This is a genomic window from Streptomyces sp. NPDC006997 (genome assembly GCF_040635175.1).
Taxonomy (GTDB): Bacteria; Actinomycetota; Actinomycetes; order Streptomycetales; family Streptomycetaceae; genus Streptomyces.
In genome coordinates, this window is the sequence record NZ_JBEYHH010000004.1 from 54268 (window position 1) to 111096 (window position 56829).

Genomic DNA, 56829 nt, shown 5'->3' on the forward strand with positions numbered 1-56829 from the left:
CACGCCGGAGGAGTTCGGGCGCGCGGCGGCGTTCGCCCTCTCCCCCGCGGCGTCCTATCTGACGGGCGTCATGCTGCCGCTGGACGGCGGCGCCCGGCACGGTTTCTGAGCAACCGTCAGGAGACCCGTTCCGGCCGGTGCCGCACGCCGCGCAGCCGGACCTCCGTGGGCAGCGACGCGAGGCCCGCCGAGTCTCGGGCGTGCCCGATGGCGCCCTCGGTGAGGTCGCGCAGCGCGGCGGCGGGGGCGACGTCGGGCTCCACCCGCAGCCGTACCCGCGCGACGGGCGCGGTACGGCGGCCGGTGAGGTGGACGTGGGCGCGGGCGACGCCGTCGAGGTCGGCGGCCTCGGCGGCGAACGCGCCCTCCATGGCCCGGCCGCGCAGCCGCGCGCTCTCCCCGTCCCCGGTGTCGATCAGCACCTCACCCAGGCGTCGGCGGCGCAGTACGGCCGTCAGCCACCACAGGGCGAGCAGGAACAGGACCGCGAGCCCGGCGATGACGACCGGCCACCACCAGCCCTCGTCCCGCCACCGGGTCCGCTCGGCGTCGCTGAGCAGCACGTCGTCGGGGCCCTGGTGCAGCCACCACGACGGCGGCTCCACGCCGAGCCCGACGGCGAGCACGGCGCCGCCGAGCACCACCAGCACCAGGCCCACGAGCCCGAGCAGCACCCGGTTGACGGCCTTGAGCACCGCGGTCACCCCTTCCGGCCGGGCCGCCGCACCCGCACCGACAGCGCGGGCGGCCGGGCCAGGCCCAGCGTCCCGACCGCGTCGGCGAGCACGGTGTCCAGTTCAGCGCGTACGTCGTCCAGTTCACGGAAGTGCGAGACCGCCCGCACCCGGGCCTTGCGGCGGCGCACCCGCACCCGCGCCGACTGCACCCCGGACACCTCGACCGCCCGGTCCCGCAGCACGCTCGCGGCGGCGTCGCGGTGCAACCCGGCGCGCACCTCGGGACGCGTGCGCCGCATCGGCAGCACGGCACGCAGTCCCGGCGTCACCGCCAGCAGGACCAGCCACAGCCCGAGGGCGGCGGCGACCCCGGCGCCGACCCGCACCCAGGTGTCGTCGAGCGGGCGGTGGGCGAGCTGGTCGGCGAGTTCACGGCGCCAGCGCATCCCCGGCTGGTCGGCGCGGACCGCGGCGATGTCGTAGAGGAACAGCCCCAGGACGCCCAGCAGCAGTACGGCGACGACGGCCGCGGGGACGCGCCGCCCCGACCAGAAGCGGCGTCGCTCGCGGCCGTCGAGCGCCGGTTCCGCCGGGGTGTCGTCCCCGGAGCGGCCGGGGGCGCCGTCGTCCGGTTTCTCGATGACCGGCAGCCGCTGGGTGGCTCCCTCGCTCATCGCGTCCTCCCCTGTGCCGCGCCGTGCGCCGGGATCAGGTGCAGCCGCTCCACGTGGACGGCGACCTCCGGCACGTCCATGCCCACCAGCGCGTTCACCCGTTCGGCGACCCGGCGGCGCACCGCCCGGCAGTGGGCGCCGACCGCGCCGGGGTAGCCCAGCTCCAGGTGGACCCGCACCCGGGCGGTGTCCCGGTGGACCACGACGGTGGCGTGCGGACGGGAGGCGTCCGGCGGCAGGGTGCCGAGCGCCTCGCGCGCCGCCTGCCCGGCGATCTTGGCGACCACCCGGTCGGCGATCCGGATGGCGCCGCGCTCCCTCGGCGGGACCACGGCCAGGGGTTCACGCGCCGCACCGCGCGCCTCCTCCGCCGTACCGTTCACGCGCCTCACCGCCGCCGGTCGTCGCGCGGACGGAAGAAGTCGCCGAGGTCCAGGTCGCTCTCCAGGAACCGGCCGACGACGAACCCGACGGCGCCCAGCGCGGCCACCAGCAGGAAGGCACCGAATCCACCGAAGTAGCCGGCGAAGCCCAGCGCCATCCCGGCGATCATGCCGACCACGGCCATGCTCATGGTGCGCTCCTCAGGAATTCAGTTGTCCGTGTCACTGGATCCGGGGCTCCGGCTCCTCTTCCTCTTCGTCCGGGAGCTTCACGTCACCCACCGCGATGTTGACTTCCACGACCTCGAGGCCGGTCATCCGCTCGACGGCCGCGATGACGTTCTCCCGCACGTCCCGCGCGACCTCCTCGATCGAGACGCCGTACTCGATGACGATCTCCAGGTCCAGCGCGGTCTGCACCTCGCCGACCTCTGCCTTGACCCCTCGGGTCACCGATTTCGATCCGCCGGGCACCCGGTCCCGTACCGCCCCGAAGGTGCGGCTGATCCCGCTGCCCATGGCATGCACGCCCGGAACGTCCCGGGCGGCGAGTCCGGCGATCTTCTCCACGACGCCGTCGGCGATCGTGGTGCGGCCCCGGGTGCCCGGGTCCCCGCCCCCACGCCGGGTGGTCGTCTTGCGGGTACTGGTCTGCGACTCGCCCTGGCCCTCGGGGGTCCGCGTGCGGTTCTGGTCCACGTCGGTCATCGCCGTACGTCCCTTCCGGTGGTCGTCCTTCGACCACCGTAAGCCGGGTTGCCCCGTCGCGCTTCCAGAATGGGGCAGGCTGGAGGAATGACGGCGGACTGGACACAGGCGGTACGGCAGCGACTCGCCCTCGGCAGACTCCTCCCCCTGGGTGACCCGCGCGACGGCGCCTGGTTGACGGAGGACGCGGCCCGGACGGTACTGGACCGCGCGGCGCTCGCGGTGCCGGGGGTGCGGCTGGGCCGGACGAGGATCGGCCCAGCCGACCCGGAGCACACCCACGAGCCCGCGGTACCGCCCCCGCCGAGCGCGCTGCCGCCCGGCCCGCTGCGGCTGACGGCGGACTTCCAGGCGTCGTCGGCCGAGCCGCTCCCGGCGTCGGCGGCCCGGCTCCGCGCGGCCCTGGCGGCCTCGGCACGGCGGCTGGGGCTGACGGTGGCGGAGATCGACCTGCGGGTGACGGGCCTGCTGGAGGAGGTCGGCGGCCCGGAGCCCACCCCGGCACCGGAACCGCCGCGGGCCCACGAGGCGACCGGCGCCGTCGAGGCGCGGGCCGCGGCGGCGGCCCTCGCCGTACCCGGCGTGGACCGCCTGACGGGCACCCTGGGCCGGCCGGTGCACCTCACCGACAGCGGCGGGCACGGGAGCCTGCCGCGCCCGCACGTCCGGCTGGAGCTGGCGGTGCGGGCGGACCACCGGGCGGCGGACGTGGCGAGAGAGGTCCGGCTCCAGGTGGGCGAGGCGCTGCCCGACCACCCTTCGGTGGCGGTACTGGTCACCGCCGTGCTCTGAGGGCGCCCCTTCGGCACCCGACGGCGAACCGGCTACTCCCCCATCCCCGCCAGGTCCCGCAGCCGACGCGCCTGCGCCGCGCGCTCGGCGACCCGCTGCTCGTCGTAGGACCGCTCCCGCGCACCCCGCAGCAGCGCCTTGGTCTCGATCACGGCGTCCCGGGGCGCGGCGAGCAGCGCCGCCGCCAGGTCGCGCACCGCGTCGTCGAGCTGGTCCGCGGGCACGGCGAGGTTGGCCAGCCCGGTGCGCTCGGCCTCCTCGGCCTGGACGAAGCGGCCCGTCGCGCAGATCTCCAGCGCACGGGCGTAACCGACCAGGGACAGCAGGGGGTGCGTCCCGGTCAGGTCGGGCACCAGGCCCAGGCTCGTCTCACGCATGGCGAACTGCACGTCGTCGGCGACGACGCGCAGGTCGCACGCGAGGGCGAGCTGGAACCCGGCGCCGATGGCGTGCCCCTGGACGGCGGCGATGGAGACGATGTCGCTGCGCCGCCACCAGGTGAACGCCTCCTGGTACTCGGCGATGGTCGCGTCCAGCTCGGCGTCACCGCCGCGTGCCAGGTCGATGAAGGACGGCTCGCCGTCGAAGCCCTCGGGCGTGAACGCCTGCCGGTCGAGCCCGGCCGAGAAGGACTTCCCCTCGGCGCGCAGCACGACCACGCGGACGGTGCCCGGGAGCAGGCGGCCCGCCTCGGCCAGCGCCCGCCACAGAGCGGGGCTCTGCGCGTTGCGCTTGGCCGGATTGGTCAGCGTCACCGTGGCGACCGCGTCGTCGACGGTGAGCCGTACGCCGTCCTTGTCGAGTACCGGTTCGGTTACCGAGTCGAGCGAAGCCATGGGACGCCTCCGATGGGTGCGGTCATCGTCGGATGCCGGGAGGCATCCGTGAGTGCCGTACGGCAGCACTCGTAAGTGACTGCACAGTAACCACCCGGCCGATCGGATGCCCGACCGGGTGGTCACCACCGGAGACGGTGGAACGCCCGGGGTCAGGCCGAGGCGGCCTTCTTGCCCCGCGTCGCTCCGCCACGCCCTCGCAGCGTGACGCCCGACTCACTGAGCATCCGGTGCACGAAGCCATACGAGCGGCCGGTCTCCTCGGCCAACGCCCGGATGCTCGCACCGGCGTCGTACTTCTTCTTCAGGTCTGCCGCGAGCTTGTCGCGCGCGGCGCCGGTCACCCGGCTGCCCTTCTTCAGAGTCTCGGCCACCCGTGCCTCCTCATGGGAAGTGCGCTCTGGTCTCCTCATGATCACCCCTCCGGGCCGTCATGGCCACCCATTCGGCAAGGTCCATGCGAGAGGGTTTTGACGACAGGAGCACATCCCCACAAGTGGAATGACTGATTCCAAAGGATCGCGCACGTACCGCCGAACGGGTTCCCCCGCGAAGGCGCAGGTCAGAAACGCGTCGCGGCCGAGCCCCCCGGGACGGGGGACTCGGCCGCGCGATCGATGGAGGACACACCCGGGTACGAGGAGATCTCACACAGATGGTGGATCACCGATGGGCCGAATGATCCATACCCTGTGGATCACTCATTCGATCAAGCGAGGGCGACCAGATCGGCGTAGTCCGCGCCCCACAGGTCCTCCACGCCGTCCGGCAGCAGGATGATCCGCTCCGGCTGGAGCGCCTGGACCGCGCCCTCGTCGTGGGTGACCAGGACGACCGCGCCCTTGTAGGTGCGCAGCGCGCCGAGGATCTCCTCGCGGCTGGCCGGGTCGAGGTTGTTGGTCGGCTCGTCGAGGAGGAGGACGTTCGCCGACGACACCACCAGGGTGGCGAGGGCGAGGCGGGTCTTCTCACCGCCGGAGAGGACCGCGGCGGGCTTGTCGACGTCGTCGCCGGAGAACAGGAACGAGCCGAGCACCTTGCGGACCTCCACGAGGTCCATGTCGGGGGCGGCGGAGCGCATGTTCTCCAGCACCGTGCGCTCCGGGTCGAGGGTCTCGTGCTCCTGGGCGTAGTAGCCGAGCTTGAGGCCGTGGCCGGGGACGACCATGCCGGTGTCCGGCTGCTCCACCCCGGCGAGCAGCCGCAGCAGGGTGGTCTTGCCCGCGCCGTTGAGGCCGAGGATGACCACGCGCGAGCCCTTGTCGATGGCCAGGTCGACGTCGGTGAAGATCTCCAGGGAGCCGTACGACTTCGACAGGCCCTCGGCCATCAGCGGGGTCTTGCCGCAGGGCGCGGGCTCGGGGAAGCGCAGCTTGGCGACCTTGTCGGACTGCCGGACGGCCTCCAGACCGGCGAGCAGCTTGTCCGCGCGGCGGGCCATGTTCTGCGCGGCGACCGTCTTGGTGGCCTTGGCGCGCATCTTGTCGGCCTGCGAGTGCAGGGCGGCGGCCTTCTTCTCGGCGTTGGCGCGCTCCCGCTTGCGGCGCTTCTCGTCGGCCTCGCGCTGCTGCTGGTAGAGCTTCCAGCCCATGTTGTAGACGTCGATCTGGGCGCGGTTGGCGTCCAGGTAGAACACCTTGTTGACGACCGTGTCGACCAGCTCGACGTCGTGGGAGATCACGATGAAGCCGCCGCGGTAGGTCTTGAGGTAGTCGCGCAGCCAGACGATCGAGTCGGCGTCGAGGTGGTTCGTGGGCTCGTCGAGGAGCAGGGTGTCCGCGTCGGAGAACAGGATGCGGGCCAGCTCGATCCGGCGGCGCTGACCGCCGGAGAGGGTGTGCAGGGGCTGCCCGAGCACCCGGTCGGGCAGGTTCAGCGCGGCAGCGATGGTGGCGGCCTCGGCCTCGGCGGCGTACCCGCCCTTGGTGAGGAACTCCGTCTCCTGGCGCTCGTACTGCTTCATGGCCTTGTCGCGGGTGGCGCCCTTGCCGCTGGCGATGCGCTGTTCGTTGTCGCGCATCTTGCGGATCAGGACGTCGAGGCCGCGGGCGGAGAGGACGCGGTCGCGGGCGAGCATGTCGAGGTCGCCGGTGCGGGGGTCCTGGGGGAGGTAGCCGACCTCGCCGGAGCGGGTGATGGTGCCCGCGGCGGGGATGCCCTCGCCCGCGAGGCACTTGGTGAGGGTGGTCTTCCCCGCGCCGTTGCGGCCGACCAGGCCGATGCGGTCGCCCTTGGCGACCCGGAAGGTGGCGGACTCGATGAGGACACGGGCACCGGCGCGCAGCTCGATGCCGGAGGCGGAGATCACGGACAGACTCCAGGGCGGATTGGGGGGCGGGGTGGGCGGCTGAGGACGTTCCCGCCGTCTAGTGCGCGAGGAGAATGGCCATGGGGCCAGTCTAACGGGGCGGCGCAAGCCGTTTTTCCCGGCGTCGACGCACACCGCCGGCGGGCGGTGGGCCAGGGCGCGGGGGTCCTGACCCCGCCCACGGGCCGCGCCTGCGGCTCCCGCGACCACCTGGCCCGCGACGTCGAGGGCCATGACCGGAGCCTCGGGACGTACGCCCCCGAGGCAACGGCCCGAGTCAGCTGCCCCCGGTGTGCACCTGGAAGGCCGCGCGGCGCACCGCCTTGGCCAGGGCCGGGTCGGGGTGCGCGGCGGCCAGCGCGACCAGCACCTGCACGGTGCGGGGGTGGCCGACGGCGCGCACCTCGTCGAGCAGCGCGGGCACGGTCGGCTGCACCGCGGACTCCAGGTGCCGCACCAGCAGCGGGGCCTCACCGTGGTCGGCGACGGCGGCGGCGGTGTCGACCCAGAGCCAGGTGGCCTCCTCCCGGGTGAGCACCTCGTGGGCGTCCTCGGGGTCGGCGCCGTCGTGCTCGGCGAGCCACAGCAGGGCGTAGGGCCGCAGCGTCGGCACGTCCAGGACGGCCCGCACGTCGGGCTCGGCGGGGGCGCCGACGACGCGCAGCGCCTCGAAGGCGAGGCCGCGCAGCAGGGCGTCCTCACCGCGGGCGGCGTCGAGGAGTTCGGTGACGGCGCCGCCGACGGGGCGGGCGGCGAGCCAGGCGCGGTACTCGGCGCGGGCGGCGTTGGGGCGGAGCTGGGCGCAGCCGCGCAGCATCTCCTCCGCGGAGGCCTCGATGTTGCCCGCGGGGCTCTGGGCGGCGACGCAGATCTGTTCCAGCTTGACCCAGACCGCCCAGCTGCCGAGCGGGGTGAGGGTGGCCTGCGCGTCGCCGTAGGTGAGGGCGCCGACGGCGGCCAGGGCGTGCAGGGCCCAGTCCAGGAGCGGGGCGAGCGGGGTGTCGTCCGGCTGCCGCGGCTGGGGTTCGGGCTGGGGGCCGTAGGGGATCTCGCAGCGTTCGGTGCGCAGTTCGCGGACGCGCTGTTCGAGCAGGTCGAGGAGTTGGGCGACGGGGACGGGCCCGGCGGAGAGCTGGAGGAAGGAGAGCAGTTGGGGCATGGCCGAGACGACCTCGGCGACGGCCGCGGGCGCCTGCGCGGGCTCGGGGTGGGCGAGCGACCAGGCGTCGAAGAGGGCGACCCAGCCGCGCAGGACGGCGCTGTCGTCGCGGTCCCAGGCGCGCAGCCGCCAGCCGGGGCGGGCGGTGCCGCCGTGCACCTCGACCAGTCCGGCGAGGCGGGCGGTGTCCCAGTCGGCACGGACCTGGGTGGGTGTCAGACGCAGGTCGTCGGCCGCCCGTTCGGCGGTCGCGTCGGAGAGGGTGGCCTTGTCGTCGGCGGGGACGCCCATGCGGCCGGGGTGCAGCGCGGCATCGGCCCAGCGGGCGACGCGGGCGGCGCCAGCCAGTTGGGTGCGTGCCATTCCGGCCAGTTCCGCGGGGGCGGGTGTGCCCTCCGGCGGGCGCGGTGCGGGGCGGCGTGGGCGCCGCTGTTCCATCGCTCGGGGGGCGGCGGCCAGGGGTCGCGGGCGGACGAGTCGGAGCCTGGAGTCGCGCGGGATACGGGACGTCACGGGGGCAGTCTTCCGGTTGACGGTCCGAAAACCCAAACGGAATGCCGGTGGCACCGCCGGGGGCGGCCGGAGCGCGGGGTTCCGGAAGAGGTCGGGAGGGGCGGCGGGGGTGATCAGGCCAGTGGTCCGGCGTTGAACGGACGCCAAGCGGAATGGTGGTGCGCGGGCGCGTGCGAGGGGGGTCCGGGGGTCACATCAGGGGGGTGAGGAAGCGGCGGAGGGCCTCCTCGTAGGACTCGGGGTCGGCGTTCCACATGGCGCCGTGCGGGGCGCCGCGGACGGTGCGCAGGGTGACCCGGTCGGGGCGGCGGGCGGCGAGGCGCTGGGAGTGCGCCCAGGGCGCCACCGTGTCGTCGGGGCCGTGGAAGACCAGCGTCGGGGCGGTCAGCCGCGCGGCGGTGGACGCGTCCTCGACGTGGTCGCCGTGCGGTCCGGCGCGGCCCTGGGCGGCGCGGACGGCCAGCGGCAGCAGCACGCCCGGGGTGCGGTGGGCGGCGGCCAGGGCGCGCAGCGTCGCCTCCCAGTCGAGGACGGGCGAGTCGAGGACCAGGCCGGAGACCCGGTCGGCGACCGGGGAGTGGACGGCGGTGCGCAGCGCCATGGCGGCGCCGGTGGACCAGCCGTGCAGCACGACCCGGCGGGCGCCGTAGCGCACGGCGTAGCGGATGGCGGCGTCGACGTCGCGCCACTCGGTCGCGCCGAGGTGGTGCAGGCCGTCCGGGGAGCGGGGGGCACCGAGGTCGCCGCGGTAGGCGAGGGAGAGGACCGGGAAGCGGAGGCGGTGCAGCAGGCCCATGACGTTCATGGGGTGCTCCCGGGTGGTGCCGAGGCCGTGCACCGTGATCACCCAGGTGTCCCGGGCGCCGGGCACGAACCAGGCGGGCAGGGCGCCGAGTTCGCCGGGGACGTCGACGTCGGCGTGGTCCAGGCCGAGGGCGGTGCGGGGGTTGCCGACGTACACGTTCGGGGTGAGCCACACCTGGTCGCCCGGTTCGAGGGTGCCGTGGGTGACGCGTTCCAGGCGGCGTACGACGGTGTCGGCGGGGTGGGAGTCGGCGCGCAGCACGGGGCCGACCACGGCGTGGGAGCCGTCGCCGGAGAGTCCGTAGACGCCGGGGCGCAGCGCGGCGAGGTCCCGGGTGAGGGCGACCTGCCCGGCGGCCGTGCCGTGCACGGTGAGTCGGGGCTCGGTGGGCAGCGGCCGTCCCGGTGGCGCCTTGAGCGCCGCGGCGCTGGCGAACCGGCCGACGGCCACCGCGGCGGCGCCGGCCCCGAGTACGGCGGTGACGGCAGCGGCCGTCGCTCTGGCAGTGCGCACGGCTACCAGTGTCCCGGCGGAGGTGGTGACCGGCCAGCGGGGCGGCGGGGCGGGGTGACGGCGGGGTGTTCCGGGCCTCGCCGGGTGCGGTGCCGTCAGCCGCGCTGCCCGTACCCCTTGAGCCGCTCCCCGACTTCCCGGAGCTGCCGCTCGGACAGCAGGGTCGGGGAGCGGCCCGGGACCGAGGAGGCGGTGAGCCAGAGGCGGCACATCCACTCCAGTTGGGCGGTGCGGTCGTACGCCTGGTCGAGGGTGTCGCCGTAGGTGAGGGTGCCGTGGTTCTGGAGGAGGCAGCCGGAGCGGTCGGTGAGGGCGCGGAGCGTGTTCCCGGCCAGTTCCTCGGTGCCGTAGGTCGCGTAGGGGGCGACGCGTACGGGTCCGCCGAGCGCCTCGGTCATGTAGTGCACGGGCGGCAGCTCGGGGACGAGGGTCGAGACGGCGGTGGCGTGCACGGCGTGGGTGTGCACGACGGCGCGGGCGTCGGTGGCGCGGTACACGGCGAGGTGCAGGGGCAGCTCGCTGGTCGGCGTCAGGGTGCCGCGCACCTGGTGTCCGTCGAGGTCGACGCCGGTGAGGTCGGCCGGGGTGAGCCGGTCGTAGGGCACCCCCGAGGGGGTGACCAGGACGGTGTCGCCGACGCGGACGGAGACGTTGCCCGAGGTGCCGACGACCAGTCCGTCCGCGACGGTGCGGCGGGCGGTCTCCACCAGGGCCCGCCAGGCGTGCGCCTCGCGCTCGCCGGTGCCGTTCCCGGGGCCCCGCGCGGCCCGCTGTTCGCGTCCCTGTTCGGCCATGTCGTGATCCTTTCAGCCGGGTCCGGGACCCCGCGCGGCGGGGTGGCCGCGGGCTGGTCTGGACCACGAGTGCCACATCACAGATTCAGACACCCTCAAGCCCTCCCCAGTTCACCTTTCGTTCACCTGGGTTACCTACGTTCATCCAGCCAATGACCTCGAACGATTGCCTGGGTAAATGGAAGGCATCTCGCTGATCCTCGCGATTGTGGTAGTCACCGCACTCGCGTTCGATTTCACGAACGGTTTCCACGACACCGCGAACGCGATGGCCACCACCATCTCGACCGGTGCCCTCAAGCCCAAGGTCGCGGTGGCCATGTCCGCCGTCCTCAACCTTGTCGGTGCGTTTCTCTCGGTGGAGGTCGCCAACACGATCTCCAAGGGACTTGTCGACGAAAGCGGTATCCGTCCCGAGGTCATCTTCGCCGCGCTGGTCGGTGCGATCCTCTGGAACCTGGTGACCTGGCTCGTCGGACTGCCGTCCTCGTCCTCGCACGCCCTGATGGGCGGTCTGATCGGCGCGACCATCGCCTCCGCCGGTGTCGGCGCCGTCCACGGCGACGTGCTCGTCACCAAGGTGCTCATCCCGGCCCTGGCCGCCCCGCTGGTGGCGGGCGTCGCCGCGCTGCTCGGCACCCGGCTGACCTACCGGCTCGGCCGCAAGGCCGACGGCGAGTCCGCCCGGAAGGGCTACCGCTCGGGCCAGATCGCCTCCGCGGGCCTGGTCTCGCTCGCCCACGGCACCAACGACGCGCAGAAGACGATGGGCATCATCACGCTCGCCCTCGTCGCCGGCGGCTCCCTCGCCCCCGACTCCGACCCGCCCGCGTGGGTCATCCTCTCCGCGGGCCTCGCCATCGCGCTCGGCACCTACCTCGGCGGCTGGCGCATCATCCGCACCATGGGCACGGGCCTGACCGACCTCCAGCCGCAGCAGGGCTTCGCCGCCCAGACCAGCGCCGCGACGGTCATCCTGGCCTCCTCCCACCTCGGCTTCTCGCTCTCCACCACGCACTCCGTCTCCGGTTCGGTGATGGGCGCGGGCCTGGGCCGCAAGGGCGGTGTGGTCCGCTGGTCCACGGCCACCCGGATGTTCGTCGCCTGGGGTCTGACGCTGCCCGCCGCCGCGCTGGTCGCCGCGCTCGCCGAGTACGTGACCGGCCTGGGCGACTGGGGCACCGCGCTGGTCGCCGTCTTCCTGGTCGCCTCCAGCGCCGCCATCTGGAAGCTGTCCCGGCGCGAGGTCGTGGACCACACCAACGTCACCGCCACGGAGCCGGTCGCCGAGGAGCCCGCCGGGGTCATCACCACGGCCATGGCGGCCGTGACGCCGCCCCCGACGGTCGCGGCGGCCGAGGAACTGGCCGCCTCCGTCCCCGCCCCGGCGAGCCCCGCCGCACCCGACACCAAGACGGCCGTCTGAGCCCCGCGGACGCGGGCAGGTAAGGAATCAGCAGCATGAAGATCGACTGGGCGGCCCTCGGTTCCGTCTTCGGCGTCAGCCTCGTGGCCACCGTGGCCCTCGTGGCCCTCTTCACCCTCGGCATCGCGGGCCTCTCCCGCCACGAGCGCGCCACCCAGCGCGGCGGCTCGGACGCGGCCGCGGTGACCGGCGCGTACGCCTGCTTCGCGGCCTGCGCGGCGGCGGTGGCGTACGGGATCTATCTGATCGTGGCCTGAGCGCCGCGACTCCCCCCGCCCTGCCGGACACCTACGGGTGCTCCCGGCAGGGCGGAGCCATGTCCGCCTCGGCCGGGAGGGTGAGGGCGGCGACCGTCGGGGACTCGCGGACGTCGGGCGGGTGGGGGCCGAGCAGCGCGCAGAGCCGCCTCGGGTCCCCGTCGGTGAGGCGGCCGAGGTCGTAGGTGAGCGGGCCGAAGTCCGTGTGACCGCGCAGGTGGCGGCCGTCGAGGTCCCAGACGTGGGCGGCGGCGTGCAGCGTCGCCAGGCGTTCCCCGCTCGCGTCGTCGCGCAGCTCGACCTCGCCGCCCCGGGCGCCCACCAGGATGCCGCCCCGCCCGTAGAGGTCGCCGAGCGCGAAGCCGTCCGCCAGGAACCTCTCGGGCGCGCCCCGCTCCGGACGCCACAGGTCGATGCCCGTCCCCGTGGCCAGGGCGACCACCTCACCGTCCGAGCGGAAGATCGCGCCGCGGGTCGTGTCCCGCGGCACGGTCAGCACGGCCGTCGGCCCGCGGCTCACGGCGCGACCGCGCAGCCGCCACAGCTCCGCGCCCCCGTCGTCGCGCAGCACCAGGAACTGTCCCTCGTGTCCGGGGCGGCCGACCACCTGGACGCAGCCGCGCTGCTCCGGCCGGGTCCGCCGGACACAGCCCACCTCGGGGAGGGGACGGCGCGCGCCGGTCCGGCCGTCCAGCAGGACGAGCCCCTCACCGGTGAGCAGCAGGAAGTCGGTGGCGCCGTAGGGCTGCACGTCGTCCACCTCCACCGGGTGGCCCGCCCGGTCCGCGTCCGCCGCCACCCGGGCGAGCCGGTCGCCGCCGTGCAGGGCCCAGCCGTCCGTCCGCCAGCCGACGACGGCGGTCCCGGCCCGGTTGGCGACGACGCTCTCCTCCGGGCCGTTGACGTACGGCGCCAGGGCAAGCGGGCCGTGCTGTCGGCCCCTCGGACCGGACACCGCCAGGCTGACGGAGTAGTCCTCGGACTCGGGCCCCGTACTGCGCTGGGACAGCGTGGCAAGAGCACCGGAGTCGGCCGCGAGGTCCATGTCCAGCACCCCGCCCGGCTCCGTTCCCCCTGGCGGGTACCCGGTGGGAACGGCCTGGAAGGCCAGCAGGTCCTCCCCGGCCGTCGCGTAGAGCAGCGGCGTGCCCCCGGGGGTGCGGACCACGCCGAACCAGGCGGTCCGCAGCGGCAGCACGGCGGAGTAGCGCTCCCCGGTGACGAGGTCCTGGATCAGCTGGCGCCCCACGGTGTCCTGGTACCGGTTCAGCTCGTCCCGGCTGTCCCTCAGCAGGTACCGGCCCGTGATGTCGGTCCGGAGCGTGTGGTTGACGGGCCAGCGCCCCTTCTGGCCGGTCCACTGCTCCACGTCGAGCCGGATCCGCCAGAACTCGTCGTCCGACGCGCTCGCCCCCAGGGTCCGTCCGGCCGGGTCCAGCGTCACCTCGCTCTGGCCCTCCCAGGCGGCCTCACCCGCGCTGGACCGCGTGGCGTAGACGTCGGCGTCGTCAGCGCTCCGGTGGGCGACCACGGTCAGCCCACCGGTCTTCAGTGCCACCCCCTCCAGGCACTCCCCCGGAGCGAGCAGCCCGTCGGGGAGGGCGGCCTCGCGCTCCCGTACGGCGTCGGCCCCCACCTCGGCCACCCGCAGCCAGTCGGCCAGCTCGTCCCCGTCGCACGGCGCCCTGTCGGCATCCTCGCCGCCGGGCGCCACGGCGTGTACGAGCCCTCGCCCGTCCGGCGAGAAGTCCAGGGTCAGGGTCTCCGAGGCGGCGGGGTCGCGGGGCTTCCAAGCCCACGGCAGCGGATCCCGGACCCGCTCACCGACGTGCCACACCCGCACCGTCCCGTCTCCCGCGCCCGCCGCGACCTGCCGTCCGTCGTCGCTGACCGCCACCTTGTCCACCAGGTCCGGCACCCCGCGCAGCGACACCGTGCGCGGTGTCTCCGTCTCCAGCCCCGACAGCAGGAACACCCGCCGGTTCCGCCGCGGCCCTTCGTGCAGGACGGCCATGTGGTGGCCGTCCGCGGAGGCCGCGATCTCCTGGACCGTGCCCGGCGGCAGGATGCGGTGCGCCGAACTGAGCGAGGCGAGGGACAGCTCGTGGTTCATGAGCGCGGCCCGCGTCTCCGGGGTGTCACTGGTGCGGCGGGCCGCCAGGGCGAGCAGGGCCGCGTCGACGGGGCTGTCCTCGGCCCGGTGTTCCGCGAACTCGACCAGCTGTCCCGCGGCATCGTCCAGCGCCTCCTGTCCCCGGCCCCGGAACTGGTCCCACGCGGCCACCCCCAACAACCCCGCCAGCACCGCCAGGCACGCCACCAACGCCACCCCGGTCCGTCCCCGCCGCACCGAGCGCCGCCGGTGGAGGCGGCTGACGCGGATGAACTCGGTCTCCTCCGGGGAGAGTTCGCCGGGGCGGGTCGACGACCACTCGCGGGCGGCGGTGAGTTCCTGGCCGCGTAACGTCAGATCGACATGTCGACCGCTGTCCTCCCACTCCCGCAACCGGCCGCGCAGCTTCTCGTGCCAGGTGAGGAAGGCGTGGGAGTCGCGGAGCCAGTCGCGCAGGGTGGGCCACTGGCGGACCAGGGACTCGTGGGCGAGGGCGACCGTCTCGCGGCCGGAGCTGTCGCGGGCCAGGACGAGGAGGCGGGTGCGGGCCAGGGACTGGGCGGCGGCGCGCAGTTCGGGCGGGAGGTGGTCGAAGGCGCGGGCGACCCGGGCGTACTCCTTGCCCTTGACCGGGCGCGCGAGGCGTTCGAAGAGGCGGCGGGCCACCGCCGGGTCGGGGCCGCCCGGTGTCTCGCAGACCTTGCGCAGTTGCAGGTCGGCGTAGCGGGACAGCGCCCCCTCCACCCCGCCGATCTCCTGGTACGCGGCATGGGTGAGACGGCCCCGGTCCTGGCGTTCCCAGAGTTCCGCGAGGGCGAACTCCACCAGCGGCAGCGCGCCCGGTTCCGCCCCCGCGTCCGTGACGACCCGCTCGGCGAGACCGGGCTCGAACTCCACGCCGGGCACGGTGTCCAGGGGCCGCCGGACCACCTGGTCCAGCTGGCCCGGGGTCATCGGGGCGACCATCTGGAGGGTGCCGCTCAGGGCCTCCGCCCGGCCGCCGGCGACCAGGTCCTCCAGGGAGGCGGAGCGCAGCGTCGCCAGCACGCGCAGGTGACGTCCCCCGGGGTGGACCGCGCGGGTCATCGGCAGCAGGACGTCCAGCAGGGCGCGGGCGTCGGCCGGGCGGGCGCCGACCGTCTCCTCGAACTGGTCGAGGAGGATGACATGGCCCGACGCGCCCCCGTGCGCCAGGACCCGCGCCCCGAGCAGGACCGCCGTGCCGGTGCGGTCCGGCGCCGCGCACAGGTCGCGGGCCAGCGTCGCCGCGGGCGGGAACTGGACGGCGAGCGCCTCCGCGAGGGTGCGCACCGGGTCGGTGTCCGGCTGCCCCACGAAGTCCGTGACCGTGTGGCCCGAGGACCGCAGGAGCGGGAGCACCCCCGCCCGGACCAGGGACGACTTGCCCACCCCCGAGGCGCCCGCCACCGGCACGAAGGGGTGTGCCGCGAGCGCCGCCGCGAGGCGTTCGCTGTCCGCGCGGCGGGCGAAGAAGACGGCGGCGTCCTGTTCGCGGAAGGGTTCCAGGCCACGGAAGGGCGAGGGGCGCGGGCCCTCACCGAGGCCCAGCAGCAGGGGCGCCGGGATCAGGTACGCCGTCGTCGCGCCGGTGCCGGTGTCCGCGGCGACCGTCATGCCGACGACACCGTCCTGCTCGGCGTCCCACACGGGCGCCCCGCTGAAGCCCTGCCCGATGACGGGGCCGGTGCCGGGCGCGGGCCGGGTGGCCTCCATGGACGTCCACCCCTTGCCGACCGGGGCGCGCAGCCGTCCGCGCACCCACACCCCGTGGTCCTCGGTGCGGGGCGGGAAGCCCAGGACGCGGAACCGGTGGTCCCACACCGCCGTACCGCCCGCGAACCGCACCGGCGCGGTCCCCGGCACCGGCTCCGCCAGGCGCAGCAGGGCGATGTCCCCGCCGCCGTCGCCGCTGACGGGCCGCCAGTGGGTGACGGTGGCCGTGAGACGGGGGGACGGCTCGGGGAGGAGGGGGAAGTCGACGGTGACCGGGGCGGGCGGGGACTCCGGGTCCGTGGCGTCGGTGCCCAGCGCGCTCGCCACCACGTGCGCGCAGGTGCACAGCGTCCGCGGCTCGACCAGGAACCCGCAGCCGGTGACCGCGTCGCCCCCGTCGGCAGGGCGCCAGAACCGGGCGATGGCGTGCGGGAGTTCGCCGTCAGGCGTCGGCATCGCGCTGGCCGGGGACTTCGGGGCCGTCCGGGTTGGTCCACTCCATGGTGACGCTGAAGTGCGCCTCGCTGGAGGCCCGCGCCACCACCACGCCCGCCTCCGCGCTCAGCGTGATGCCGAACTCGACGGTCACCGCGCCGGGCGGCCTGGGCAGCCCACGGGCCCCGTCCAGGACGGCGCCGAGCGCGGGACGGACCCGCGCGAGCGCCTGCTGGAGCGTCTGGGCGGCGCTCCCGACCGTCCCGCCCCGCGACACCCGCCGCACCCCGGCCGGACCGTCGCCCGCCACCTCCAGCAGGACGATCTGACCGTCGTCCAGCAGCATTTCGCCCACGTACGCCACGCCGCGCCGCCTCCCCTCACGTACGGGACATTGCAGGCGCCCGCCGCCGCGCGGACAAGCGAACCGGCCAATCGTGCCCGCTGAAGGTGAATCAGCCGCGAGTCGGTCCGCCCGAACGCGGCGCCGTGGTAGCGGCATCCGCCCGGGTGTGGGCCTCCACACACTCCAGCCTCGCAGGTCAACGGCAAGTTGACTGCCGTTCGGGGGCATGGTGGACTGCCCGAGCCATGTACGGCGGCAGGAGAGGAAGCCCGGTGCGAATCCGGCGCGGTCCCGCCACTGTGACCGGGGAAGACCTTCCCCGGGAGCCAGGAACTCTCACCGCCGGTCTCGTCGAACCAGGGCGTGGACACCCTGAGTGAGGACATATCGCGATGCTCGGCTGCCGCCTGCGGTCCCGCACCGGAGCTACTCCCCCCTTCCCTGACCCCACGGCCGGCTGACCCCCGTGCGTGCCGATCGCGTCTTCGCGTACGGCGCCACCGCCGGTCTCCTCGGTGACCTCCTCCTCGGCGACCCCCGCCGCGGCCACCCCGTGGCCGCCTTCGGGCGTGCCGCGAGCGCCGTGGAGCGGGTGCTGTGGCGCGACCACCGGGGCCGGGGCGCCCTGCACACCGCGGTGTGCGCCGGTGGCGCCGTCACCCTCGGCGCCGTGGCGTCCCGTGCCGTACGGTCCTCCCCCGCCGCCTCCGTCGCGCTGACCGCCGCCGCCACCTGGGCGGTCGTCGGCTCCACCTCGCTCGGCCGGGAGGCCCGCGCCGTCGGGCGCGCGCTGGAGGCCGGGGACCTCGCGGCGGCCCGGGAGCGGCTGCCGCACCTGTGCGGGCGGGACCCGCAGGCGCTGGACGCGGACGGGATCGCGCGGGCGGTCGTGGAGTCGGTCGCCGAGAACACCTCCGACGCGGTCGTGGGCGCCCTGGTGTGGGGCGCCGTCGCCGGGGTGCCGGGACTGCTCGGCTTCCGGGCGGTGAACACCCTGGACGCCATGGTCGGCCACAGGTCGCCCCGCTACCGCCGCTACGGCTGGGCCTCCGCCCGCCTCGACGACCTCGTCGGCTGGCCGGGGGCGCGGCTGACCGCGGTACTCGCCGCCGTGGCGGGGCCGGATCCGCGCGGTGCGGTGCGGGCCTGGCGGGCGGACGCGGACCGGCACCCGAGCCCCAACGCCGGGCCCGTGGAGGCGTCGTTCGCCGGCGCGCTCGGGGTGCGGCTCGGCGGCACCCTGTCGTACGGCGGACGGGTCGAGCACCGGCCCGTCCTCAACGGCGCCGGACGCGCGGTGGCCGTACCGGACATCGGACGGGCGGTACGGCTGTCCCGGCGCGTGGGCGTGCTCGCGCTCGGCGTCTGCGCCGCCGCCCGGCTGCTCACCCGACCAGGGAGGCGTACGTCATGACCGGTGGGGGACTCCTCGTCGCGGGCACCACCTCCGACGCGGGCAAGAGCGTCGTCACGGCCGGGATCTGCCGGTGGCTGGTGCGGCAGGGCGTGAAGGTGGCGCCGTTCAAGGCGCAGAACATGTCGCTGAACTCGTTCGTGACCCGCGAGGGCGCCGAGATCGGGCGGGCGCAGGCCATGCAGGCCCAGGCGTGCCGCGTCGAGCCGACCGCGCGGATGAACCCCGTCCTGCTCAAGCCCGGCGGGGAGCAGTCCAGCCAGGTGGTGCTGCTGGGCAAGCCGGTCGGCGAGCTGAGCGCGCGCGGCTACCACGGCGGGCGGCAGCGGCGGCTGCTCGGGACGGTGCTGGACTGCCTGGCCGAGCTGCGGGGCACGTATGACGCGGTGATCTGCGAGGGTGCGGGCAGTCCCGCCGAGATCAACCTGCGCCGCACCGACATCGTGAACATGGGCGTCGCCCGGGGCGCCCGGCTGCCCGTGCTGGTCGTCGGGGACATCGACCGGGGCGGTGTGTTCGCCTCGTTCTTCGGGACCGTGGCACTGCTGTCCCCCGCGGACCAGGAGCTGGTCGCCGGGTTCCTCGTCAACAAGTTCCGGGGCGACGTCTCCCTCCTCGAACCCGGCCTCGACATGCTGCGCGGCCTCACCGGGCGGCGGACGTACGGCGTGCTGCCGTACCGGCACGGGCTCGGTATCGACGAGGAGGACGGGCTCCGGGTGTCCTTGCGCGGGACGGTGCGGGAGTCGAACGTCGCGCCGCCCGTCGGGGAGGACGTGCTGCGCGTCGCCGTCTGCGCCGTCCCGCTGATGTCCAACTTCACCGACGTCGACGCGCTGGCCGCCGAACCCGGCGTCGTCGTGCGGTTCGTGGACCGGCCGGAGGAACTGGCCGACGCGGACCTGGTGGTCGTACCCGGGACCCGGGGGACGGTCCGCGCCCTGGAGTGGCTGCGGGAGCGCGGGCTCGCGGAGGCGCTCGTGCGCAGGGCGGCCGAGGGGCGGCCGGTGCTCGGCGTCTGCGGGGGCTTCCAGGTCCTCGGGGAGCGCGTCGAGGACGAGGTGGAGAGCCGCAGGGGCTTGGTGGACGGGCTCGGAGTGCTGCCCGTACGGGTGCGGTTCGCGCGGGAGAAGACGCTCACCCGGCCGGTCGGCGAGGCCCTCGGAGAGCGGGTCGAGGGGTACGAGATCCACCACGGGGTCGCCACCGTGGAGGGCGGCGCCCCCTTCCTGGACGGCTGCCGGGTCGGCCAGACCTGGGGCACCCACTGGCACGGCTCCCTGGAGTCGGACGGCTTCCGGCGGGCCTTCCTGCGCGAGGTGGCGGACGCCGCGGGCCGCCGCTTCGTCCCCGCCCCCGACACCTCGTTCGCCGCGCTGCGCGAGGAGCAGCTCGACCGGCTCGGCGACCTGATCGAACAGCACGCGGACACGGACGCGCTGTGGCGGCTCATCGAGTCCGGCGCGCCACCAGGACTGCCCTTCATCCCACCGGGAGCGCCCGCATGAGCACAGTGTTGTTGTTGTCGACCGCCGACACCGATCTGCTGGCGGCGAGGGCCGCCACCGGCGCCTCGTACCGGATCGGCAACCCGACCCGCGTGGACGTGGCGACCGAGCTGCCCGCGCTGCTCGACGGCGCCGACCTGGCCGTCGTACGGCTGCTGGGGGGCAAGCGCGCCTGGGAGGACGGGCTGGCCGCGCTGAAGGCGTCCGGGAAGCCGACCGTGCTGCTCGGTGGGGAGACCGTGCCCGACGCCGAGCTGATGGCGGAGTCCTCGGTGCCCGCCGGGGTGGTAGCGGAGGCGCTGCGCTACCTCGTGGAGGGCGGGCCCGCCAACCTCACCGAACTCGCCCGGTTCCTCTCCGACACCGTGCTGCTGACCGGCGAGGGGTTCGAGGAGCCGCGGAAGATGCCGGAGTACGGCGTCCACGGCGGACGGGCGGTCCTGGACGGCCGGCCGACCGTCGGCGTGCTCTTCTACCGCGCCCACGAACTCAGCGGCAACACCGCCTTCGTGGACACCCTCTGCGACGCGATCGAGGCGAAGGGCGCCAACGCCCTCCCCGTGTACTGCGGTTCGCTGCGCGGCGCGGACGCCGGGCTGTACGAGCTGCTGGGCCGGGCGGACGCCCTCGTCGCCACCGTCCTCGCGGCGGGCGGCACGCATGCCTCGCAGGCGTCGGCGGGCGGCGACGAGGCGTGGGACGTCGGCGCGCTGGCCGACCTGGACGTGCCGGTGCTGCAAGGGCTCTGCCTGACGTCGTCCCGGGCTGCCTGGGAGGCGTCCGACGCCGCCCTCTCCCCCATGGACGCGGCGATGCAGGTGGCCATCCCGGAGTTCGACGGGCGGCTGGTCACCGTGCCGTTCTCCTTCAAGGAGCAGGGCCCGGACGACGTCCCGGTGTACGTCGCCGACCCCGAGCGGGCCGCGCGGGTCGCCGGGATCGCCGTACGCCACGCCCGGCTGCGGCACAAGCCGAACGCCGAGAAGCGGATCGCGCTGGTCTTCACCGCCTACCCCACCAAGCACTCCCGCGTCGGCAACGCGGTCGGCCTGGACACCCCCGCCTCGGCGGTCCGGGTCCTGGACGCGCTGCGGGACGCCGGGTACGGCGTCGAGGGCCACCCCGACGACGGTGACGAGCTGATCCACCGGCTGATCGAGGCCGGTGGCCACGACGTGGAGTGGCTGACGGAGGATCAGCTGGCGGCGGCTCCGGCACGGGTGCCGCTGGCCGACTACCGGGCGTGGTTCGACCAGCTCGACCCCGAGCTGCGGGAGGCGATGCTGGAGGCGTGGGGCGAGCCGCCGGGGTCGCTGTACGTCGACGGCGACGACATCGTGCTGGCGTCGCTGCGGTTCGGGAACGTCGTCGTCATGATCCAGCCGCCGCGCGGCTTCGGGGAGAACCCGATCGCGATCTACCACGACCCCGACATGCCGCCCTCCCACCACTACCTGGCGGCCTACCGCTGGCTGGAGAACGGCTTCGGCGCGGACGCGGTCGTGCACATGGGCAAGCACGGCACGATGGAGTGGCTGCCGGGCAAGGGCCTCGGCCTCGGCGCGGGCTGCGCCCCGGACGCCGTCCTCGGCGACCTGCCGCTGGTCTACCCGTTCATCGTCAACGACCCCGGCGAGGGCACCCAGGCCAAGCGGCGCGGGCACGCCACGGTCGTCGACCACCTGGTGCCGCCGATGGCCCGCGCGGACACGTACGGGGACCTGGCGAAGCTGGAGCAGCTGCTCGACGAGTACGCCCTGGTGAGCGACCTCGACCCGGCGAAGGCCCCGGCCGTGCGGGCGCAGATCTGGACCCTGGTCAAGGCGGCGGAACTCCACCACGACCTGCACGTGGACGAACAGCCGGACGACGGCGCCTTCGACGAGTTCGTCATGCACGTCGACGGCTACCTGTGCGAGATCAAGGACGTCCAGATCCGGGACGGCCTGCACGTCCTCGGCGGCGGTCCGGTGGGCGAGCCCCGGGTGAACCTGGTGCTGGCCGTGCTGCGGGCCTCCCAGGTGTGGGGCGGTCGGGCGAACGCGCTGCCGGGGCTCAGGGCCTGCCTCGCCGCGCACTTCGGGCTGGTGGAGAAGGACCTGCTGGCCGAGCCGGGCGCGCCGGTGAAGGTGCCGGTGGAGCTGACGGAGCTGGTGGACGGCCCGGCGCGGTCCGGCGCCGACGCGATCGACCTGCTGGAGCAGGTGTGCAGGCGGTTCGCGGAGGGCATGGAGGCGCGGGGCTGGGACGCGGCGGCGGTGCCCGCGCTGGTGCGCGAGGTCCTCGGCACTCAGCTGCCGGACGCGGTCGCGGTGCTGGGGTTCGCGTGCGCGGAGGTCGTGCCGAGGCTGGCGCGCACGAGCGACGAGATCGGGCACGTCCTGCACGCCCTGGACGGCGGCTACGTCCCCGCGGGACCGTCGGGCTCACCGACGCGCGGGCTGGTCAACGTCCTGCCGACCGGCCGGAACTTCTACTCCGTCGACCCCAAGGCGATCCCGTCCCGGCTGAGCTGGGAGGTCGGGCGGTCGCTGGCCGACTCGCTGGTGCGGCGGTACCTGGAGGACACCGGTGCGTACCCGCGATCGGTCGGCCTGACCGTGTGGGGGACGTCCGCGATGCGCACCCAGGGCGACGACATCGCGGAGATCCTGGCGCTGCTCGGATGCCGTCCGGTGTGGGACGACGCGTCGCGCCGGGTGACCGGCTTCGAGGTGGTGCCGCTGACGGAGCTGGGACGGCCGCGCGTCGACGTCACGGTCCGCATCTCCGGCTTCTTCCGGGACGCGTTCCCGCACGTCGTCGGGTTGATCGACGACGCGGTACGGGCGGTGGCGGAGCTGGACGAGCCCGCCGACGCCAATTTCGTCCGCGCCCACGTGGACGAGGACGCCGCCGAGCACGGTGACCGGCGGCGGGCCACGGCCCGCATCTTCGGCTCCAAGCCGGGGGCCTACGGGGCGGGGCTGCTGCCGTTGATCGATGCACGGAACTGGCGGAGCGACGCCGACCTCGCCGAGGTGTACGCGGTGTGGGGCGGCTACGTGTACGGGCGGGGGCTGGACGGGCGTGCGGCCCGGGGCGACATGGAGACGGCGTTCAAGCGGATCGCGGTGGCGGCGAAGAACGTCGACACGCGTGAGCACGACATCGCGGACGCCGACGACTACTTCCAGTACCACGGCGGCATGGTCGCCATGGTGCGGCACCTGACGGGGGTCAACCCCGAGGCGTACGTGGGTGATTCGGCCGTACCTGACCAGGTCAAGACCAGAAGTCTTGGTGAGGAGACTCACCGCGTCTTCCGGGCGAGGGTGGTCAATCCACGCTGGATGAAGGCGATGCGCAGGCACGGATACAAGGGCGCCTTCGAGATGGCGGCGACCGTGGACTATCTCTTCGGATACGACGCTACAGCGGGCGTGGTCGATGACTGGATGTACGAGAAGCTGGCCGCTGAGTACGTGTTCTCACAGGAGAACCAGGACTTCATGAGGAAGTCCAACCCGTGGGCCATGCGCGGCATCACCGAGCGTCTGCTGGAAGCGGCGGACCGGGGCCTATGGGCGGAGCCGGACCAGGAGACCCTGGACCGGCTCCGGGCGACCTACCTCGAACTTGAGGGAGATCTGGAGGGAGATACGTGATCTCTCTCACGATCCCCGCGTCGGCGGGGAACACAGCAGCTGCGGCCGCAGCTCACCCTCGTCCGGAGGGCCACCCCCGCGTTGGCGGGGACCAGATGTCAACGGTGACATATCTGCGGCAGTCCGTTGACACGCCTTGTGACGCGTCACCAGAAGGAGTGATCACCGCGTGAGCACGCCCTATCCCTTCACTGCCATCGTCGGCCAGGACGACCTGCGGCTCGCGCTCTTGCTTAATGCAGTGTCACCGGCGGTAGGCGGCGTCCTGGTGCGCGGTGAAAAGGGCACCGCCAAGTCGACGGCTGTAAGGGCCCTGTCGGCGCTGTTGCCCGAGGTAGCCGTCATCGCCGGGTGCCCGTTCTCCTGTGACCCCGCCGCGCCCGACCCGGGGTGCCCGGACGGGCCGCACGACGCGGGTGCGGGGGTCAGTCGGCCCGCCCGCATGGTCGAGCTGCCCGTCGGGGCCTCCGAGGACCGGCTCGTCGGCGCGCTGGACATCGAGCGGGCGCTGGCCGAGGGCGTGAAGGCGTTCGAGCCCGGCCTGCTGGCCGACGCGCACCGGGGGATCCTGTACGTCGACGAGGTCAACCTCCTGCACGACCACCTCGTCGACCTGCTGCTGGACGCCGCCGCGATGGGGGCCTCGTACGTCGAGCGCGAGGGTGTGTCCGTGCGGCACGCCGCGCGGTTCCTGCTCGTCGGGACCATGAATCCCGAAGAAGGAGAACTGAGACCACAGTTGTTGGACCGGTTCGGGCTCACCGTCGAGGTCGCCGCGTCCCGGGTGCCCGAGCAGCGCGTGGAGGTCGTACGGCGGCGGCTCGCCTACGACGACGATCCGGACGGGTTCGCCGCGCGCTGGGCGGACGAGGAGGCCGCCGTACGGCAACGGATCGTGACGGCACGGGAGTTGTTGCCGTCGGTGCGGCTGGGCGACGGGGCGTTGCGGCAGATCGCGGCGACCTGTGCCGCCTTCGAGGTGGACGGGATGCGGGCCGACATCGTGATGGCGCGGACCGCTACCGCGTTGGCGGCCTGGGCCGGGCGGACGGAGGTGCTGGCGGAGGACGTGCGGCAGGCCGCGCTGCTGGCGTTGCCGCACCGCAGGCGGCGGAATCCGTTCGACGCGCCGGGGCTGGACGAGGACAAGCTCGACGAGACGCTGGAGGAGTTCTCCGGGGACTCCCCCGACGACGACCCCGACCCTGATCCCGATCCCGGTCCCGACGGGCCCGGCGGTGGTGGCGGCGAGGGGCCGTCGCCGGACGCCGGGCCGCAGGGCGGTGGTGAGGCCGGTGAGCCGCGGGCGGCGGAGAGCGGTGCGGGCGGCGAGCAGTCCCCCGTACGGGCCTCCCAGCCGTTCCGGACCAGGGTGCTCAGCGTGCCCGGGATCGGGGAGGGCACCGCCGGGCGGCGTTCGCGGGCGAGGACCGAGCACGGCAGGACGACCGGGGCGCGGCGCCCGCGAGGGGCGCTGACCAAGCTGCACCTGGCGGCGACCGTGCGGGCCGCTGCCCCGCACCAGCGGGCGCGTGGGCGGTCGGGGCCGGGGCTCGTGGTGCGCCGGGACGACCTGCGGCAGGCGGTCAGGGAGGGGCGCGAGGGGAATCTCGTGCTGTTCGTGGTCGACGCGTCGGGCTCGATGGCCGCCCGGCAGCGGATGAGCGCCGTCAAGGGTGCCGTGCTGTCGCTGCTGCTCGATGCCTACCAGCGGCGGGACAAGGTGGGGCTCGTGACCTTCCGGGGGTCGGCCGCCGAAGTCGCGCTGCCGCCCACGTCGTCCGTGGACGCCGCCGCCGTACGGCTGGAGTCGCTGCCCACCGGTGGGCGGACGCCGCTCGCGGCCGGGCTGCTGCGGGCGCATGACGTGCTGCGGGTGGAGCGGCTGCGGGACCCGGCGCGGCGGGCGCTCGTCGTGGTCGTCACCGACGGGCGGGCCACCGGTGGGCCCGAGCCGGTCGCGCTGGCCGGGCGTGCCGCGCGGCTGTTCGCGGCCGACTCGGTCGCCTCCGTCGTCGTGGACTGCGAGGCGGGGCCGGTGCGGCTGGGGCTGGCCGGGCGGCTCGCCGGGGAGCTGGGCGGGTCCGCCGTGACGCTCGACGAGCTGCGGGCGGACGCGATCGCCGGGTTGGTGAAGGACGTGACGTCGAGGAGGGCCGCGTAGTGCCGCAGGGACAGCCGAGTGTCGTACCGGACGACGGACTGACGACCCGTCAGCGCCGTAACCGTCCGCTGGTCGTCGTGCACACGGGGGTGGGGAAGGGCAAGTCCACCGCCGCCTTCGGGCTGGCGCTGCGGGCCTGGAACCAGGGGTGGCCGATCGGGGTGTTCCAGTTCGTCAAGTCGGCGAAGTGGAAGGTCGGCGAGGAGAACGCGCTGCGGGTGCTGGGAGCCTCCGGGGAGGGCGGCTCCGTCGACTGGCACAAGATGGGCGAGGGCTGGTCGTGGGTCCAGCGGGACGCGCAGCTCGACAACGAGGAGAAGGCCCGGGAGGGCTGGGAGCAGGTCAAGCGTGACCTGGCCGCGGAGACGTACCGGCTGTACGTGCTGGACGAGTTCGCCTACCCCCTGCACTGGGGGTGGGTCGACACCGACGAGGTCGTGGAGGTGCTGCGGGCGCGGCCCGGGAACCAGCACGTCGTCATCACCGGGCGGAACGCGCCGGACGGGCTCGTGGACTTCGCCGACCTGGTGACCGACATGTCCAAGGTCAAGCACCCCATGGACGTCGGACAGAAGGGGCAGAGGGGCATCGAGTGGTGACGTCCGTGTCCGTGCCCCGGCTGGTCGTCGCCGCGCCGTCCTCCGGCAGCGGCAAGACCACCGTCGCCACGGGGCTGATGGCCGCGTTCGCCGCGCGGGGGCTCGCCGTGTCCCCGCACAAGGTCGGGCCGGACTACATCGACCCCGGGTACCACGCGCTCGCCACCGGGCGGGTGGGGCGGAACCTCGACGCCTACCTGTGTGGGCCGGAGCTGGTCGCCCCGCTGTTCGCGCACGGTGCGCGCGGGTGTGACATCGCCGTGGTCGAGGGCGTGATGGGGCTGTACGACGGGGCCGCGGGCGAGGGTGAGCTGGCGTCCACCGCGCAGGTCGCGAAGCTGTTGCGGGCGCCGGTGGTGCTGGTCGTGGACGCGTCGGCGCAGGCGCGGTCGGTGGCGGCGCTGGTGCACGGGTTCGTGTCGTGGGACCCGGGGGTCCGGGTGGGGGGCGTGATCCTCAACAAGGTCGGGTCCGACCGGCACGAGGCGCTGCTGCGGGAGGCGTTGGAGTCGGTGGGGGTGGCGGTGCTGGGGGTGTTGCGGCGGGCGGCGCCCGTGGCGACGCCGTCCCGGCATCTGGGGCTGGTGCCGGTGGGTGAGCGGCGGGGTGCGGCGGGGGACGCCGTCGCGGCGATGGCGGCGCTGGTTTCCGGTGGGTGTGATCTGGAGGGATTGGCTTCCCTGGCGCGGAGTGCGGGGGTCTTGCCGGGTGCCGCCTGGGACGCGGCTCAGGCCCTGGCTCCTTCGCCCCCGCCGCCCCTTCCCGTCCCCTCCCCGGGGGGTGGGCCCCCAGAGCCCCCTTCCGGCCCTGGAAGGGCCTCGTCCTCAAACGCCGGACGGGCTGGCAGACGTCCTGTCGTCGCCGTCGCCGGTGGGGCCGCGTTCACCTTCTCCTACGCCGAGCACGCCGAACTGCTCGCCGCCGCGGGGGCCGAGGTCGTCGTCTTCGATCCGTTGCGGGACGAGGAGTTGCCCGAGGGGACCCGGGGGCTGGTCGTCGGGGGTGGGTTCCCCGAGGTGTACGCCGGGGAGCTGTCGGCCAACGAGCCGTTGCGGGAGGCCGTGCGCGAGCTGGCGTTGGCCGGGGCTCCCGTGGCCGCCGAGTGCGCGGGGCTGCTGTACCTCTGCCGGGAGCTGGACGGGCGGCCGATGTGCGGGGTGCTGGACGCGAAGGCGCGGATGTCGGAGCGGCTCACGCTCGGGTACCGGGACGCCGTCGCCGTCGGTGACAGCGTGCTGGCCGGTGCGGGGGCGCGGATGCGGGGCCACGAGTTCCACCGGACCGTCGTCGAGCCGGGCGCGGGGGACGCGCCCGCCTGGGGCGTGCGGGGGGCGCGGCCCCGTGTCGAGGGGTTCGTACAGCGCGGGGTGCACGCGAGCTATCTGCACACGCACTGGGCGTCGGCGCCCGGTGTGGCCCGTCGGTTCGTGGAGAGGTGTCGGACGTCATGAGCAGCGACAGCAGGCTGGTCGGGGTCGGGGTGGGTCCCGGTGACCCGGAGCTGGTGACCGTCAAGGGCGTGGGCGCGTTGCGCGCGGCGGACGTCGTCGTCGTACCGGTGATGGACACGGGCGAGCGGGGGCGTGCCGAGGCGACCGTGCTGCACTACGTGCCCGGCGGCAAGGTCGTCCGGGTGGTGTTCGCGCTGAACGAGCGGACGGACCGGGCCCGCCGGGAGGCGGCGTGGGACGCGGCCGGTGAGCGGGTGGCGGGGCTGCTGCGGGAGTACGGCCACGTGGCGTTCGCGACGATCGGTGATCCGAACGTGTACTCCACGTTCACCTATCTGGCGCACACCGTGGCGGAGCTGGTGCCGGGGCTGGTCGTCGAGACGGTGCCCGGGATCACGGCCATGCAGGATCTCGCCGCCCGGTCGGGGGCGGTGCTCACCGAGGGGACCGAGCCGTTGACGCTGGTGCCGGTGACGGCCGGGACCGGTGTGCTGAAGGACGCGCTCGGCGGGCCGGGGACGGTCGTCGCGTACAAGTTCGGGCGACAGGCCGCCGAGGTCGTCGAGGCGCTGCGGGACAGCGGGCGGCTCGACGGTGCCGTGTGGGGGTCGGCGCTCGGGCTGCCGGAGGAGTCGGTGCGGCCCGCCGCCGAGCTGGACGGGGCCGTCCTGCCGTACCTGTCGACGCTGATCGCGCCCGCGCGGCGGGACGGCGGGCGGGGCGGGAAGCTGTGACCGGCCGTGTCTCACTGCGCGACGCCGACCACCAGCCAGATGAACAGCACCCCGGCGACCGTGCACAGCAGGGTGGGGCGGGCGGGGTGTTCGTGGTGGGCCTCGGGCAGGATCTCGGCCGCCGCCAGGTACAGCAGCGCGCCGCCGAAGAGGCCGAGGTAGCAGCCGAGCAGGGGTTCGGGGACGGTGACCAGGGTGGTCGACGCCGCGCCCAGCACGGGTGCCACGGCGTCCGCGACCAGCATGGCCACGGCCCGGCGGCGGGCGTTCCCGTACAGGCTGGTGATCGTGTACGTGTTGAAGCCGTCGGCGAAGTCGTGGGCGATGACGGCGAGGGCGACCGCCGCTCCCATGCCGCCGCCGATCTGGAAGGCGGCGCCGATCGCGACGCCGTCCATCGCGCTGTGACCGACCATGGCCGCCGCGGCCGTCAGGCCCACCTCGGGGGCGCGGCCGTCGCTCTCCTCCGCGCCGTGCGCGGCCTGCCGGGCGGCGAGCAGGCGTTCCACCAGGTGCGCCAGGAGGAACCCGGCGACGAAGAGGAGCAGGGCGGCGGGTACGCCGAACACCTCGTCGCCGGCCGCGTCCAGCGCCTCCGGCAGCAGGTCGAGGCCGACGACGCCCAGCATCAGGCCGCCCGCGAGGCCCAGCACCAGGTGGCGGCGGTCCGTCACGCGCTGTGCCGTCCAGCCGCCCGCCAGCGTCATCAGGAACGCGCCGAGCGCGACGAAGACCGCCATGGCCCCTTGGTACCGGACGGCGGCGCGTGGGCGCATGTCCGGCCGTAGCGACCGCAGTACACCCCCTACTCAGACGCTTCTCAGGAGAGGACTCCCCCTCATGGCCGATGCCTCCACCGGCAAGGTGACCTTCGTCGGTGCCGGGCCCGGCGCCGCCGATCTGCTGACGTTCCGGGCCGCGCGGGCGATCGCCGAGGCCGACGTGGTGATCTGGGCGGCGAGCCTGGTGCAGGCGGAGGTCCTTGAGCACGCCCGGGAGGGCGCGGAGATCCTGGACTCGGCGGCCATGTCGCTGGAGGACGTCGTCGCCGTCTACGAGCGGGCGTACGCCGAGGGGCTGCGGGTGGCGCGGATCCACTCCGGTGACCCGGCGCTGTGGGGCGGCACGCAGGAGCAGCTTGACCGGTGTGCCGAGGTCGGGATCGCGACCGAGGTGGTGCCCGGCGTCTCCGCGTTCTCGGCGGTCGCGGCGCTCGCGCGGCGGGAGCTGACCATCCCCGAGGTCGCGCAGTCCGTCGTGCTGACCCGGCTGGGCGGCGGGAAGACGCCGATGCCGCCCGGTGAGGAGGTGCGGGAGTTCGCCCGGCACGGCACGACCATGGCGGTGTTCCTGTCGGCGGCGCGCAGCGGGCAGCTGGTGCGGGAGCTGCTGGAGGGCGGTTACCCGACGTCCACGCCGGTGGTCGTCGCCTACCAGGCGACCTGGCCGGAGGAGCTGGTGGTGCGGTGCACCATCGGGACGCTGGAGGAGACGGTCAAGGAGCACAGGCTCTGGAAGCACACGCTGTTCCTGGTCGGCCCGGCGCTGGACGCGCACGGCACCCGTTCGCACCTGTACCACCCGGGCCACTTCCACGGGTACCGCAAGGCCGACCCGGAGGCCCGCAGGGAGCTGCGCGCGGCGCGGGGGCAGCGGACGTGATCACGGTCGTCGGTACGGGCACGGGGGCGCCGCCTCCGGAGGGGCTGAGGGCGGACCTCGTCGTCGGCGGGCGGCGGCACCTGGACGCCGTGGCGCTGCCGGAGGGCGCCGAGCGGATCGTGCTCGGGCCGCTCGCGCCCGCGCTGGACGCCGTCGCGGAGTACGTCGCCGAGGAGCGGCCGGTGCTGGTGCTGGCCTCCGGGGACCCGGGGTTCTTCGGGATCGTGCGGGCGCTGGCCGAGCGGTTCGGGGCGGAGCGGCTTGACGTGCGGGCCGGGGTGTCGTCGGTGGCCGTCGCGTTCGCGCGGGTCGGGCTGCCGTGGGAGGACGCGGTGGTGGTCAGCGCGCACGGGCGGGACCGGCGCACCGCGGTCAACGTGTGCCGGGCGCGGCCGAAGGTGGCGGTGCTGACCGGTCCCGGCGCGGGCCCGGCCGAGTTGGGGGCGGCGCTGCTGCACCACGACCGGGAGCTGGTCGTCGCCTCGGCGCTGGGTGACCCGGCGCGGGAGCGGGTGGAGCGGGTGACGCCCGCCGAGGCCGCCGCCCGGGACTGGGGGACGGCGGTGAGCGTGGTGCTGTGCCTGGACCCGGCGCGGGTGCCGGGGCCGGCGCGGACGGTCGCGGGTCCGCCTCCGGGGCCCGCCGGGTGGGCGCTGGCGGAGGACGCGTTCGCGCACCGGGACTCGATGATCACCAAGTTCGAGGTACGGGCGCTGGCGCTGGCCCGGCTCGGGCCGCGGCTCGGCGACCACGTGTGGGACGTCGGCGCGGGGTCGGGTTCGGTGGCCGTGGAGTGCGCGCGGTTCGGCGCCGCCGTCACCGCCGTGGAGAAGACGCCGGACGGGGTGGGGCGGGTCCGCGCCAACGCCGCCGCGCACGGGGTCGCCGTACGGGTGGTGCACGGGGCGGCGCCGACGGTGCTGTCCGATCTGGACGACCCGGACGCCGTGTTCGTCGGCGGTGGGGGGCGTGAGCTGCCCGCGATCGTGACGGCGTGCGCGCGGCGCGCCCGGCGCACGGTGGTGGTGGCCGTGGCGGCGCTGGACCGGGTGCCCGCGGTGCGGGCGGCCCTGACCGGCGCCGGTCTTGAGTGTGACGGGGTGCTGTTGCAGTCGTCGCGGCTGGCGCCGCTGCCGGGCGAGGTGACCCGGCTGGCGGCGGCCAACCCCGTTTTCCTGCTGTGGGGCGAGCGGCCCCGCACCCGTACTGAAGAAGGAGTTGACCAGTGATCGGCCTGATTTCCGCCACCGCGGCGGGGGCGGCGGCCCGGGACCGGCTGGCCGCGGCCTGGCCGGACCGGACGCGGGTGTACGACGGTCCGGTGTCCGGTGCCGTGCGGGCCGCGTTCGCGGAGTGCGAGCAGCTGGTGTGCTTCCTGGCGACGGGGGCGGTGGTACGGCTGCTCGCCCCGCTGCTGGCCGACAAGCGGACCGACCCGGGGGTGGTGTGCGTCGACGAGGGCGGGCGGTTCGCCGTGTCGCTGGTCGGCGGGCACGGCGGCGGCGCCAACGCGCTCGCCCGCGAGGTGGGCGCGCTGCTCGGCGCGGAGCCGGTGGTGACGACGGCGACGGACGCGGTCGGACTGCCCGGCCTGGACACCCTCGGCTGCCCGGTGGAGGGCGACCACGCGCGGGTGACGCGGGCGCTGCTGGACGGCGAGCCGGTCGCGCTGGACGCGGAGGTGCCGTGGCCGCTGCCCGCGCTGCCGCTGACGGGGCCGGGCGCGGCGGCGTACACCGTGCGGGTCACCGACCGGGACGTGGCGCCCGGGGAGCGGGAGGTGCTGCTGCGTCCGCCGTCCCTGGTGGTCGGCGTCGGCGCTTCCAAGGGGGCCCCGGTGGCCGAGGTGCTGGAGCTGGTCGAGGGCGCGCTGCGGGACGCGGGACTGTCCGCGCGGAGCGTCGCCGGGCTGGCGACCGTGCACGCGAAGGCGAAGGAGCCCGGCATCGTCGGCGCGGCGGAGCGGCTGGGGGTGCCCGTGGTCACCTACTCCGCCGAGGAGCTGTCGCAGGTGGAGGTGCCCAACCCGTCGGACGCGCCGCTCGCCGCCGTCGGCACGCCGTCGGTGGCGGAGGCGGCGGCGCTGGCGCGCGGCGGTGAACTCCTCGTACCGAAGCGGAAGTCGGCGGGGCGGCCCGCGAGGGCGACCTGCGCGGTGGTACGGCGGCCGGGGCGCGGTCGGCTCGCGGTGGTCGGGCTCGGTCCTGGCGCGCGGGACCTGCTGACCCCCCGCGCGCTGGCCGAGCTGCGGCGGGCGTCGGTGCTGGTGGGGCTCGACCAGTACGTGGACCAGATCCGCGACCTGCTGCGGCCCGGCACGCGGGTGCTGGAGTCGGGGCTCGGCGCCGAGGAGGAGCGGGCGCGCACGGCCGTCGCCGAGGCCCGGCGCGGGCACGCGGTGGCGCTGATCGGCAGCGGCGACGCGGGCGTGTACGCGATGGCGTCCCCGGCGCTCGCGGAGGCGTCCGACGACATCGACGTGGTCGGGGTGCCCGGGGTGACGGCGGCGCTGGCGGCGTCGGCGGTGCTCGGCGCGCCGCTGGGCCACGACCACGTCTCCATCAGCCTGTCCGACCTGCACACGCCGTGGGAGGTCATCGAGCGGCGGGTGCGGGCGGCGGCGGAGGCGGACATCGTCGTCACGTTCTACAACCCGCGCTCCCGGGGCCGGGACTGGCAGCTGCCGAAGGCGCTCGGCATCCTCGCCGAGCACCGGGAGCCGGGCACCCCGGTCGGCGTCGTGCGGAACGCGTCCCGCGCGGACGAGTCCGCCCGGGTCACCACGCTCGCGGCACTCGACCCGGCGACGGTCGACATGATGACGGTCGTCACCGTCGGCAACACCGCGACCCGGCGGATAGCGGGCCGCATGGTGACCCCGCGCGGCTACCGCTGGCAGGAGGGGTCCGAGTGAGCCGTGTCGTCCACCCCATCGAGCAGGAGTCCTTCCGGCGGCTGCGCGCCCGCCTGGACACCTCCGGTCTCCCGCCGCTGACCCGGGCGGTGGTGGAGCGGGTCATCCACTCCGCCGCCGACCTGGAGTACGCGGACGACCTGGTCATGGCGGAGGCGGACCTCGTCCCGGCCCACGCCGCGCTGCGCGCCGGGGCGCCCGTCGTCGTGGACGTGGAGATGGTGGCGGCCGGGATCACCCGCCGCGAGACCGTCTGCCGGTTGAAGGACGCCGTCGCCGGTCCCGGGCTGACCCGTTCCGCGCACGCCGTGCGGCTCGCCTACGAGCAGGTCGGGCCCGGCGCGCTGTGGGTGATCGGCTGCGCGCCGACCGCCCTGGAGGAGCTGCTCACCCTGGACGCCTCCCCCGCGCTCGTCATCGGTCTGCCCGTCGGTTTCGTCGGCGCGGCCGAGTCCAAGGCCGCGTTGCGGGCGAGCGGGCTGCCCGCCGTCAGCAACGTGTCCGAGAAGGGCGGTTCGGCGGTCGCCGCCGCCGCGCTGAACGCCCTGCTGTACCACCCGATCCCCACCGAGGAGAAACCGTGACCACCCCGCCGCCGCCCGCCCTGCTCGTCGCCGGTCACGGCACCCGGGACGACGCCGGAGCCGAGGCGTTCCGCGACTTCGTCCGCGCACTGGGCCGCCGCCACCCCGAACTGCCCGTCGCGGGCGGCTTCATCGAGCTGTCCCCGCCGCCGCTGGGCGACGCGGTGGCCGAGCTGGTGGAGCGCGGCGTACGGCGCTTCGCCGCCGTTCCCCTGATGCTGGTGTCCGCCGGGCACGCCAAGGGCGACATCCCGGCGGCGCTGGCCCGCGAGAAGGAACGGCACCCGGGGATCACGTACTCCTACGGCCGTCCCCTGGGCACGCACCCGGCGCTCCTGTCGGTGCTGGAGCGGCGCCTGGACGAGGCGCTCGGCGGCGGGGTCCGTACCCCGGGTGAGCGGGCGGACGTGACGGTGCTGCTGGTCGGGCGCGGGTCGACCGACCCGGACGCCAACGCCGAGGTGCACAAGGCGGCGCGGCTGCTGTGGGAGGGGCGCGGGTACGCCGGGGTCGAGACGGCGTTCGTGTCGCTGGCGGCGCCGGACGTGCCGGGCGGCCTCGACCGGTGCGCGAGACTGGGCGCGCGGCGGATCGTCGTCCTGCCCTACTTCCTCTTCACCGGCGTCCTCCCGGACCGCGTCCGCCGGCAGACCGGGGACTGGGCGGCGGCGCACCCGGAGGTGGAGGTGCGGTCGGCGGACGTCATCGGCCCGGAGCCGGAACTGCTCGACCTGGTGATGGAGCGGTACCGGGAGGCGGTGCGCGGCGATCTGCGGATGAACTGCGACTCGTGCGTGTACCGGATCGCGCTGCCGGGCTTCGAGGACAAGGTCGGCGCACCGCAGCAGCCGCACTTCCACCCCGACGACGACGGCCACCACCATCACGGAGGACACGCGCACTCCCATGCACACCACTGACGGGCACGACCTGCGTCACCACGGGGACGCGGAGGTACGCGACGACGGTTCGGCCCTCGTCGACCTGGCGGTGAACGTCCGCGCGGACACCCCTCCGGAGTGGCTGCGCGCGCACGTCGCCGCGTCGCTCACCGGCCTCGCGGCCTACCCGGACGGGCGGGCCGCGCGGGCGGCGGTCGCGGCGCGGCACGGGCTGCGGGCGGAGCGGGTGCTGCTGACGGCGGGCGCGGCCGAGGCGTTCGTGCTGCTGGCGCGCGCGCTGAAGGTACGGCGGCCGGTGGTGGTGCACCCGCAGTTCACCGAGCCGGAGGCGGCCCTGCGGGACGCCGGGCACAGCGTGGACCGGGTACTGCTGCGGGCGTCGGACGGCTTCCGCCTCGACCCGGCGGCGGTACCGGAGAACGCGGACCTGGTGGTCGTCGGCAACCCGACCAACCCGACGTCGGTCCTGCACCCGGCCGGGACGCTCGCCGACCTGGCCCGCCCGGGGCGCTTCCTGGTCGTCGACGAGGCGTTCATGGACGCCGTGCCGGGCGAGCGGGAGGCCCTGGCGGGGCGGACCGACGTGCCCGGTCTGGTCGTGCTGCGCAGCCTGACCAAGACGTGGGGCCTGGCCGGGCTGCGCATCGGTTACGTCCTCGCCGCGCCGGACACCATCGCCGCCCTGGAACGCGCCCAGCCCCTGTGGCCGGTCTCCACCCCGGCGCTGGCCGCGGCGGAGGCGTGCGTGAGCCCTCGCGCGTTGGCGGAGGCGGCCCACGCGGCCCACCGCGTCGCCGCGGACCGCGCCCACCTCGTCGCCGGTCTGACGGAGTTGGCCCCGTCCGGGCTGACGGTGGCGCAGCCCGCCGAGGGTCCGTTCGTCCTCGTCCGCGTCCCGGACGCCCCCGCCGTCCGGCGCCGTCTGCGCGAGCTGGGCTGGGCGGTCCGGCGCGGCGACACGTTCCCCGGTCTGGACGGGGAGTGGCTGCGGCTGGCGGTACGCGACCGGGCCACGACGGACGCGTTCGTCACCGCGTTGCGGCAGGCGGTGACCAGGACGCAGCCGGTCAGCTCCGGAGTGCCGCCCCGTCGACCACCCGCCCGTTGAGCACCACCCACCGCGGCGCCGCGAGCACCCGCACGTCCGCCCGCGGGTCCGCGTCGTACACCACGAGGTCGGCCGGGGCCCCCTCGTCCAGGCCGGGGCGGCCGAGCCAGCGGCGGGCGGCCCAGGACGCCGCGGACAGCGCCTCGACGGGCGGGATCCCGGCGGTGACCAGTTCCGCCACCTCCCCGGCGACCAGCCCGTGCGCCAGCGCGCCCCCGGCGTCCGTGCCGACGTACACCGGGATCCCGGCGTCGTGGGCGGCGCGGACGGTGTCGTAGCGGGCGTCGTACAGCCGCCGCATGTGGGCCGCCCAGCGCGGGAAGCGGGACGCACCGCCGTCGGCGAGCTTGGGGAAGGTGGCGATGTTGACGAGGGTCGGGACGATGGCGACGCCACGCGCGGCGAACAGCGGGATCAGGGCCTCCGTGAGGCCCGTGGCGTGCTCGACGCAGTCGATGCCCGCCTCGACCAGGTCCGGCAGGGAGTCCGCCGCGAAGCAGTGCGCGGTGACCCGGGCGCCCAGCCGGTGCGCCTCGGCGATCGCCGCCTCGACGGCGCCGCGCGGCCAGCACGCCGCCAGGTCGCCGAGGTCGCGGTCGATCCAGTCGCCGACGAGCTTGACCCAGCCGTCGCCGCGCCGGGCCTCCTGGGCGACGTACGCCACGAGGTCCTCGGGCTCGATCTCGTGGGCGTAGTCGCGGATGTAGCGGCGGGTGCGGGCGATGTGCCGACCGGCGCGGATGATCTTCGGCAGGTCGTCGCGGTCGTCGATCCAGCGGGTGTCGGAGGGCGAGCCCGCGTCGCGGATCAGCAGGGTCCCGGCCTCCCGGTCGGTCAGCGCCTGCTTCTCCGCGACGTCCCGGGGCACCGCGCCGTGCGCGTCCAGGCCCACGTGGCAGTGGGCGTCGACCAGGCCGGGCAGCGCCCAGCCGGACACCGTGCGGACGTCGCGGGCGCCTGTGGGACGGTCGTAGGAGATCCGGCCGTCGATCACCCACAGGTCGTCGCGTACCTCCTCGGGACCGACGAGCACCCGTCCCCTGACGTGCAGTACCTCACCACTCATGTACCGCACACTAGCGAGCCGCTACGACGTCTCCTCCTCCACCTCGGCCATCGCCGGGTCCAGGAGGCGGGAGAGGAAGTGGCGGGTGCGTTCGTGGCGGGGGGCGCCGATGACCTGTCCGGGGGTGCCGTCCTCGACGATGACGCCGCCGTCCATGAAGACGACCCGGTCGGCGACCTCGCGGGCGAAGGTCATCTCGTGGGTGACGACCATCATCGTCATGCCCTCGTCGGCCAGCATCCGCATCACCGCGAGGACGTCGCCGACCAGCTCGGGGTCGAGCGCCGAGGTGGGCTCGTCGAAGAGCATCACCTCGGGGCCCATGGCGAGCGACCGGGCGATGGCGACGCGCTGCTGCTGGCCGCCGGAGAGGGAGGACGGGTAGGCGGACGCCTTCTCCGCGAGGCCCACCCGCTCCAGGTTCGCCGCGGCCACCTTCGCCGCCGTCGCCTTGTCCCGGCGCAGCACCCGGCGCTGCGGCAGCGTCAGGTTCTCGGTCACCGTGAGGTGCGGGAAGAGGTTGAACTGCTGGAAGACCATGCCGATACGGCGGCGTACGGCGTCGATGTCGACGTCCGGGTCGGTCAGTTCGACACCGCCGACGAGGACCTGGCCCGCGGTCGGCTCCTCCAGGAGGTTCACGCAGCGCAGCAGGGTGGACTTGCCGGAGCCGGAGGGGCCGATGACGCACACGACCTCGCCCTGGTGGATCTCCAGGTCGATGCCGCGCAGGACATGGTTGTCACCGAAGGACTTGTGCAGGTCGCGGATCTGGATCTCCGCCCTGGTACTCACTTGACGGCCTCCTGGGCCTTGGCCTCCATGCGGCGCACGACGAAGCCGAGGGGAACCGTGACCAGCAGGTAGCACAGACCGGCCACGAGGATCGGCGTGGAGTTGGCGGTCGTGCTGGCCAGGTCACGGCCGAACTTGGACAGTTCCCGCTCCTCCAGGGTGACACCGAGGAACAGCACCAGCGAGGAGTCCTTGAAGAGGATGACGAACTCGTTGGTCAGCGGCGGCAGGATGACCCGGAACGCCTGCGGAATGATGACCGAGACCATCGCGCGGGCGGGCGAGAAGCCCAGCGAACGGGCCGCCTCCATCTGCCCCTTGGGCACGGCCTGGATACCGGCACGGACCGTCTCCGCGATGTACGCGGCGGCCACCAGGCCGAGCGCGAGGCCGCCCTTGCCGTAGGTGCCGCCGGGAATCTCGGTGCCGGGGAAGGCCAGCGGGACGGCCACACCGATGAAGATGAAGATCAGCAGGGCGGGCAGTCCGCGGAAGACCTCGATGTAGATACCGGCCAGCCAGCGGTAGGGCCCGACGGACGACAGCCGCATCAGCGCGATCACCACACCGAGGACCAGACCGATGGCGAAGCCGGTCACGGCGTACAGGATGGTGTTCTTCAGCGCCAGCGTGATGACGTCCGGGAACATCTGCCGCGCGATGTCCTTCTGCGCGAACTGGTTCTGGAGCTGGTCCCAGTCGGCGAGCACCGCGAAGGCGACGACGGCGGCGACGAAGACGGCGTACTGGACACCGCGGGAGACCCGGCGCTTCTGCCGCCGGGTCAGCCCCTTCTTCCTTGGCTGTCCTGCGGGGGTGTCGGTCTCGGCCATGGGGTCAGGACGCGGCCGGGGAGGCGGCGGCGTCCTCGTCGTACGGACCGATCCACTGCTCGTACAGCTTCTTGTACGTACCGTCGGACTTCGCCTCGGCGAGCGCCTTGTCGATGGCCTCGCGGAGCTTGTCGTTGCCCTTCCTCACCGTGAAGCCGTACTGCTCACCGGTGTTGACCTGCTCGGCGACGGTGAAGGCGGCGGCGTTGGCCTCGTCCTTCAGCCAGCCCTGGACCACCGGGTAGTCGATGACGACGGCGTCGACCTGGCCGGTGCGCAGTCCGTTGAGGACGGCGTCGGAGGACTCGAAGGAGACCGGGTCGAGGCCCTGGCTCCTGGCGTAGTCCTCGCCGGTGGTCTGCGCCTGGGCGCCGACCTTCTTCCCCTTGAGGTCGGCGAAGGACGTGATGCCGCTGTCCTTGTCGGCGAGCACGGCCTGGGTGGCCTCGAAGTACGGGTCGGAGAAGTCGACGTTCTTCTTGCGCTCGTCGGTGATGGTCATACCGGCGGCGGCGAGGTCGCACTCGCCGGAGTTGAGGAAGGCGCCGGTCTTGAAGTTCTCGAAGGGGGTGTCGAGGATCTCCTGCCGCACGCCGAGGTCGTCGGCGACCAGGTCGATCAGCGAGACGTCGAAGCCCTGCACCTTGCCGTCGATCTCCGACTGGAAGGGCGGGTAGGGCAGGTGGGTGCAGGTCGTGAGCTGGCCGCCCCTGACCAGTTCGACCCCGCCCGCGGCGGTCTTGGAGCCGTTGCCGCCGTCGTCGTCCGAGGAGCAACCGGCCACGAGAACCAGCCCGGCCGTCGCGGTGGTGGCGGCCAGGACGCGGACCCGGCGGCCGAGCGCGGTGTTCAAGGGAGGACCTCCTGTTAGGGAACTGTGCGTTCCGATTATAAGGAGATGTTTGAGCATCTCAAAACAATCCGATGGTGTGACGGCCGTTCGGCCTACGAAGTGGGGGGTGACCTAGGCTCGATCACAGTCGTCCCCTGAGTGAAGAGAGCGCCGCCGTGACCCACCCCTTCCTGGACCTGGCTCCCCTGAGCGCCGAGCGCTTCGCCTCGATCGAGGACCGGGTCGCCCGGCTGCTCGGCACCGCGCAGGACGTCGTGATCATGCAGGGCGAGGCACTGCTGCCGCTGGAGGGCGCGATCCGCGCCACGGCCGGTCCCGGCACCACCGCGCTGAACGTGATCACGGGTCCGTACGGCCGCACGTTCGGCGACTGGCTGCGGGACTGCGGGGCGACGGTGGTCGACCTCACGGTGCCCTTCCACACGGCGGTCACCGCCGAGCAGGTCCGGCAGGCGTTCACCGAGCACCCGGAGATCGACTTCGTGTCGCTGGTGCACGCGGAGGCGGCGACCGGCAACACCAACCCGGTCGCGGAGATCGGCCCGGTGGTGCGGGAGCACGGCGCCCTGTTCTACCTGGACGCCGTCGCCTCGGTCGGGGCCGAGCCGGTGCTGCCGGACGCCTGGGGCGTGGACCTGTGCGTGATCGGGGCGCAGAAGGCGATGGGCGGTCCGGCCGGGGTGTCGGCGGTGTCGGTGAGTGAGCGGGCGTGGGCGCGGATGGCGGCGAACCCGGGGGCGCCGCGGCGGTCGTACCTGTCGCTGCTCGACTGGAAGGAGCGCTGGCTGGACGGGGGGCGCAGGGCGCTGCCGCACGCGCCCGCGCAGTTGGAGATGCTGGGGCTTGAGGCGTGTGTGGCGCGGATCGAGGCGGAGGGCCCGGACGCGGTGATGGCCCGGCACGCCCGCGCCGCCGCGGCGACCCGGGCGGGGGCGCGGGCCCTGGGCGGCGGCCTGGAGCCGTACGTGGTGGAGGACGCGCAGGCGGCGCCGGTCGCGACGACGCTGCGGGTGCCGTCCGGCACGGTGGCGGCGGAGCTGGTCGCGCGGGCGCTGACGACCGACCCGGCGCTGCCGCTGGCCGCGGGGGGCGGCGCGCTGGCCAGGGAGATGGTGCGGGTCAACCACTACGGCGCCGACGCCACGCCGGGCGCGGTGCGGGGCTGCCTGGTGGCGCTGGGGGCGACGCTGGCGGAGGAGGGCCTCCAGGTGGACCCGGGGGCGGCGCTGCGGGCGGCCGGGGAGAGCTGGCGGGGGTGACGGTTTTCTGAATTTCCGACCTTCACCGGATTCCGTAATCCCTCATTTCATAATTCTGCGGAGCGCAGCTTCCCGCATTCTTCTGCCCGCTTTCCCCGGACCTAAACACTAAGATTTCGCTAAGGCCAAGCGACATAATTCGGGCGCGTCTCACAAGGGTTACGCGTTTGTGACTCGTCACACAAGCCCGCCCGATTTGCGCTGTATTTACGGGCCAAATCACCCCATAGCGACCCACCAGCGGGTCAGCTCTCGCGCCCGCGCGATAACACATCGAGCCTCGGGACCCAAGAGTCCGTGGCCATGCAATTTCATTTTTCTCTCGGTAAATTCAATACGCATGACCGCCGCACAAGCAGACCTGCCCATCGACCGTCCGAAGGTGGCGGACGGAGCCGCTCTCTGGCGGCTCGCCAAGGAATCCGGAAGCCTCGACCTGAACTCGTCCTACGCCTATCTGCTGTGGTGCCGTGACTTCGCCGGCACCTCCGTGGTGGCCCGCGGGGATGGCGGGGAGCCGGTCGGCTTCGTCACCGGGTACCTGCGCCCCGACCGCCCGGGGACGCTGCTGGTGTGGCAGGTGGCCGTCGACGCCGCGTACCGCGGCCGGGGTCTCGCGGCCCGGCTGCTCGACGCGCTGACCGCCCGGGTCGCCGCCGAGCGCGGCCTCGACGCCGTGGAGACCACCATCACGCCCGGCAACACCGCCTCCGAGCGGCTGTTCACGTCGTACGCCGCCCGGCACGGCGCCCGCGTCGAGCGCGCGGTGCTGTTCGCCACCGACCAGTTCCCGGACGGCCCGCACGACCCGGAAGTCCTCTACCGCATCGCCCCGCTGACCGGCCTGTCGAGCCCACCGGCCGACGCGTCGTCCCGCTGACCCACCCCGTCAGACCGCTGACCGACTTGTCGAACTCCGTCCGACCACCCGCACCGTTGGCCCACTGTCGCACCGAGGAGCGATTCGCCGTGACCATCACCCAGCCCGACCTGAGCGTCTTCGAGACCCTGGAGTCCGAGGTGCGCAGCTACTGCCGCGGCTGGCCCGCCGTCTTCGACCGCGCCCAGGGCAGCCGCATGTACGACGAGGACGGCCACGAGTACCTGGACTTCTTCGCCGGCGCCGGATCCCTGAACTACGGCCACAACAACGCCGTCCTCAAACGCGCCCTGATCGACTACCTGGAGCGGGACGGCGTCACCCACGGCCTCGACATGTCGACGACGGCCAAGCGCCGGTTCCTGGAGACCTTCCAGAACCTGGTGCTGCGCCCCCGCGACCTGCCGTACAAGGTCATGTTCCCGGGCCCGACGGGCACCAACGCCGTGGAGTCCGCGCTGAAGCTGGCGCGGAAGGTGAAGGGGCGCGAGGCCATCGTGTCGTTCACCAACGCCTTCCACGGGATGTCGCTCGGCTCCCTCGCCGTGACCGGCAACGCCTTCAAGCGGGCCGGGGCGGGCATCCCGCTGGTGCACGGCACGCCGATGCCGTTCGACAACTACTTCGACGGGCAGGTCCCGGACTTCCTGTGGTTCGAGCGGCTGCTCGAGGACCAGGGCTCCGGCCTGAACAAGCCCGCCGCGGTGATCGTGGAGACCGTGCAGGGCGAGGGCGGCATCAACGTCGCCCGCCCGGAGTGGCTGCGCGCGCTCGCCGAGTTGTGCGAGCGGCAGGACATGCTGCTGATCGTCGACGACATCCAGATGGGCTGCGGCCGTACCGGCGCCTTCTTCTCCTTCGAGGAGTCCGGGATCACGCCCGACATCGTCACCGTCTCCAAGTCCATCAGCGGCTACGGCCTGCCGATGTCGCTCTGCCTGTTCAAGCCGGAGCTGGACATCTGGGAGCCGGGCGAGCACAACGGCACCTTCCGCGGCAACAACCCGGCGTTCGTCACCGCGACGGCCGCGCTGGAGTCGTACTGGGCCGACGGCTCCGCCATGGAGAAGCAGACCCGCGCCCGCGGTGAGCTGGTGGAGCAGGCCATGATCGCCATCACCGAGGAGAACCTCGCCGACGTCAGGGAGTACCGCGGCCGGGGCCTGGTGTGGGGCATGGAGTTCCACCACAAGGAGCGCGCGGGACGCGTCGCGCAGCGCGCCTTCGACCTCGGGCTGCTGGTGGAGACCTCGGGTCCGGAGAGCGAGGTCATCAAGCTGCTGCCCGCCCTGACCATCACCCCCGACGAGCTGGACGAGGGCCTGCGCACGCTGGCCCGCGCCGTGCGGGAGACGGCACCGACCACCGTCTGAGAGACAGAGCACCACCTGACGAGGAGGCATCGCTACACCGTGATCGTCCGATCATTCCAGGACATCGAAGGCACCGACCGGCACGTCAAGTCCGCGTCCGGCACCTGGGAGAGCAAGCGCATCGTGCTCGCCAAGGAGAAGGTCGGCTTCTCCCTGCACGAGACCATCCTGTACGCGGGTACCGAGACGTCCATGTGGTACGCCAACCACGTCGAGGCCGTCGTGTGCACCAGGGGCGAGGCCGAACTGACCGACCGCGAGACCGGGAAGACGTACACCATCACTCCCGGGACCATGTACCTCCTGGACGGCCACGAGCGGCACACGCTCCGCGTCAAGGAGGACTTCCACTGCATCTGCGTCTTCAACCCGCCCGTCACCGGACGTGAGGACCACGACGAGAACGGCGTCTACCCGCTGCTCACCGAGGAGGTGTGAGTCCCAGTGACCACCACGACCACGAACACCGCCGCCGTCACCGACCTGTACCCGAGCCGGGGCACCACCGAGGTGAAGATCCCCCGCAAGGACCCGGTCGTCTGGGGCGCCCCGGGCACGCCGGGACCGATCGCCGCGACCGGCCTGGAGTCGTTCGACCGTGACGGCTTCCTCGCCATCGAGGACCTGATCACCGACGACGAGGTCAGGGTCTACCGCGACGAGCTGAACCGGCTGATCGCCGACCCGGCGATCCGCGCGGACGAGCGGTCGATCATCGAGCCGAAGTCGCAGGAGATCCGGTCGGTCTTCGAGGTGCACAAGATCAGCGAGGTGTTCGCCTCGCTGGTGCGCGACGAGCGCGTGGTCGGCCGCGCCCGGCAGATCCTCGGCTCCGACGTGTACGTCCACCAGTCCCGGATCAACGTCAAGCCCGGGTTCGGGGCCAGCGGCTTCTACTGGCACTCCGACTTCGAGACCTGGCACGCCGAGGACGGCCTGCCGAACATGCGCACGGTGTCCGTCTCGATCGCGCTGACCGAGAACTTCGACACCAACGGCGGCCTGATGATCATGCCGGGGTCGCACCGGACCTTCCTCGCGTGCGAGGGCGCCACCCCGAAGGACAACTACAAGAAGTCCCTCCAGATGCAGGACGCGGGCACGCCGTCCCACGAGGCGCTGACCGAGATGGCGGGCGAGTACGGCATCAAGCTGTTCACCGGCCGGGCCGGGTCCGCGGTCTGGTTCGACTGCAACTGTATGCACGGCTCCGGGGACAACATCACGCCGTTCCCGCGCAGCAACGTCTTCATCGTGTTCAACAGTGTGGAGAACCAGGCCGTGGAGCCCTTCGCCGCCCCCGTGCGGCGGCCGGAGTTCATCGGCGCCCGGGACTTCACGCCCGTGCGCTGAACCGGCTCAGCCGGAGAGCGCGTCGAGCAGCCGGTCCACGTCGGCGGGCGTGTTGTAGAGGTGGAAGGCCGCGCGGAGGTTGCCCGCCCGGTTCGACACCTCGATGCCCGCGCCGCTGAGCGCGGACTGCCGGTGGCCGAGCCCCGGCACCGAGACGATCGGTGACCCGGGCGCGGCCACCGGCGCGTGCCCGAGCGCGTCGAGCCCCGCCCGGAACCGCTCGGCCAGCGCGAGGTCGTGCGCGCGTACGGTGTCCACGCCGACCTCCTCCAGCAGGGCGAGGGAGTGCCGGGCCCCGGCGTAGGAGAACAGCGCGGGGCTCTCGTCGAACCGGCGGGCGGAGCGGGCGAGTTCGGCGACCGGGCCGTAGCAGCTGTCCCACGGCTCCTGGCCCGCCACCCACCCGGCGAACAGCGGCGACAGTCCGCCGAGGTCGCCGGGGACGGTCATGAAGGTCACCCCGCGCGGGCAGAACAGCCACTTGAAGGCGACGGCGGCGGTGTAGTCGTAGGCGTCCGCGTCGAAGTCCAGCCAGCCCACGGCCTGGGAGGCGTCGACGTAGGTGCGGGCGCCGTGCGCGTGGGCCGCCGCGCGGACCGCGGGCAGGTCGGCGATCCGGCCGTCCGCGGACTGCGCGGCGCTCACCGCGACCAGCGCGGTGCCGGGCCGCACCGACTCGGCGACCCGCTCCAGCGGCACGGTGCGCACCTTGAGGTCGGCGCGGACGTGGAAGGGGTTCACGACCGAGCTGAAGTCGCCCTCGGCGGTGAGGACCTCGGCGCCCTCCGGCAGGGAGGCGGCGATCAGCCCGGAGTACACCGCGACCGACGCCCCGGCCGCCACCCGGTCCTCCGGTACCCCGGTCAGCCGGGCGAAGGACGCCCGGGACGCCTCGACGTCGCCGAACATGTCCGTGGGCTGCCCCACGGACGCCGCCTCCACGGCCGTGCGCATCGCGGCGACCGTGCGCGCGGGCAGCAGCCCGGTGCTGGCGGTGTTGAGGTAGGTGTTCTTCGGGCTGAACTCGGCGCGGACGAGGCTCTCGAAGGTCTCCATGGCTCCACTGTGCGGCCCGCGCCAGCCCCAAGTCCATCGCGAATATGTACGGGGTTCCGCTAAGGAACCCTTATACGTCCGCTCCGACCTGCGGCGTCTCAGCCCTGCCGCGGCACCGCGCACCCGTCGGGTCCGCAGGCCTCCGCGTCGCCGTCCCGGTCGACCAGGGTCAGCGGCGACCGCTCGCCCCACGCCCGCGCCAGCGCCCGCTCGAAGACCTCGGCGGGCTGGGCGCCGGAGACGCCGTACGCGCGGTCGATGACGAAGAACGGCACCCCCGTCGCGCCGAGCGCCACCGCCTCGCGCTCCTCGGCGCGCACGTCGTCGGCGTACGCGGCCGGGTCGGCGAGCACCTCGCGGGCGCCGTCGGCGTCGAGCCCGGCGTCGACGGCCAGCTCCACCAGCCGCTCGTCGTCGCCGAAGACCGACCGCTCCTCGGCGAAGTTGGCCCGGTACAGCGCCCGCAGCAGCTCGTCCTCGCGGCCCTTCGCCCGGGCGTGGTGCAGGAGCCGGTGCATGTCGAACGTGCCGCCGTCGTCCCGCCCGCGCGTGCGGTACGGCAGCCCCTCGGCGGCGGCCTGGGCGCCGACGTTGTCCTCGGCGGCCTGGGCCCGCGCCTCGCTCATGCCGTACTTCTGGGCGAGCATCCCGATCACGGGCTGGACGTCACCCTTGGCCCGCCCGGGGTCCAGCTCGAACGACCGGTGCACGACCTCGACCCGCTCCCGGTGCGGAAAAGCCGCCAGCGCCTTCTCGAACCGCGCCTTCCCCACGTAACACCAGGGACAGGCGATATCGCTCCAGATCTCCACACGCACGACGGGGCCTCACTTCAGGTTCAGGGGAATACGTGAACTTTAAAACACCGTCCGGTATTCCCACCCGCGGGGCGCGGGGCTGTGTCGACATGCGGCTCCGCCGCGGGGCGCGAGCAGCACAGACCACCCGCACCCGGCGACGCGGCCGCGCCCGACTACCGTTCCAGCCGCCCGTTGAACCGACGAGGCAGCCCCAGCGGGTTGTCGTCCCGCAGCTCCGGCGGCAGCAGCGCCTCCGGCGCGTTCTGGTACGCCACCGGCCGCAGCCACCGCTCGATCGCCGTCCCGCCCACCGACGTGGACGTCGACGTCGTCGCCGGGTACGGCCCCCCGTGGTGCTGCGCGGGCGCCACCGCGACCCCGGTCGGCCAGGAGTCGACCAGCACCCGACCGGCCAGCGGCGTCAGCTCGGCCAGCAGTTCGGGGCCCCGCCCCTGACCCGCGGCCTCCTCCGACGACAGGTGCACCGTCGCGGTGAGGTTCCCCGGCAGCCGCGACAGCACCGCCTTGGCCTCGCCCTCGTCGGCGTAGCGGGCGACGACGGTCACCGGACCGAAGCACTCCTCCAGCAGGAGGTCGTACTCGCCCTCCTCCGCCAGCTTCTCCGCCGGGACGGTGAGGAAGCCGGGGCTGACCGTGTGCTCGCTGCCCGCGCCGGGGGTGACCGGCGACTCCACGCCGGGGAGGCGGGTGCGCTCGGTGATCCCGGCGAGGAAGTTGTCGCGCATCCGGTGGTCGAGCAGGACGCCCGCCGCGGTGCCGCTGACGGCCTCGGTGAGGGACTTCAGCAGCTGGTCGCCCGCCGGGCCCCGCGGCGCGAGGACGAGCCCGGGCTTGACACAGAACTGGCCGACGCCCAGCGTCATCGAGCCCGCGAGGCCGCCGCCGATCTGCTCGGGCCGCTCGGCCGCCGCGGCCTCGGTGATCAGCACCGGGTTGAGGGAGCCCAGCTCGCCGTGGAAGGGGATCGGCACCGGACGGGCGGCGGCGGCGTCGAAGAGGGCGCGCCCGCCGCGTACCGAGCCGGTGAACCCGGCCGCGGCGACCAGCGGGTGCCTGATCAGCTCGACGCCCGCCTCGAAGCCGTGCACCAGGCCGACCACGCCCCCGGGCACGCCGTGCTCGGCGGCGGCCCGGCGCAGCACCTTGGCGACCAGCTCGGACAGGGCCGGGTGGTCGGGGTGGGCCTTGACGACGACCGGGCAGCCCGCGGCGAGCGCGCTCGCCGTGTCGCCGCCCGCGACGGAGAACGCGAAGGGGAAGTTGGAGGCGGAGTAGACGGCCACGACGCCGAGCGGCACCTTGTAGCGGCGCAGGTCCGGGATGGGCGGGGTGGCGGTGTCGTCGGGGTGGTTGACGACGACGTCGAGGAAGGCGCCCTCGTCGACGATGTCGGCGAAGGCCCGCAGCTGGAAGCAGGTGCGGGCGAGTTCGCCGGTGAGCCGGACCGGGCCGAGCGCGGTCTCGGCGTCGGCGGTCTCCACGAGGGCGTCCCTGGCCCCCTCCAGCGCGTCCGCCGCGGTCCGCAGGAAGGCGGCGCGCACGGTGCGGTCGGTCAGGGCGCCGCGGGCGTCGTGCGCGGCCCGGACGGCGGCGTCCACCTCCTGGGCCGTGGCCTCCACCGCGACCTGTTCACGCTGCTTCCCGGTTCGGGGGTCGACACTCCAGACTGGTGCTGCTGCCACCGCGGGTCCCTCCACGTATACCTGGGTCATCCACCAGGACTGTTCGATATACTGAACGCTGTCTCTGATGGTGAATGTGCTGTCGGAGACTATATCTTCAGGTCCTCGTCGAACGAAGGGGTCAAGGGCGATGGCGGCTGGCGAGACGGGGGGCGGCGCGCAGGTCAAGTCCGCGGTACGGACGGTCGAGCTGCTGGAGTACTTCGCCGGACGCCCCGGTATGCACTCCCTCGCGGCGGTCCAGGAGGCCGTCGGCTACCCCAAGTCCAGCCTCTACATGCTGCTGCGCACGCTGGTGGAGCTGGGCTGGGTGGAGACGGACGCGACGGGCACCCGGTACGGCATCGGCGTGCGGGCGCTGCTGGTCGGCACCTCCTACATCGACGGCGACGAGGTGGTGGCGGTCGCCCGGCCCACCCTGGACCGGCTCTCCGACGACACCACCGAGACCATCCACCTCGCCCGGCTCGACGGCACCAACGTCGTCTACCTCGCCACCCGCCAGTCGCAGCACTACCTGCGCCCCTTCACCCGTGTCGGCCGCCGCCTCCCGGCCCACTCGACCTCCCTCGGCAAGGCGCTGCTGAGCACCTACACCGACGAGCAGGTCCGCAAGATGCTCCCGGAGACGCTGCCCGCGCTGACCGAGCACACCATCACCGACCGGGAGAAGCTCATCGAGGAGCTGCGCCAGGTCCGGGAGCAGGGCTTCGCCGTGGACCGCGAGGAGAACACCCTCGGCCTGCGCTGCTTCGGCGTGGCGATCCCCTACCGCACCCCGGCGCGGGACGCGATCAGCTGCTCGATCCCGGTGGCCCGGCTCACGCCCGCCCACGAGCAGATGGTGAAGGACGCCCTCTTCGACGCCCGCGACCGCCTGACCCTCGCCACCCGGAGGCTGTGAACCCCATGCACATCGCACTGCGCGCCGTCCACGACAGTGACCTGCCGGTGTTCTTCCGGCAGATGAACGACCCGGAGGCGCTCAGGATGGCCGCCTTCACCGCGAAGGACCCGGCCGACCGGGACGCCTTCGACGCCCACTGGGCGAGGATCCGCGCCTCGGACGACGTGGTGCGGACCGTGCTCGTCGACGGTGACGTGGTGGGCAGCGCGGCGGTGTACGGGACGCCGGGCGAGCGGGAGGTCACGTACTGGATCGACCGGGCCTACTGGGGGCGCGGCATCGCGACGGCCGCGCTGCGCCGGCTCCTCGCCGAGGTCCCCGAGCGTCCGCTGTACGCCCGCGCGGCGGCGGACAACGCCGGGTCGCTGCGGGTGCTCGAGCGCTGCGGCTTCCGGGTGACCGCGCACGCCACCGGGTTCGCGCAGGCGCGCGGCGAGGAGATCGACGAGGTCGTGCTGCACCTGGAGGACTGAGACCGGCCGGTCCCGCCGCTCGGTGAACATCCGGTGAGAAGGCTGCACGGACGGGATCGGTCCCGTGCGGGTTGACCGTCGGGGGAGGCCAGCGGCAACGGACCGGCCGCCCCCGGGGCCGAGGCCGGGACGGAGGCGGCCCTCGACCGCTACGGCCTACCTGACTCCGAGGACCTGCTCCACCGGGTCGATCGCGAAGTACACCAGGAACAGCGCGGCGGCGCCCCACAGCAGCCAGTGGACGTCCTTCGCCCTGCCGAGGACGGTCTTGATGAGGGCGTAGGCGATGAACCCGGCGCCGATGCCGTTGGTGATGGAGTAGGTGAACGGCATCACGGCGATGGTGAGGAAGGCCGGGATGGCGATCTCGTAGCGGTCCCAGTCGATGTGCTTGACCTGGGTCATCATCAGGAAGCCGACGGCGACCAGGGCGGGCGCGGCGGCCTGGAGCGGGACGATGGTCAGCAGCGGGGTGAACAGCAGGGCGAGGGCGAAGAGACCACCCGTGACCAGGTTGGAGAAGCCGGTGCGGGAGCCCTCGCCGACCCCGGCGGCGGACTCGATGTAGGAGGTGGCCGACGAGGCGGAGGCCGCGCCGCCCGCGACCGCCGCGGCGCCGTCGATGAGCAGCACCCGGCTCAGGCCCGGCACCCTGCCCTCCTCGTCGAGCAGCCCGGCCTCGGCGCTGATGCCGACCACGGTGCCCATGGTGTCGAAGAAGTCGGACAGGATCAGGGTGAAGACGAGCAGGACGACGGTGATGACGCCGACGCCGGGTTCGTCGAACGCGCCGAACAGGCTGAACTCGCCGAGCAGTCCGAAGTCGGGGCTGTCGACGACCTTGTCCGGCCACTCGGGCGTGGTCAGTCCCCAGCTCCTGATGTCGGCGGCGGAGTTGACGAGGATCGCGACGACCGTCATGGTGACGATGCTGATGAGGATGGCGCCCTTGACCTTGCGGGCGAGCAGCCCGACGGTCAGCAGCACGCCGAGGCAGAAGACCAGGACGGGCCAGCCGCTGAGGGTGCCGGTGCCGCCGAGCTGGACCGGCACGGTGGTGTTCGCGGCGTCCGGGATACGGCTGACGAACCCGGCGTCGACGAAGCCGATGAGGGCGATGAACAGTCCGATGCCGACGCTGATCGCCTGCTTCAGGGACTGCGGGATGGCGTGCATGACGGCCTCGCGCAGCCCGGTCACCACCAGCACGCAGATCAGCAGTCCTTCGAGGACGATCAGGCCCATCGCGTCGGCCCAGCTCATCAGCGGGGCGATCTGGAAGGCGACGACGGCGTTGAGGCCGAGTCCGGCGGCGAGCGCGACCGGCAGGTTGCCGCCGACGCCCATGACGACGGTCATCACGGCGGCCACCAGGGCGGTGGCGGTGGTGAGTTGGACGGCGTCGAGGTGCTGGCCGTACTTGTCCTCGGCGCTGCCCAGGATGATGGGATTCAGGACAAGTATGTAGGCCATCGTGAAGAACGTGGCGAAGCCGCCGCGTATCTCCCGTCCGAGGGTGGATCGCCGCTCGGATATCTTGAAGAAACGGTCGACGCCGTTCGCCGCTGGCGGCGGGGGACTTGGGCGGTCGGCCGCCTGCTGCGTGTCTGCCATGGCGGATGCTCCCTGGGTGCCGGGGTGATCAGTGTGCGGATGCTGGCTGGATTGTTCCCCCGCTGAACCCGTCTCAGGTTTTCCCCGTGTTACGGAATCAGGGTCGGCCGTTCGGTCCGCCATACGTTGTTCGATCTCTCGCACGTCGTGCGCAGTGATCACTGATACAGTCCGGTTCCTCGTCCCGGCGTACGGCTGTTCGACGCCGGACTATCGCTGCGAGGAGAGAGCCCGTGGGGACAGTCGTCGACGACGCCGCCTCCGTGGAGTTCCACGCCTTCTTCGAGCGCCACTACGCCGAACTGGCCCGGCTGGCCTGCCTGTTGACCGGTGAACCGGACGCCGCCGACGACCTGGCGGCGGACGCGCTGCTGGCGCTCTGGCATCGCTGGGACCGGGTCCGCGCGGCCGACCACCCGGTGGCGTACGCGCGCGGGGTGGTCGCCAACCTCGCCCGTACCCGGATCCGCGGCGCGGTGCGCGAGCGGCGGCGGATCGCGCTGTTCTGGTCGCAGCGCGAGGAGAAGACCGAGAACCCGGACGTCGCGGGCGTGGTCGACGTCCAGGCGGCGCTGCGTCGGCTGCCGTTCCGCAAGCGGGCGTGCGTGGTGCTGCGGCACGCCTTCGACCTGTCGGAGAAGGACACCGCGCTGACCCTCGGGGTGTCGGTGGGTACGGTGAAGAGCCAGACCTCCAAGGGGATGGCCGAACTCCAGCGGCTGCTCGGGGCCGAGGGCGCCCCGCGACGGCTCCAGGCGGCGATGGTGCCCGCGTCAGAGGGCGGAGGAAGGAACCGATGAGGCGGGACGTGCACGAGGAGCTGCGCGCCCGACTGCGCGAGGCGGCCGGGGCGCACCGGCCCGACCGCGCCCGCATGACGGCCCGGATCGAGCGCGGGATGGCCGAGGAGGACCGCACCGGCGGGCACCGGGCGGTGCCGCCGCCGGTGTGGGGCTGGCTGCGGGTCGCCGGGGCGACGGCCGCGGTCGCGGGTGTCCTCGCGGTCGGCGGGTACGCGGTGGCGTCCGCGGTGAAGGAGGACGCCCCGCCGCAGGGCACGGTCGCCGTGTCGGCGACGCCGACGCCGTCCCCCGGTGCCGCCAGCCGCCCGCCCGCCCCGCCGGTCGGCCCCGGCCCGTCGCCGAGCACCTCCCCCGCGTCCGGCGCGCCCAGCGCGTCCGCCTCCCGCACGCCGTCGGGCACGGCGCCCTCGACCACCGCGCCGCCCGCGACCGCGACGGACGTGGCGGACGGCCCGCTCTGGTCGGACGGTTCGGTGGACCCGCACAGCAACGAGTTCTGGGCGCAGAGCAACGTCACCGTGAGGACCACCGAGCGGCTGGCGTCCCTCACCGTGGAGCTGCGGATCGCCCAGACCGGCGGCGTCACCTCCACCGGCGCCTGGCGCTCCCTGCCCGAGGCCGACTTCGACCTGACCGTGGCGGAGCGGGACGGCTACCTCGTCTACACCTGGGTGCTCGGGGAGGGCCGTACGGTCCCGGTGGGCGAGTTCGTCTTCGCGGGGCAGTACGACCACGAACGCGGGGGCCGGGACGCCGGGGACGACGGCTACACCGCGACGGCGGACGCGGACGGCGAACCGTACGCGGTGACCGGGGACTTCGCGCCGCGGGGCGAGAACGGCTAGGGCGGCTGGAGAGGATTCTCCCGCGTCACGTCGTCCTGGACTCCCCGGCCGCGGACGGGGCACCGTCGTCGGTGCTCACGGCAGGTGGCAGGGCCGCCAGTCGCCGAGCCAGGCCCGCCGGGTCTGCCGGGCGGCCTCCTCGGCCGTGAGCTGCGGCCGGTTCTCGGGCACGGTGATGGCCGCGCCGGGGCCGGAGTTGGCGTACTCACGGAACCGCATCGACTGCCACGGGTAGGCGTCGCGCATGTTCGCGTACGGCGCCACCGCGTCGATGCCGAGTCCCAGCCAGGTGTCGCGGACGGTGAGCATCGGCAGCGCGGTCGGGTCGGAGCTGGGCACCCAGGGGCGGGCCAGCTTGTAGAAGGCGTCCGGGGCCGTGCTGCTGATCCGGCCGCGGGTGACCAGGTAGCCGAGCGGGTTGGCGCCCGCCGTGGAGGGCGCGAAGACGAAGCCGTGGGGGGCGCCGGACAGGTCGGTCCTGTTCAGGGTGCGGAAGTGGCAGTGCTCGTAGACGGCGGTGGCCCGGCCGAAGACGAAGTCGACGTCGCCCTCGATGTGGCAGTGGGCGTAGTACTGGCGGGCGAAGGTGTCCAGGGACCGGGTGTCGGCGTACAGGGTGTCCTGGTGGCCGAGGAACCGGCAGTGGAGGAAGGCGCCGCGGTCGCCCTGCGCCTTGAGGGCGACGGCCTGGGTGCCGGAGACGTCCGGGTGGTCGGCGCGCAGCCAGTCGTTGGCGAAGGTGACCCAGTGGGCGGTGAAGCCGTCGGCCCGCACGGTGGTGGTGGCGGAGCCGCTGGTGCCGTGGGTGCCGGAGCCGTCGGGCTTCGGGGTGCCCGCGGCGTTGTCGTGGACGACGACGGTGGACCGGGGGTCCTCGGCGGCACCGATCCAGGTCATGTCGGTGCGGTCGGAACCGACGTCGACGGTCTCGCGGTAGGTGCCGGGGGCGAGGACGAGGGTCCAGCCGCTGCCGGTGGCGGCGGTCACGGCGGCCTGGACGGTGGTGAAGTCGCCGCGGCCGTGCGGGTCGACGTAGAGGTGGCGGTCGCTCGGCCGGGCGGTGGGTGAGCCGTGGCGGCCGAACGGGCGCCGGGCGCCGGTGGCGTGGGCGGGGACGGTGGCGAGGCCCAGGGCCGCGCCCGCCCCGGCGCCCGCCAGGAGGAGGTCTCTGCGGGTGAGGGACATACGGGTGGTGGTCCTTCGGGAGACGGGGCCGGGGCGGCGGGAGCGCCGCCCCGGCAGGCCGGTCGGGGTCAGCGCAGCTTGCCCGCGCCCGCGCCCAGGCCGACGATCCACGGGATCGCCTTCGGGGAGTGCACCTTGGTGCGCAGGGTCGGGGTCCAGCCCGCGCCGGACTGGAGGGTCTCGGCGGGGATCTCCGCGTTGTGCACGGCGATCAGGTCGACCTCGCGGCCGTTGACGTAGTTGTTCTCGGCGGTGAGCGGCGCCTCGCTCCACTTCTTCAGCACCTTGCCGACGCTGACGCCCCTGGCCAGCGACAGCGCGTTGTCCGTGGCGTAGAGGCGCGACTCCTTGCCGATGCCGTAGACGTAGCCGTAGGGCTGGTCCCTCGTGACCACGAAGTGGTTGTTGTACGAGTCGACCTGGCCGAACCTGACGCGGGGCGCCCGCTCCACGATGCCCTCGAAGCGGTTGTGGTGGAGGGTGACCTTCAGCTTGCCCGCGTCGGTGGCGCCCGCGCTGTCGCTGTTGCCGATCAGCATGGTCTTGTCGTGGTCCCGGAAGGAGTTCCAGGACACGGTGACGTGGTCGGCGCCGCGCACGATGTCGAGGAGCCCGTCGTGCTGCTGGTAGACCTTGCCGTAGTAGGTCGGCAGCGTGGAGTCCGGGTAGCGGCCGTCGGTGAGGGTGTTGTGGTCGACCCACACATGGGTGGAGCCGTAGACGACGACGCCGTCGTACTCGGAGTTCCAGGCGCCGGTGTTGTTGTCGTCGGTGGGGTCCCACTGCGGGAAGCAGTCGATCGGGGCCTCGATGGTCAGGTTGCGGACGATGACGTTGTCCACGCCCTTGATCTGGAGGCTGCCGCCGAGGATCGCGGCGTCGCGGCCGACGCCGACGATGGTGGTGTTGGCCGGGACGGCGACCTTGACGGCCTGGTCCTGGTGGGCGGCGGACGCGGCCCGCAGGTCCTCCTGGGTGCCGCTGACGGGGGTGTCGTAGCCCCAGACGGCGGGGTCGTAGTCGGCGAGGTACTGGTCGAAGTCGTACCCCTCCGCCTCGAACGCCTCACAGCCCTGCGCGACGGCGTCGATGGTCCCCTTCACCTTGACGATCTTCGGCGCGGACCCGCCGTCGGCCAGCGCGGCCCGGAACTCCTCCCAGGTGGTCACGGTGTAGACGTGCGCGGCGTCGGCCGCCGCCCCGCCGGTCGTCCCGGCGCCCTCGGCGGCCCAGCCGTCGTGGGCGCCCAGCACCTGGCGGCCGAGGTCCCGGCCGTGGGCGTGGGCGGCGGTGCCGGTCAGGGACACCACGAGGGCGGTGCAGCCCACCAGCGCGGCAGCTCTGGCATGTCCATGCCACTTCTTTGGTTCCATGGTGCGGCTCTCCTTACTACTCGGGTTCGGGGGGGTGTTACGCGGCGGCCTCCGGCCAGGTGATCCACTCCTCGGGGACCTCCTCCGCCAGCCGCCGTACGTCGCGCGGCGCGAGCACCCGCGTCCGCAGCAGCTCCCGCGCGACCAGCCGGGCCACGGCGATCGCGCCGGGCGGGTTGACGTGCGTGTTGTCCTGCTCGGTGGCGGTCCAGTTGAAGTACGTCTTCGTCGCCTCGACGCCCAGCTCCTGCCAGAGCGCCAGCGACAGCGCCTGTACGTCCAGCAGCGCCACGCCCTCCGCCGCGGCCAGCGCCCGCATCGCCGCGGGGTACTCGCCGTGGCTCGGCACCGCGTTGCCGGCCGCGTCGAACCGCCGCCGCTCCACGGGCGTCGCCAGCACCGGCCGCGCCCCGCGCGCCCGCGCCCCGTCGACGTAGAGCCGCAGGTGCTCCTGGTACGTCGTCCAGGGCTCGGTGTACCGGGTGGGGTCGGCCTTCTTCTCGTCGTTGTGCGCGAACTGGACGAGCAGGAGATCGCCGGGCGCGATCGCGCCGAGGACCACGTCCAGCCGCCCCTCGTCGAAGAAGCTCTTCGAACTGCGCCCGTTCACGGCGTGGTTGGCGACCCGGACACCGTGCTTCAGGAAGAACGGCAGCGCCATGCCCCACCCGGTCTCGGGCGCGGCGTCGGCGTACTTCTGCGCGGCCGTGGAGTCCCCGGCGACGAAGAGGGTGCGGGGCCGTTTCCCGCTCGCGTACGCGGTACCGGCAGTGAGCGGAAGGGCGGCAAGAGCGGCCCCGGCGACCTGCCTACGGCTGAGAGACACGTCGGTACCTTTCGATGGGGGGCCAGTGGACGCTTTGGGGGGCGGCCCGCAGCCGAAGAACCACAGGCCGCCCCCGACACGCGTCAGCCGTGCTGCTCGTTCCACTCCGCCTGCGCCTCGTTCAGCTGGTCCGCGAGCGTGTTGAGGAAGTCCTCCGCGCTCATCTTCCCCAGCAGCACCTTCTGGAAGTTCGGCTCGTTGTCGGCCTTGGAGATCGTGTTCCAGTCAGGCAGGTAGTACGGGAGCTGCACGATCGTCGTCGAGCCGTCCGTCAGCGCCTCGGCCGCCAGCTTCGTCGGCTCCGCCTCCGAGACCCACGGGTCCTTCGCCGCCTCGAGGTTGGCGGGCACCTGCCCGGCCGACTGGTTGAACGTGGAGTTCGACGCGTGCCCCGCGGCGAACTCGATGAACTTCCAGGCCGCGTCCTTGTTCTTGCTGCTCTTGAACATGCCCAGACCGTCCACCGGGTTGGACACCTGGACCCGCTTGCCGCCGGGCCCGATCGGCTGCGGGATGCCGCGGAACTTGTCGGCGCCGAACGCCTTCACGTGGTCCTGGTAGGAGCCCAGGTTGTGGTTGAGCATCCCGATGGTGCCGGAGTCCCACTGGGCGACCATCTTCGTGAAGTCGTTGTTGAGGTCGGCGGCCGGGGTGACCTTCTTGAAGAGGGCGGCGTACTTCTCCAGCGCCGCGACGTTCTTCGGGTCGTTGACGGTGGACTTCTCACCGCTGGTGTCCCAGAACGACGTGATGCCGGACTGCCCGTACATCGCGTCCAGCGCCTGCGCGATGGAACCGGCGCCGCCGCGGATGGTGTAGCCGAACTCGTTCTCGTCCGCGTCGGTCAGCTTCTCCGCGGCCTCGTAGAAGGCGTCCCAGGTGGTCGGCTCGTCGAGACCGGCCTTCTCGAAGAGGTCGGTGCGGTAGTACAGCACACCGTTGTTGGCGGAGGTCGGCACGGAGTACAGGCGCTCCGAGTCACCGGCGGCCTTCAGCGACGTGATCATGTCGTCGTTGAGCTGGCCGTTGAGGGAGGAGCCGGTGAGCCGGTTCTCCAGCGGCTCCAGCGCCTCCTGCGCGGCGAACCCGGCGAGCATCGCCGCGCCGACACCGCCGACGTCGGGCAGGCCGCCGCCCTGGATGGCGGTGTCGACCTTGGACTGGTACTCGGTGGAGGCGATGCCGACGTACTCGACGTCGACGTCCGGGTTGGCCTTCTCGAAGTCGGCGATGATCTCCTTCCAGACGTCGGTCCGGACACCGCCGTTGTTGTCCCAGAAGACGATCTTCCCGGTGCCGCTGCCGTCGTCGCCCTTGTCGCCGCCCCCGCCGCTGCCGTCGTCGCCGCAGGCGGTGGCGGTCAGCGCGAGGACGGCGCTCAGGGCGACGGCTGCCGACAGCCGCTGCCTGCCGGTGGTGCTTCTGCGCTTGCTGGTGTTCATAAGGTCGGCTCTCTTCTTTGGGTCGCTTCTTCGGGATCCAACGGAGGTTTCCGGGCGGCGTGGGGCGCGGTCCGGAGGTATGGAGTTGTGGGGCCTGAGCGGTTACAGGGCGCTGGTCCTGAACCGGGTGAACTCGGCCGCCCCGGCGTGCCCGGTCCCCTCCGGCGCGAGGGCGAACAGGCCGAGCAGGGCACCGACCCAGCGCCACGGGGTCGCCGCGAACACCGGTC

At 73.7% G+C, this 56829-nt stretch carries 53 protein-coding genes and 1 riboswitch (2 of these 54 cut by a window edge); of the genes, 26 read left to right on the forward strand and 27 right to left on the reverse strand.

Features of this window, described 5'->3' with window-relative positions; genetic code table 11:
• Nucleotides 1–109: the final stretch of an SDR family oxidoreductase gene (locus tag ABZ659_RS04925; RefSeq protein WP_360213520.1), read on the forward strand. 647 nt of this gene lie to the left of the window's left edge; only the last 109 of its 756 coding nucleotides appear in the window; its start codon lies off the left edge, out of view; it ends in the stop codon at nucleotides 107–109.
• Between the two features lie 7 nt (nucleotides 110–116).
• On the opposite strand, the gene amaP is transcribed toward ABZ659_RS04925, so the two are convergent.
• Genes amaP through ABZ659_RS04950 form a run of 5 tightly spaced genes read right to left on the reverse strand, consistent with a single transcriptional unit; the run spans nucleotide 117 to nucleotide 2442 of the window.
• Nucleotides 117–704, reverse strand: a complete 588-nt coding sequence (amaP, locus tag ABZ659_RS04930) for an alkaline shock response membrane anchor protein AmaP (protein ID WP_360213522.1) — start codon at nucleotides 702–704, stop codon at nucleotides 117–119.
• Entirely contained in the window at nucleotides 701–1351 is a 651-nt protein-coding gene (locus ABZ659_RS04935; RefSeq protein ID WP_360213523.1) for a DUF6286 domain-containing protein, read from the reverse strand. Before ABZ659_RS04935 ends, amaP begins: the two co-directional genes overlap by 4 nt.
• Nucleotides 1348–1734, reverse strand: coding sequence for an Asp23/Gls24 family envelope stress response protein (locus tag ABZ659_RS04940; protein ID WP_360213524.1), 387 nt, complete (start codon nucleotides 1732–1734; stop codon nucleotides 1348–1350). The genes ABZ659_RS04935 and ABZ659_RS04940 overlap by 4 nt, the downstream gene beginning before the upstream one ends.
• Nucleotides 1735–1739: 5 nt before the next feature.
• Nucleotides 1740–1925 (reverse strand): hypothetical protein, encoded by a 186-nt coding sequence (locus ABZ659_RS04945; protein WP_360213526.1) that lies wholly within the window; start codon nucleotides 1923–1925, stop codon nucleotides 1740–1742.
• Nucleotides 1926–1956: 31 nt separating this feature from the next.
• Complete coding sequence (locus tag ABZ659_RS04950) at nucleotides 1957–2442, reverse strand: Asp23/Gls24 family envelope stress response protein (RefSeq protein ID WP_360213528.1); 486 nt, start codon at nucleotides 2440–2442, stop codon at nucleotides 1957–1959.
• Between the two features lie 87 nt (nucleotides 2443–2529).
• Here ABZ659_RS04950 and ABZ659_RS04955 point away from each other — a divergent pair, with 87 nt between their 5' ends.
• Nucleotides 2530–3234: a nucleopolyhedrovirus P10 family protein gene (locus ABZ659_RS04955; protein ID WP_360213530.1), complete on the forward strand. Its 705-nt coding sequence runs from the start codon at nucleotides 2530–2532 to the stop codon at nucleotides 3232–3234.
• A gap of 32 nt (nucleotides 3235–3266) precedes the next feature.
• Here ABZ659_RS04955 and ABZ659_RS04960 read toward each other — a convergent pair whose 3' ends face one another.
• From ABZ659_RS04960 to ABZ659_RS04985, 6 genes are all read right to left on the reverse strand, one after another.
• The gene (locus ABZ659_RS04960) at nucleotides 3267–4070 is read right to left on the reverse strand and encodes an enoyl-CoA hydratase/isomerase family protein (RefSeq protein ID WP_360213532.1); all 804 of its coding nucleotides are present in this window, start codon (nucleotides 4068–4070) and stop codon (nucleotides 3267–3269) included.
• 152 nt (nucleotides 4071–4222) lie between these two features.
• A complete protein-coding gene (locus ABZ659_RS04965; RefSeq protein WP_018567695.1) occupies nucleotides 4223–4444 on the reverse strand; it encodes a helix-turn-helix domain-containing protein in 222 nt (73 codons plus the stop codon).
• A gap of 335 nt (nucleotides 4445–4779) precedes the next feature.
• The gene (locus ABZ659_RS04970) at nucleotides 4780–6378 is read right to left on the reverse strand and encodes an ABC-F family ATP-binding cassette domain-containing protein (RefSeq protein ID WP_360213534.1); all 1599 of its coding nucleotides are present in this window, start codon (nucleotides 6376–6378) and stop codon (nucleotides 4780–4782) included.
• Between the two features lie 277 nt (nucleotides 6379–6655).
• A complete protein-coding gene (locus tag ABZ659_RS04975) occupies nucleotides 6656–8050 on the reverse strand; it encodes a hypothetical protein (protein ID WP_360213536.1) in 1395 nt (464 codons plus the stop codon).
• Between the two features lie 190 nt (nucleotides 8051–8240).
• The gene (locus ABZ659_RS04980; protein ID WP_360213538.1) at nucleotides 8241–9368 is read right to left on the reverse strand and encodes a prolyl oligopeptidase family serine peptidase; all 1128 of its coding nucleotides are present in this window, start codon (nucleotides 9366–9368) and stop codon (nucleotides 8241–8243) included.
• Nucleotides 9369–9463: 95 nt separating this feature from the next.
• Entirely contained in the window at nucleotides 9464–10162 is a 699-nt protein-coding gene (locus ABZ659_RS04985) for a class II aldolase/adducin family protein (protein ID WP_360213540.1), read from the reverse strand.
• A 178-nt stretch (nucleotides 10163–10340) separates the two neighbouring features.
• Here ABZ659_RS04985 and ABZ659_RS04990 point away from each other — a divergent pair, with 178 nt between their 5' ends.
• Together ABZ659_RS04990 and ABZ659_RS04995 are read left to right on the forward strand one after the other, a co-directional pair.
• A complete protein-coding gene (locus tag ABZ659_RS04990; RefSeq protein ID WP_360213542.1) occupies nucleotides 10341–11588 on the forward strand; it encodes an inorganic phosphate transporter in 1248 nt (415 codons plus the stop codon).
• 35 nt (nucleotides 11589–11623) lie between these two features.
• A complete protein-coding gene (locus tag ABZ659_RS04995; RefSeq protein WP_360213544.1) occupies nucleotides 11624–11845 on the forward strand; it encodes a hypothetical protein in 222 nt (73 codons plus the stop codon).
• 31 nt (nucleotides 11846–11876) lie between these two features.
• On the opposite strand, the gene ABZ659_RS05000 is transcribed toward ABZ659_RS04995, so the two are convergent.
• Together ABZ659_RS05000 and ABZ659_RS05005 are read right to left on the reverse strand one after the other, a co-directional pair.
• Nucleotides 11877–16148 (reverse strand): trypsin-like peptidase domain-containing protein, encoded by a 4272-nt coding sequence (locus ABZ659_RS05000; protein WP_360213546.1) that lies wholly within the window; start codon nucleotides 16146–16148, stop codon nucleotides 11877–11879.
• Nucleotides 16135–16491 carry a CU044_2847 family protein gene (locus tag ABZ659_RS05005; protein WP_360213548.1) on the reverse strand — a complete coding sequence of 119 codons (357 nt, stop codon included), beginning with the start codon at nucleotides 16489–16491 and terminating at the stop codon, nucleotides 16135–16137. The genes ABZ659_RS05000 and ABZ659_RS05005 overlap by 14 nt, the downstream gene beginning before the upstream one ends.
• A 194-nt stretch (nucleotides 16492–16685) precedes the next feature.
• Nucleotides 16686–16830: riboswitch (cobalamin riboswitch) on the forward strand.
• Between the two features lie 109 nt (nucleotides 16831–16939).
• Here ABZ659_RS05005 and ABZ659_RS05010 point away from each other — a divergent pair.
• From ABZ659_RS05010 to cobI, 7 genes are all read left to right on the forward strand, one after another.
• Entirely contained in the window at nucleotides 16940–17887 is a 948-nt protein-coding gene (locus tag ABZ659_RS05010) for a cobalamin biosynthesis protein (RefSeq protein ID WP_360213550.1), read from the forward strand.
• The gene (locus ABZ659_RS05015) at nucleotides 17884–19395 is read left to right on the forward strand and encodes a cobyric acid synthase (protein ID WP_360213552.1); all 1512 of its coding nucleotides are present in this window, start codon (nucleotides 17884–17886) and stop codon (nucleotides 19393–19395) included. The genes ABZ659_RS05010 and ABZ659_RS05015 overlap by 4 nt, the downstream gene beginning before the upstream one ends.
• Nucleotides 19392–23042, forward strand: coding sequence for a cobaltochelatase subunit CobN (cobN, locus tag ABZ659_RS05020; RefSeq protein WP_360213554.1), 3651 nt, complete (start codon nucleotides 19392–19394; stop codon nucleotides 23040–23042). Before ABZ659_RS05015 ends, cobN begins: the two co-directional genes overlap by 4 nt.
• A gap of 169 nt (nucleotides 23043–23211) precedes the next feature.
• Entirely contained in the window at nucleotides 23212–25206 is a 1995-nt protein-coding gene (locus ABZ659_RS05025) for a putative cobaltochelatase (protein ID WP_360213556.1), read from the forward strand.
• Complete coding sequence (gene cobO / locus ABZ659_RS05030; protein ID WP_360213558.1) at nucleotides 25206–25805, forward strand: cob(I)yrinic acid a,c-diamide adenosyltransferase; 600 nt, start codon at nucleotides 25206–25208, stop codon at nucleotides 25803–25805. Before ABZ659_RS05025 ends, cobO begins: the two co-directional genes overlap by 1 nt.
• Nucleotides 25802–27256: a cobyrinate a,c-diamide synthase gene (locus ABZ659_RS05035; RefSeq protein ID WP_360213560.1), complete on the forward strand. Its 1455-nt coding sequence runs from the start codon at nucleotides 25802–25804 to the stop codon at nucleotides 27254–27256. The genes cobO and ABZ659_RS05035 overlap by 4 nt, the downstream gene beginning before the upstream one ends.
• Entirely contained in the window at nucleotides 27241–27990 is a 750-nt protein-coding gene (cobI, locus tag ABZ659_RS05040) for a precorrin-2 C(20)-methyltransferase (protein ID WP_360213562.1), read from the forward strand. The genes ABZ659_RS05035 and cobI overlap by 16 nt, the downstream gene beginning before the upstream one ends.
• A gap of 11 nt (nucleotides 27991–28001) precedes the next feature.
• On the opposite strand, the gene ABZ659_RS05045 is transcribed toward cobI, so the two are convergent.
• The gene (locus ABZ659_RS05045) at nucleotides 28002–28730 is read right to left on the reverse strand and encodes a ZIP family metal transporter (RefSeq protein WP_360213564.1); all 729 of its coding nucleotides are present in this window, start codon (nucleotides 28728–28730) and stop codon (nucleotides 28002–28004) included.
• Nucleotides 28731–28830: 100 nt separating this feature from the next.
• On the opposite strand from ABZ659_RS05045, the gene cobM reads away from it, so the two are divergent.
• Genes cobM through cobC form a run of 6 tightly spaced genes read left to right on the forward strand, consistent with a single transcriptional unit; the run spans nucleotide 28831 to nucleotide 35160 of the window.
• A complete protein-coding gene (gene cobM, locus ABZ659_RS05050; protein WP_360213566.1) occupies nucleotides 28831–29652 on the forward strand; it encodes a precorrin-4 C(11)-methyltransferase in 822 nt (273 codons plus the stop codon).
• On the forward strand, nucleotides 29649–30881 hold the full coding sequence (gene cbiE / locus ABZ659_RS05055; RefSeq protein ID WP_360213568.1) for a precorrin-6y C5,15-methyltransferase (decarboxylating) subunit CbiE: 1233 nt from the start codon (nucleotides 29649–29651) through the stop codon (nucleotides 30879–30881). Before cobM ends, cbiE begins: the two co-directional genes overlap by 4 nt.
• Complete coding sequence (gene cobJ, locus ABZ659_RS05060) at nucleotides 30878–32566, forward strand: precorrin-3B C(17)-methyltransferase (RefSeq protein WP_360213570.1); 1689 nt, start codon at nucleotides 30878–30880, stop codon at nucleotides 32564–32566. Before cbiE ends, cobJ begins: the two co-directional genes overlap by 4 nt.
• Complete coding sequence (locus ABZ659_RS05065) at nucleotides 32563–33150, forward strand: precorrin-8X methylmutase (RefSeq protein ID WP_360213572.1); 588 nt, start codon at nucleotides 32563–32565, stop codon at nucleotides 33148–33150. Before cobJ ends, ABZ659_RS05065 begins: the two co-directional genes overlap by 4 nt.
• Nucleotides 33147–34070 (forward strand): sirohydrochlorin chelatase, encoded by a 924-nt coding sequence (locus ABZ659_RS05070; protein ID WP_360213574.1) that lies wholly within the window; start codon nucleotides 33147–33149, stop codon nucleotides 34068–34070. The genes ABZ659_RS05065 and ABZ659_RS05070 overlap by 4 nt, the downstream gene beginning before the upstream one ends.
• Nucleotides 34057–35160, forward strand: coding sequence for an Rv2231c family pyridoxal phosphate-dependent protein CobC (gene cobC / locus ABZ659_RS05075; protein ID WP_360213576.1), 1104 nt, complete (start codon nucleotides 34057–34059; stop codon nucleotides 35158–35160). Before ABZ659_RS05070 ends, cobC begins: the two co-directional genes overlap by 14 nt.
• Here cobC and ABZ659_RS05080 read toward each other — a convergent pair.
• From ABZ659_RS05080 to ABZ659_RS05095, 4 genes are read right to left on the reverse strand one after another with little or no spacing between them, the layout of a single operon-like run.
• The gene (locus ABZ659_RS05080) at nucleotides 35120–36226 is read right to left on the reverse strand and encodes an amidohydrolase family protein (protein ID WP_360213578.1); all 1107 of its coding nucleotides are present in this window, start codon (nucleotides 36224–36226) and stop codon (nucleotides 35120–35122) included. The genes cobC and ABZ659_RS05080 overlap by 41 nt on opposite strands.
• A gap of 21 nt (nucleotides 36227–36247) precedes the next feature.
• Nucleotides 36248–37021, reverse strand: a complete 774-nt coding sequence (locus ABZ659_RS05085; RefSeq protein ID WP_360213580.1) for an amino acid ABC transporter ATP-binding protein — start codon at nucleotides 37019–37021, stop codon at nucleotides 36248–36250.
• Nucleotides 37018–37854 (reverse strand): amino acid ABC transporter permease, encoded by an 837-nt coding sequence (locus ABZ659_RS05090; protein ID WP_360213582.1) that lies wholly within the window; start codon nucleotides 37852–37854, stop codon nucleotides 37018–37020. The genes ABZ659_RS05085 and ABZ659_RS05090 overlap by 4 nt, the downstream gene beginning before the upstream one ends.
• Before the next feature lie 4 nt (nucleotides 37855–37858).
• A complete protein-coding gene (locus tag ABZ659_RS05095; RefSeq protein WP_360213584.1) occupies nucleotides 37859–38707 on the reverse strand; it encodes an ABC transporter substrate-binding protein in 849 nt (282 codons plus the stop codon).
• 155 nt (nucleotides 38708–38862) lie between these two features.
• Here ABZ659_RS05095 and ABZ659_RS05100 point away from each other — a divergent pair, with 155 nt between their 5' ends.
• From ABZ659_RS05100 to thpD, 5 genes are all read left to right on the forward strand, one after another.
• On the forward strand, nucleotides 38863–39966 hold the full coding sequence (locus ABZ659_RS05100) for an aminotransferase class V-fold PLP-dependent enzyme (RefSeq protein ID WP_360213586.1): 1104 nt from the start codon (nucleotides 38863–38865) through the stop codon (nucleotides 39964–39966).
• A 340-nt stretch (nucleotides 39967–40306) separates the two neighbouring features.
• Nucleotides 40307–40846, forward strand: a complete 540-nt coding sequence (gene ectA / locus ABZ659_RS05105) for a diaminobutyrate acetyltransferase (protein WP_360213588.1) — start codon at nucleotides 40307–40309, stop codon at nucleotides 40844–40846.
• Between the two features lie 89 nt (nucleotides 40847–40935).
• A complete protein-coding gene (gene ectB / locus ABZ659_RS05110) occupies nucleotides 40936–42219 on the forward strand; it encodes a diaminobutyrate--2-oxoglutarate transaminase (protein ID WP_360213590.1) in 1284 nt (427 codons plus the stop codon).
• Between the two features lie 39 nt (nucleotides 42220–42258).
• Nucleotides 42259–42657, forward strand: a complete 399-nt coding sequence (locus ABZ659_RS05115; RefSeq protein ID WP_360213592.1) for an ectoine synthase — start codon at nucleotides 42259–42261, stop codon at nucleotides 42655–42657.
• Nucleotides 42658–42663: 6 nt separating this feature from the next.
• Nucleotides 42664–43572 carry an ectoine hydroxylase gene (thpD, locus tag ABZ659_RS05120; protein ID WP_360213594.1) on the forward strand — a complete coding sequence of 303 codons (909 nt, stop codon included), beginning with the start codon at nucleotides 42664–42666 and terminating at the stop codon, nucleotides 43570–43572.
• A 6-nt stretch (nucleotides 43573–43578) separates the two neighbouring features.
• On the opposite strand, the gene ABZ659_RS05125 is transcribed toward thpD, so the two are convergent.
• From ABZ659_RS05125 to ABZ659_RS05135, 3 genes are all read right to left on the reverse strand, one after another.
• The gene (locus ABZ659_RS05125; RefSeq protein ID WP_360213596.1) at nucleotides 43579–44628 is read right to left on the reverse strand and encodes an aminotransferase class V-fold PLP-dependent enzyme; all 1050 of its coding nucleotides are present in this window, start codon (nucleotides 44626–44628) and stop codon (nucleotides 43579–43581) included.
• Between the two features lie 98 nt (nucleotides 44629–44726).
• Nucleotides 44727–45446, reverse strand: coding sequence for a DsbA family oxidoreductase (locus ABZ659_RS05130; protein ID WP_360213598.1), 720 nt, complete (start codon nucleotides 45444–45446; stop codon nucleotides 44727–44729).
• Between the two features lie 155 nt (nucleotides 45447–45601).
• Nucleotides 45602–47131 (reverse strand): aldehyde dehydrogenase (NADP(+)), encoded by a 1530-nt coding sequence (locus tag ABZ659_RS05135; protein WP_360213600.1) that lies wholly within the window; start codon nucleotides 47129–47131, stop codon nucleotides 45602–45604.
• A 130-nt stretch (nucleotides 47132–47261) separates the two neighbouring features.
• On the opposite strand from ABZ659_RS05135, the gene ABZ659_RS05140 reads away from it, so the two are divergent.
• Nucleotides 47262–48035 carry an IclR family transcriptional regulator gene (locus tag ABZ659_RS05140; RefSeq protein ID WP_360213602.1) on the forward strand — a complete coding sequence of 258 codons (774 nt, stop codon included), beginning with the start codon at nucleotides 47262–47264 and terminating at the stop codon, nucleotides 48033–48035.
• 5 nt (nucleotides 48036–48040) lie between these two features.
• A complete protein-coding gene (locus ABZ659_RS05145; protein WP_360213604.1) occupies nucleotides 48041–48511 on the forward strand; it encodes a GNAT family N-acetyltransferase in 471 nt (156 codons plus the stop codon).
• Nucleotides 48512–48667: 156 nt separating this feature from the next.
• Here the strand turns inward: ABZ659_RS05145 and ABZ659_RS05150 are convergent, their stop codons facing one another.
• Nucleotides 48668–50125, reverse strand: coding sequence for an NCS2 family permease (locus ABZ659_RS05150; RefSeq protein ID WP_360213606.1), 1458 nt, complete (start codon nucleotides 50123–50125; stop codon nucleotides 48668–48670).
• 233 nt (nucleotides 50126–50358) lie between these two features.
• Between ABZ659_RS05150 and ABZ659_RS05155 the strand changes: the two genes are divergently transcribed.
• Both ABZ659_RS05155 and ABZ659_RS05160 read left to right on the forward strand, forming a co-directional pair.
• On the forward strand, nucleotides 50359–50925 hold the full coding sequence (locus tag ABZ659_RS05155; protein ID WP_360213608.1) for a SigE family RNA polymerase sigma factor: 567 nt from the start codon (nucleotides 50359–50361) through the stop codon (nucleotides 50923–50925).
• A complete protein-coding gene (locus tag ABZ659_RS05160) occupies nucleotides 50922–51773 on the forward strand; it encodes a hypothetical protein (protein ID WP_360213610.1) in 852 nt (283 codons plus the stop codon). Before ABZ659_RS05155 ends, ABZ659_RS05160 begins: the two co-directional genes overlap by 4 nt.
• 75 nt (nucleotides 51774–51848) lie before the next feature.
• On the opposite strand, the gene ABZ659_RS05165 is transcribed toward ABZ659_RS05160, so the two are convergent.
• The 5 genes from ABZ659_RS05165 to ABZ659_RS05185 form a co-directional block, all read right to left on the reverse strand.
• Entirely contained in the window at nucleotides 51849–52958 is a 1110-nt protein-coding gene (locus ABZ659_RS05165; RefSeq protein ID WP_360213612.1) for a pectinesterase family protein, read from the reverse strand.
• Between the two features lie 68 nt (nucleotides 52959–53026).
• Entirely contained in the window at nucleotides 53027–54331 is a 1305-nt protein-coding gene (locus ABZ659_RS05170; protein WP_360213614.1) for a pectate lyase, read from the reverse strand.
• A 37-nt stretch (nucleotides 54332–54368) separates the two neighbouring features.
• Nucleotides 54369–55157, reverse strand: coding sequence for a rhamnogalacturonan acetylesterase (locus ABZ659_RS05175; protein WP_360213616.1), 789 nt, complete (start codon nucleotides 55155–55157; stop codon nucleotides 54369–54371).
• A gap of 83 nt (nucleotides 55158–55240) precedes the next feature.
• Entirely contained in the window at nucleotides 55241–56599 is a 1359-nt protein-coding gene (locus ABZ659_RS05180; protein ID WP_360213618.1) for a sugar ABC transporter substrate-binding protein, read from the reverse strand.
• Between the two features lie 102 nt (nucleotides 56600–56701).
• Nucleotides 56702–56829 carry the end of a family 43 glycosylhydrolase gene (locus ABZ659_RS05185; RefSeq protein WP_360213620.1) on the reverse strand. The gene runs 1396 nt beyond the window's last position, so the window shows 128 of its 1524 coding nt (coding positions 1397–1524); its start codon lies off the right edge, out of view — the gene reads right to left on this strand; the stop codon is at nucleotides 56702–56704.

Bases quoted from the DNA above. Each gene is read 5' to 3' on its own strand.
- ABZ659_RS04935 (WP_360213523.1), bottom strand. From the start codon at position 1,351: ATGAGCGAGGGAGCCACCCAGCGGCTGCCGGTCATCGAGAAACCGGAC.
- ABZ659_RS04945 (WP_360213526.1), bottom strand. From the start codon at position 1,925: ATGAGCATGGCCGTGGTCGGCATGATCGCCGGGATGGCGCTGGGCTTC.
- ABZ659_RS04950 (WP_360213528.1), bottom strand. From the start codon at position 2,442: ATGACCGACGTGGACCAGAACCGCACGCGGACCCCCGAGGGCCAGGGC.
- ABZ659_RS04955 (WP_360213530.1), top strand. From the start codon at position 2,530: ATGACGGCGGACTGGACACAGGCGGTACGGCAGCGACTCGCCCTCGGC.
- ABZ659_RS04960 (WP_360213532.1), bottom strand. From the start codon at position 4,070: ATGGCTTCGCTCGACTCGGTAACCGAACCGGTACTCGACAAGGACGGC.
- ABZ659_RS04985 (WP_360213540.1), bottom strand. From the start codon at position 10,162: ATGGCCGAACAGGGACGCGAACAGCGGGCCGCGCGGGGCCCCGGGAAC.
- ABZ659_RS04990 (WP_360213542.1), top strand. From the start codon at position 10,341: ATGGAAGGCATCTCGCTGATCCTCGCGATTGTGGTAGTCACCGCACTC.
- ABZ659_RS04995 (WP_360213544.1), top strand. From the start codon at position 11,624: ATGAAGATCGACTGGGCGGCCCTCGGTTCCGTCTTCGGCGTCAGCCTC.
- ABZ659_RS05000 (WP_360213546.1), bottom strand. From the start codon at position 16,148: ATGCCGACGCCTGACGGCGAACTCCCGCACGCCATCGCCCGGTTCTGG.
- ABZ659_RS05015 (WP_360213552.1), top strand. From the start codon at position 17,884: ATGACCGGTGGGGGACTCCTCGTCGCGGGCACCACCTCCGACGCGGGC.
- cobN (WP_360213554.1), top strand. From the start codon at position 19,392: ATGAGCACAGTGTTGTTGTTGTCGACCGCCGACACCGATCTGCTGGCG.
- ABZ659_RS05045 (WP_360213564.1), bottom strand. From the start codon at position 28,730: ATGGCGGTCTTCGTCGCGCTCGGCGCGTTCCTGATGACGCTGGCGGGC.
- cobM (WP_360213566.1), top strand. From the start codon at position 28,831: ATGGCCGATGCCTCCACCGGCAAGGTGACCTTCGTCGGTGCCGGGCCC.
- cobC (WP_360213576.1), top strand. From the start codon at position 34,057: ATGCACACCACTGACGGGCACGACCTGCGTCACCACGGGGACGCGGAG.
- ABZ659_RS05080 (WP_360213578.1), bottom strand. From the start codon at position 36,226: ATGAGTGGTGAGGTACTGCACGTCAGGGGACGGGTGCTCGTCGGTCCC.
- ABZ659_RS05090 (WP_360213582.1), bottom strand. From the start codon at position 37,854: ATGGCCGAGACCGACACCCCCGCAGGACAGCCAAGGAAGAAGGGGCTG.
- ectA (WP_360213588.1), top strand. From the start codon at position 40,307: ATGACCGCCGCACAAGCAGACCTGCCCATCGACCGTCCGAAGGTGGCG.
- ABZ659_RS05125 (WP_360213596.1), bottom strand. From the start codon at position 44,628: ATGGAGACCTTCGAGAGCCTCGTCCGCGCCGAGTTCAGCCCGAAGAAC.
- ABZ659_RS05140 (WP_360213602.1), top strand. From the start codon at position 47,262: ATGGCGGCTGGCGAGACGGGGGGCGGCGCGCAGGTCAAGTCCGCGGTA.
- ABZ659_RS05145 (WP_360213604.1), top strand. From the start codon at position 48,041: ATGCACATCGCACTGCGCGCCGTCCACGACAGTGACCTGCCGGTGTTC.
- ABZ659_RS05150 (WP_360213606.1), bottom strand. From the start codon at position 50,125: ATGGCAGACACGCAGCAGGCGGCCGACCGCCCAAGTCCCCCGCCGCCA.
- ABZ659_RS05160 (WP_360213610.1), top strand. From the start codon at position 50,922: ATGAGGCGGGACGTGCACGAGGAGCTGCGCGCCCGACTGCGCGAGGCG.
- ABZ659_RS05165 (WP_360213612.1), bottom strand. From the start codon at position 52,958: ATGTCCCTCACCCGCAGAGACCTCCTCCTGGCGGGCGCCGGGGCGGGC.
- ABZ659_RS05170 (WP_360213614.1), bottom strand. From the start codon at position 54,331: ATGGAACCAAAGAAGTGGCATGGACATGCCAGAGCTGCCGCGCTGGTG.
- ABZ659_RS05180 (WP_360213618.1), bottom strand. From the start codon at position 56,599: ATGAACACCAGCAAGCGCAGAAGCACCACCGGCAGGCAGCGGCTGTCG.